Origin of the sequence: Actinotalea sp. Marseille-Q4924, assembly GCF_916618755.1 — a bacterium.
Classification (GTDB): domain Bacteria; phylum Actinomycetota; class Actinomycetes; order Actinomycetales; family Cellulomonadaceae; genus Actinotalea.
In genome coordinates, this window is record NZ_CAKAKB010000003.1 from 1 (window position 1) to 55723 (window position 55723).

Genomic DNA, 55723 nt, shown 5'->3' on the forward strand with positions numbered 1-55723 from the left:
CCGCGTTAGGGCTGACGGCGCCGGCGGGGCGGCGGCGCCGGCGGGACGATCCTGCCGAGCACGATGTCGGCGGCGGGCACGTCGACCTCGCCGCGACGGGTCCGGATGCGCACGCCGTGGGGCCCGGTCCCCAGCAGGTCCCCGAGCACGTCAGACAGGCCGCCCTCGGCGAGCCGTCGCCGCACCACCACGCGGACGCCCACCGGCCAGGTGGTCCACGCCGGTCGACGTGCGGACTCCTCCATCACCTGAGGGATACTAGGTGGGCGCGCCCGCGCTGCGGCGGCGGACGGCGCAGCCGCAGGCCAGCCAGTACCCGACGCCAGTCGAAGGGATCGCCACCCGTGACCTACGTGATCGCCCAGCCGTGTGTGGACGTCAAGGACAAGGCCTGCATCGAGGAGTGTCCCGTCGACTGCATCTACGAGGGGAAGCGCTCGCTCTACATCCACCCGGACGAGTGCGTAGACTGCGGGGCGTGCGAGCCGGTGTGCCCGGTCGAGGCGATCTACTACGAGGACGACGTCCCCGCGCAGTGGAGCGAGTACTACACGGCGAACGTCGAGTTCTTCGACGTCCTCGGGTCCCCGGGCGGCGCGGCGAAGCTCGGCGAGATCGACCGGGACCACGCCATCATCGCGGCGCTGCCGCCCCAGAACGGCGCGTGACGCGCTCGGCGCCCTCGGCCCCCGTCGCGGCGCCGGGGCGTGGCGCCGGCCGGGCGGCCTGAGGTGGGTCTGCTGACCGGCGGGCTGCCGGACTTCCCCTGGGACACGCTCGTCCCGTTCAAGGACCGCGCCCGGCGCCATCCGGACGGTCTCGTCGACCTGTCCGTGGGCACGCCCGTCGACCCCACGCCGGCATTGGTGCGCGAGGCGCTGGCGGCCGCCGCCGACGCGCCGGGCTACCCCACGACGCACGGGACCGCAGCGCTGCGCGAGGCCGTCGTGGACTGGTTCGCGCGACGCCGTGGCGTGCCCGGGCTGGACCCCGACGCGGTCCTGCCCACCGTGGGCTCCAAGGAGCTCGTCGCCTGGCTGCCGTCCCTGCTGGGGCTCGGCGAGGGCGACGTCGTCGTCCACCCGGAGTGCGCGTACCCGACGTACGACGTCGGCGCCCGCCTCGCCGGCGCCACCCCCCTCCCCGCCGACGACGTCTCGGTGTGGGAGCGGCGTGACGACGTCCGGCTGGTCTGGCTCAACTCGCCCTCCAACCCCACCGGTGAGGTCCTCGGCGTCGAGGACCTGCGCCGGGCGGTCGCCGCCGCGCGTCGGATCGGCGCCGTCGTGGCGAGCGACGAGTGCTACGCGCTGCTGCCGTGGGCGGAGCCGTGGGTGACGCGGGGCGTGCCCAGCGTGCTGGACCCGGCGGTGACCGACGGTGACGTGCGCGGCCTCCTCGCCGTCCACTCGCTGTCCAAGCAGTCCAACCTGGCCGGGTACCGGGCGGCGTTCGTCGCCGGCGACCCGGCCCTGGTGCGGCGGCTGCTGGAGATCCGCAAGCACGCGGGCATGATCGTCCCCGCCCCGGTCCAGGCGGCGATGGCGACGGCCCTCGCCGACGACGAGCACGTCGCCCAGCAGCGCGAGCGCTACCGGCGCCGGCGGGCCGCGCTGCTGCGCGGGCTGGAGGCCGCCGGGCTGGAGGTGGACGGCTCGCCCGCCGGCCTGTACCTCTGGGCCCGGGCGGCGGGTGCCGGCCAGGACTGCTGGGCCACCGTCGGGGACCTCGCCGACCAGGGCATCCTCGTGGCGCCGGGCTCCTTCTACGGGCCGGCGGCGGCGCGCCACGTCCGGGTGGCGCTGACCGCCTCGGACGAGGACGTCGTCCGCGCGGCCGCCCGGCTCGAGGGCGCCTAGGACCGGCTCGTCCGCGAGTGCCGCCCGCGCTTGCGAGGGCCGACGGCGCGGATCCCTCGTCCCATGAATGGCCTGCGTCACGGGCAGGTTTGACGCTCCCTTGGTCCCCTGCGCCTGCTGCTTGACCGGTACTTGGGTCGAATCCGTGTGAGCGGGATCACGTCCCCCCAGGGACCTTGAACCCTCGTTGGGTTTTCGCAACCCGTCCTGCCGAACGTACTCTTACCGTGGCCGACGACGCCCCAACGCACGTCCGGACCCGCCGACATCCTCGCGCTGGGTCTGCTGCAAGGAGGAAGCATGACCCAGACTGCGACCACCCCGGTGGAGCTCCGTGTCGGTGACCGCTCGCTCGAGCTGCCGGTCCGTCCCGCGAGCATGGGCAACGACGGTGTCGTCGTCTCGTCGATGCTCAAGGAGACGGGGCTCGTCACCGTGGACCCCGGCTTCATGAACACCGCCTCGTGCGAGTCGGCGATCACGTACATCGACGGTGACGAGGGCGTGCTGCTGTACCGCGGCTACCCGATCGAGCAGCTCGCGGAGCGCTCCTCCTTCCTCGAGGTCGCCTACCTGCTCACCCATGGGGAGCTCCCGACGGCGGAGCAGCTGTCGGCCTTCACGGAGCGCGTCGAGCGGCACACCCACCTGCACGACAACTTCAAGGCCCTCATCGGCGCGTTCCCCGAGACCGCGCACCCGATGGCGGTCCTGTCGAGCGCCGTGTCGGCGCTGCCGGGGTACTACCCCGAGAGCGTGGACCCGTTCGACCCCGCCACCGTCGAGCTGGCGACCGTGCTGCTCCTGGCCAAGGCCCCGACCATCGCGGCGTACGCGCACCGCCGGGCCCTGGGCCAGGAGATGATCGGCCCGGACCAGGGCCGGGGCTACGTCGCCGACTTCCTGCGCATGGCCTTCCAGCCGAACGGCACCGTCTGGGAGCCGGACGAGACCATGGTCAAGGCGCTGGACCTGCTCCTCATCCTGCACGCGGACCACGAGCAGAACTGCTCGACGTCGACAGTGCGGATCGTCGGGTCGAGCCACGCGAACCTCTACGCGTCGGTCTCGGCCGGCGTCAACGCGCTCAGCGGACCGCTCCACGGCGGCGCGAACGAGGCCGTCCTGCAGATGCTCACCGAGATCCAGCAGTCCGGCGGCGACGCGACGGAGTTCATGCGCCGGGTGAAGAACAAGGAGCAGGGCGTCCGCCTCATGGGCTTCGGCCACCGGGTGTACAAGAACTACGACCCCCGCGCGGCGATCGTGAAGAAGGCGGCGGACGAGGTCCTGTCGGCGCTGGGCAAGCGTGACGAGATGCTCGACATCGCGATGCGCCTGGAGGAGATCGCGCTCAACGACGAGTACTTCATCGAGCGGAAGCTCTACCCCAACGTCGACTTCTACACCGGACTCATCTACAAGGCGATGGGCTTCCCCACGAGCATGTTCACCCCGCTGTTCGCGGTGGGCCGCATGCCCGGGTGGATCGCGCAGTGGCGCGAGATGATGAACGACCCGAGCACGAAGATCGGCCGTCCCCGGCAGGTCTACACCGGCCCGACGACGCGCGACGTCGCCCCGGTCGACCAGCGCTGAGCGGACCGGCCGTCCCCGGCGTGCGGGACCGGCCACGCACGCGCGAGCGGGCGCCAGTGCGCCGGCGTGACGCTCAGTCCGCGAGCGTCACCCGGACCTGACCCGCCGGGACGGGCTCGCGCGCCGGTCCCCAGGCGCCCTCGGCGCGGTCCCAGCGCCGGTCGGCGTGCTCGACCCCCACCACGTGGTGCGGCTCGGCGACGGCGACCGCCCAGTGCGCGACCGCCCACCCGGAGCGGGCGGGGTCGCCGCCGGGCAGGGACGCGCCGTCGAGGACGACGGCGCCCGTGGCGTCCACCGTCGCTGCGACCGTCCCCGCGAAGTCGCGCTGGACCCGGGCGGTGAGCTGCGCCGGGTCCCCGGACCCCTCGGGCTCGCGCAGGTCGCACGTCACCGTCGCCGCGCTCCAGCCCGTGAGCCCCGACGCCCACGCCCGCGAGCGGGTCTCGTGCTGGGCGTAGGCGTCCGGGAAGCCCGACCGCTGGACCCGCTGCGCCGCCACGGTGATCTCGAGCTCCTCGTACCCGTCCACCCGCGCCAGGGCGTCGAGGAAGGTGTTGGTGGAGTAGACGGGGTCCAGGATCTGCTCGACGGTGCCCCAGCCCTGCGACGGCCGCTGCTGGAAGATCCCCACGGAGTCCCGGTCGCCGTAGTCGATGTTGCGGAGCTTGGACTCCTGCAGCCCGGTCGCGAGCGCGATCGTCGCGGCCCGCGCCGGCATCCCGCGGTGCACCGTCGTCGCCGACAGGAGGGCGGCCGTCTCGGCCTGGTCCGGCTCGAGGTACCAGCGGGTCCCGTCCTGCTCGGCGGCGCACCGCACCGGGGTCACCGGTCCGACGTCGAGCCGCTCGAGGACGGCGGCCACCCCCAGCCCGGCGGCGCCCACGGCCAGGACGGTGAGGAGCAGTCCGCCGACGGCGCGCCGGGCACCGGGCCGCTGCCGGGTCTGCCGGGACGGGGGTCGGCTCACGACGGCGTCACGCCCTCAGTTGGCGTGCAGCGCGGCGTTGAGCTCGATGCCGCCGCCGCTGCGCGCGTGCACCTCGACGGCGCCCGAGACGGAGTTCCGGCGGAAGAGCAGCCCGTCCTGCCCGGCGAGCTCGCGCGCGGCCACGACGCGGGTGGCCCCGTCGTCGTCGCCGGCCACGGTGACCTTCGTGCCGGCGGTGAGGTACAGACCCGCCTCGACGACGCAGTCGTCGCCGAGCGGGATCCCCAGACCGGCGTTGGCCCCCAGGAGCGACCGCCGCCCGACGGAGATGACGACCCTGCCGCCGCCGGAGAGCGTGCCCATGATCGAGGCACCGCCGCCGATGTCGCTGCCGTCACCGACGACGACGCCCGACGACACGCGTCCCTCGATCATCGACGTGCCCAGGGTGCCGGCGTTGAAGTTCACGAAGCCCTCGTGCATCACCGTCGTGCCCGGGGCGAGGTGCGCACCCAGCCGCACCCGGTCGGCGTCGGCGATGCGGACACCGGACGGGACGACGTAGTCGACCATCCGCGGGAACTTGTCCACGCCCAGGACGGTCGGTGCGACCCCGTGCGTGGCGCGCAGCCGCAGGCGCGTGGCCTCGAAGCCCTCGACGGCGCACGGTCCCCGGTCGGTCCAGACCACGTTCGGCAGGACGGCGAAGATGCCGTCGAGCTCGAGCCCGTGCGGCTGGACGAGGCGGTGCGAGAGGAGGTGCAGCCGCAGGTACGCGTCCGCGGTGTCGGCCGGCGGGGCGTCGAGGTCGACGCGGGTCGTCACCACGACGGTCCGCACGCCGCGCGCGGGGTCGTCAACGGCGGCCGCGACGAGATCGGCGGGCGCCTCCGAGCCGTCCGGCTCGCCCAGGGCCGGGGCGGGGTACCAGACGTCGAGCACGGTGGGTCGGCCGTCGGGGCCGTCGGGCAGGGTCGTGGTGGCGAGGCCGTGGCCCCAGGCAGTGCGCGCGGTCATGATGTCGAAGGGTAGGCGAGCCCGTCGGGGCGCCGTGGATAGGGTCATCGTGTGAACGCCGCACCCCCGACGACGCCCGCGCTCGACCTGTCCACCGACGTCCTCACGCTGACGCGGGCGCTGTGCGACGTGCCGTCGGTGAGCGGCACGGAGACGGCCGTCGCGGACCTCGTCGAGGCGGCGCTGCGGCGCCTGCCGCACCTGGAGGTGCTGCGCGACGGGGACGCCGTGATGGCGCGGACGACGCTGGGGCGCCCCGAGCGCGTCGTCGTCGCGGGCCACCTCGACACCGTCCCGGTCGCCGGGAACCTGCCGACGTGGGTCGAGGGGGAGGGTGCGACGGCCGAGCTCTGGGGCCGGGGGACGGTCGACATGAAGGGCGGCGTGGCGGTGCAGCTGGCGTGCGCCGCGGCCGTCACGGAGCCGGTCCGCGACGTCACGTGGGTCTTCTACGACCACGAGGAGGTGGCGTCGGAGCTCAACGGCCTCGGACGGCTGGTCCGCCACCACCCCGACTGGCTGCGGGCCGACATGGCCGTGCTCTGCGAGCCGACGTCGGGCGCGATCGAGGGCGGCTGCAACGGCACGCTCCGCGTCGAGGTGACGGTCCCCGGGCGGGCAGCGCACTCCGCCCGCGCCTGGCGCGGCGTCAACGCGGTCCACGCGGCGGCCCCGCTGCTGCAGGCCCTCGCCGCGTACACCGCGCGGGAGGTCGGGGTCGACGGCCTCACGTACCGCGAGTCGCTCGGCGCGGTCCTCATCACGGGTGGCGTCGCGACCAACGTGGTGCCGGACCGTTGCGTCGTCACGGTCAACTACCGGTTCGCGCCGTCCCGGTCGCCGCAGGAGGCGGAGGCGCACGTGCGCGAGCTGGTGGACGGCGTCGGCATCCCGGGCGTGCAGGTCGAGGTGACCGACGCCGCGCCCGGCGCCCGCCCCGGCCTGGACCACCCTGCGGCCGCCGCGATGGCGTCGACGGTGCAGCGGCTCACGGGCCGGGCGCCCGCGGCCAAGGTGGGCTGGACCGACGTCGCGCGCTTCGCCGAGCTGGGCGTCCCGGCGGTGAACTTCGGACCGGGTGACCCGTCGCTGGCGCACGCCGACGACGAGCGGTGTCCCGTCGCCGACCTCACCACGTGCCTCGACGCGCTGCGGACGTGGCTCACGGACCCGCACGCCTGAGTCGCGCAGCGCTGCGCGCGAGGCGCGTCCTGCGATGCCCGCGCGGGGACGTGCTCGTAGGCTCGCCACCATGGACGACAGCAGCACGGACGAGCCGACGCAGGGCGTCGGAGGCACGAACGGCGACGGCAGGCAGGGCGCGACCGGCAACGGCCGCGGTGGCAGGGGGAACGGGCACACGAACGGGAACGGGTACCGCCGCGGGCCCGTGCTGCTGCGCCGTGGCCAGATCCCCGGCTCCACCAGCGACCAGCGGCTGCTGGCCCAGGGCGGCGACGCGGACTGGGTGCACATGGACCCCTGGCGCGTCATGCGGATCACCAGCGAGTTCGTCGAGGGCTTCGGAGCCCTGGCCGAGGTCGGCCGGGCCGTGAGCGTCTTCGGCTCCGCGCGGACCAGGCCGGACGCCCCGGACTACGAGACGGGGCGCGCCGTGGGCCGCGGGCTCGCCGAGGCCGGGTTCGCCGTCATCACCGGCGGTGGACCGGGGATCATGGAGGCCGCCAACCGGGGCGCGTGCGAGGGCGGCGGGCTGTCCGTGGGCCTCGGGATCGAGCTCCCGTTCGAGCAGGGCATGAACGACTGGGTCGACCTCGGCGTCAACTTCCGCTACTTCTTCGCCCGCAAGACCTGCTTCGTGAAGTACTCCCAGGGCTTCGTCGTCCTGCCGGGTGGCTTCGGCACGTTCGACGAGCTGTTCGAGTCGCTCACGCTCGTGCAGACCCACAAGGTGACGGGGTTCCCCATCGTGCTGGTGGGGCGCTCGTACTGGCAGGGCCTCATCGACTGGCTCGGGGGAGAGGTCCTCTCCCGTGGCGCGATCGACGCCGTGGACCTCGACCTGCTCGAGATCGTCGACACCGCGCAGGAGGCGGTCGCGCGCGTCCAGGAGCGCAGCGAGGCGCTGCTCGCCGAGGAGGAGGCGGTCCGGGCCAACGCAGCGGCCGAGAAGGAGGCGGAGCGCGCCTCCCGGTCGGCTCGCGGTCGCTGACCCGCGCCGGCACGGCCAGCTCGGTGTGCGCACGCCGGGACGCGGAGCCCCCGGGCCCTCGCGCGTCCCGGCGTCCCCGCCCGCATGGTCGATGATGGCGGCGTGAGCGAGCCCGCCCCCACCGCCCCCGACGCGGCGTCGCCCCGTGCCGACGTCCCGCCCGCCGGCGTCCCCCTGGTGCTGCGGGGGCGCGTGCTCGCGGCGGACCGCGGCGCGGTCATGGCGGTCGTCAACCGGACCCCCGACTCCTTCTACGCCGCGGCACGGGCCGCCGACGACGACGCCGCGCTCGCGGCCGTCGCGCGCGCCGTCGAGGAGGGCGCCGACCTCGTCGACATCGGCGGGGTGCGGGCCGGGCGGGGGCCGGTCGTCCCGGTCGAGGAGGAGGTCCGTCGCGTGCTGCCCCTGGTCCGGCTCGTGCGGGACGCCTTCCCCGACCTGCCGATCAGCGTGGACACCTGGCGCGCCGAGGTGGCGGAGGCCGTCGTGGACGCGGGCGCGGACCTCATCAACGACACGTGGGCCGGGCACGACCCGCGGCTGGTCGAGGTCGCCGGCCGTCACGGGGTCGGGATCGTGTGCTCCCACACCGGCGGCCTGCCGCCGCGCACGGACCCCTGGCGGCCGCGCTACCCCCTGCCGGAGGGGCTGCGGCCCGAGCACCCGGCCGCGCCCGGCGCGGACCCGCTCGACGGCGTCCTGCTCGACGTCCTGGCGACGCTGCGCGCCGCCGCGCGCCGCGCGGTGGACGCCGGTGTCGACCCGCGGTCGGTCCTCGTCGACCCGACGCACGACTTCGGCAAGACGACCTGGCACTCCCTGCACCTCACCCGGCGCGCCCGTCGGCTGGTCGAGCTCGGCCACCCGGTGCTCATGGCCCTGAGCCGGAAGGACTTCGTGGGGGAGTCCCTCGGCCTGCCGGTCGACGACCGGCTCGAAGGCACCCTCGCCGCGACGGTCGTCGCCGCGTGGCAGGGCGCGACCGTGTTCCGGGCGCACGACGTCCGGGCCACGCGCCGGACGCTGGAGATGGTCGGCGTGCTGCGGGGCGAGCGTCCTCCGGCCCGCACGACCCGCGGGCTCGTCTGACGGCGCCGGTGGCGCCCCGCTCCTGGCCGTGGTGGCTCCAGGTCCTCCTCGTCGCCGTCGCCGCCCGCGCGGCGTCGGCGGTGGTGCTCCTCGTGGTGGCACGGCAGCAGGCGGCGACGCCCTGGGCCGGGGCGGCGCCGTCCTACACGGAGTACGTGGGGCTGTTCTGGGACGCCTCGTGGTACCGGGAGATCGCCGAGCAGGGCTACCCCGAGGCGCTGCCGCGCGGCGCCGACGGCGCGGTCCTCCAGAACGCCTGGGCCTTCTTCCCGCTGTTCCCGCTGCTGGTCCGTCCGCTGCTCGCGCTGGGCGTCCCCTGGTCGGTGGCGGCGCCGGCGCTCGCCACCGTGCTTGGGGTGGTCGGGCTCCTGGTGGTGCACCGGGCGGTCCAGGCGTTCCTCGACCGCTCCGGCGCCTCCGGGACCGGCACGGGACCGCCGGCCGGGTCCTCGGCCCTGCCGATCGTGACCGTCGCCGTCGTCGCCACCCACCCGGCCTCACCGGTCCTGCAGGCCGCCTACACGGAGTCCCTCGCCCTGCTCCTCGTCGCGGCGACCCTGCTGGCCCTGGTGCGTCGTCGCTACGGCCTCGTGCTGCTGCTCGTCCCTCTGCTCGGGCTGACCCGTGCGGTCGCCCTGCCGATGACCGTCGTCGTCCTCGCGCACGTGGTGGACCGGGCGCGCCGGCGCGACGACGTCTTCCCCCGGGCGGACCGCGCCCTGCTCGCGCTCGCCGCGCTCCTCACGCCGGCGTCGGGGCTGCTGTGGCCGACGGTCGTCGGGCTCGCCACCGGGGAGCCCGACGCCTACGCCCTCACGCAGGGCGCCTGGCGCGGCCGCGGCGCCGTCGTCCCGCTCCTGCCGTGGTGGGACGTCGCCCGCTTCCTCGTGGAGGACGCCGCGCCCGCCCTCCTCACGGTCGCCGCCCTGGCGCTCGTGGCGCTCGCGGTGTGGCCGCGGCTGCGGGCGCTCGGGCCCGAGGCGTGGGCGTGGGTCGCGGGCTACGCCGGCTACCTCGTCGTGGTGCTCGAGCCGGGCACCAGCCTCGTCCGCTTCAGCCTCCTCGCCTTCCCGGCGGCCGCCGCGGCGTCGTCGGCGGCCCTGGCCCGTGGCGGCCGGGCCCGGCGCACCGTCGCGGTGGGCGCCCTGGTGCTCGTCGGCCTGCTCGGCCAGGTCCTGTGGGTCTGGCTCCTGTGGCGTCTCGTGCCGCCGTCCGGCTGGCCCCCGTGACGTCCGGCGCGACGGCGTCGCAGGTCGCGCGCGTGCGGGGGACCGGCGGAGCGGACGGGTGAACTAGACTTCCCCCGGACGACCGCACGGGACGTCCGGTCCCGCAGGGCCGGAGACGGCCGGTGCGGCAGGCGACGCACGGGAAGAGGGAGCCATCCATGGCCGCCATGAAGCCGAGGACGGGTGACGGTCCGCTCGAGGTCACGAAGGAGGGCCGCGGCATCGTCATGCGCGTCCCGCTCGAGGGGGGCGGTCGTCTGGTCGTCGAGCTCAACGCGACCGAGGCGAGCGAGCTGGGTGAGGCGCTGACCTCCGTCGTCAGCTGACGCCCGCGGTGACGACCGCCGCAGCGGCCCCCCGCCGCCGGCCACCCGCAGGCCGCCGAGGACCCGACGCACCCCGACCTGGCGCAGCCGCGTTCGAGGTCGGCGACCTCCTGGACCGCTTCCCCACGATCAGCGTGGTCGCGGGCGACGTCTCGTCGTCATCGCTGCTCGCCGACGACGGGGTGGATGCCCTCGTGCTGCCCGTGGCGCCGCCCGGCGACGAGGACGAGGGCGTGCAGCCCCGGGTGGGCACGGTCGACGCGGCCGTGCGCTACGGCCTCGACCTCGCCCAGCTGACCGACGCCCTCGCGGCGGACGGCAGGCCGGGACAGCTGCACGTCGTGACGCTGCCGCGGGCGATCGCCGGGACGCCGGACCTGCCGTGGGCGGGCCTGCCCTCGAGGCTCGTCGTCGTGGGTGTCGGCGCCGGCACCCCCGCGGACCTGCGCCGCGCCGGCGCGGCGATCGCCAAGGCCACGCGGCGCCGGCGTCGCGTCGTCACGACCGTCGGCTCCGACGCCGGTCCGGGCGGCGTCCGTGCGCTCGCGGAGGGCTACCTGCTCGGCGCCTACCGGCACCCGAGCGCGGCATCGTCGCCCAGCGGGGGGGCCGATCGGGAGGACGCCCCGGCCGAGGAGCTGGTCCTCCTGGGCGACCACGACCCCGCGGCCGTCACCGACGCGCGGCGGCTCGTACGGGCCTCGTGGGTCGCCCGGGCACTCAGCGCCGTGCCCTCCTCGGTGAAGAGCCCCGCCTGGATGGCCGAGCGGGCCGTCGAGATGGGGGAGGCCGCGGGTCTCTCGGTCGAGGTCCTCGGCGTGGACGAGCTCGGGAGCCGCGGCTTCGGCGGCGTGCTGGCCGTCGGGCGCGGGTCCGCCTCCGAGCCGCGGCTCGTCGTCGTCCGCTACGAGCCCGCCCCGACCACGTCGGGTGTGCCGCCGCGGCACGTCGTCGTGGTAGGCAAGGGGATCACCTACGACACCGGCGGCCTGTCGATCAAGCCGCGCGAGGCCATGGTCCCGATGAAGACCGACATGACCGGCGCGGCCGTCGCCCTCGCCACGGTCCTCGGTGCGGCGGAGGCCGCGCTGGACCACCGGGTGACGGCGGTGCTGCCGCTCGCGGAGAACGCCGTCGGCGCCGCCTCGTGGCGGCCGGGCGACGTGGTCACCACGTTCGGTGGCACGACGGTCGAGATCGCGAACACCGACGCGGAGGGCCGCATGGTCCTGGCGGACGGCCTCGCGTACGCCGACGCCGCGCTCGACCCGGACGTGCTGGTGGACGTCGCGACGCTGACCGGCGCCGCGACGCTCGGGCTGGGCCGAGGGCACGGTGCGCTCTACACGCACGACGACGCCCTGGCGCGGGCCTTCGAGGAGGCCGGCGCCGTGGCGGGGGAGCCGCTGTGGCGGATGCCGCTGGTCGCCGACTACCGCGCCGCGCTGCACTCCGACGTCGCCGACGTGCGCCACGTGCCCGGCGACGGCTGGGTCGGCGCGGGGTCGATCACCGCGGCGCTGTTCCTCGAGCGGTTCGCGGGCGCACGTCGCTGGGTGCACCTCGACATCGCCGGGCCGGCGCGGTCGACCTCGACCAAGGACGACGTGCCCGAGGGCGCGACCGGGTTCGGCGCCCGCGCGATCCTGGAGTGGCTGACGCGCCTCGGGTGAGCCGTGACCCGCGAGGTCAGACGCGGGCGGCGAGGAGCAGGCCGTCGCCGCTCGGGAGCATCGCGGGGACGACGCGATCGTCGTCACGGAGGGATCGGGTGACCTCGCGCAGGGCCGTCGTCACCTCGTCGCGGCGGGCCGGGTCCGGCACGCGGTCCTCGTGCAGCGCGTGCGCCAGGGCGACGACGCCGCCCGGCCGGAGCAGGCGCAGGGCGTGCTGGACGGTCGCCGCCGCCTCGAGCGGGTCGCCGTCGAGCAGGACGAGGTCGTAGCCGCCGTCGGTGAGGCGCGGCAGGACGTCGAGCGCGCGCCCGGTGATGGTGCGGACGCGGGTCGGCCGCACACCGGCGTCCGCGAACGTCTGCTTGGCGGCGCGCTGGTGCTCCGCCTCCGTGTCGATCGTCGTGAGCACGCCGTCGGGCGCCATGCCCCGCAGGAGCCACAGCCCGGAGACACCCGTGCCCGTGCCGACCTCGACGACCGCACCGGCGCGCAGGGCCGCCGCCACGAGGCGCAGGACCGCGCCCTGTCCGGGTGAGACGGCCGGGACGCCGAGCTGGGCGGCACGGTCGGCTGCGCGGAGCAGCGCGTCGTCGGACGGCAGGAAGTCCTCGCTGTAGGCCCAGCTGACGGACTTGTCGGGTGTGATGGTGTCCTCCGGAGGTCGAGGCGACGCCTCGCGGCAGGTGAGCGGGCGCCTGCGCGATGCTACCGCTCGGGGCGCCGCCCGCCCGGGACGCGCGACCGGCGCGGCCCGCCCGGGAACGCGGTGGCCGTCCCGCACGTTCCCGGTCCGACGGCGCTCGTGCCGCCGGACCGTTCAGGTGGTTGCCAGGGTGAGCCGTCATGCTGGGAGCCTGCCGCGGCACCGCGACGGTGCACGGTGCCCATGGGGGCGGACGGCGGACGCGTGGGGGATCGGGTCGGGACGGAGGGTCGGGTGCGGACAGGGCTGCGGTGGCGGCGCGACGAGGGCACGGCCGACGGCGTGCCCGCCGGCGCAGCCGCGAGCACGCCGTCCGGCACGCCCTCCGCCTCGCTCGCCCACGCCGCTCCGGACAGCCCGGCGCCCGAACGGGCCCCGGGCGAGGCCCCGCCCACCTGGGAGGCGATCGTGGCGGAGCACTCCGCCCGGGTGTACCGCCTCGCCTACCGGCTGACCGGCAACCAGCACGACGCCGAGGACCTCACCCAGGAGACGTTCGTCCGCGTCTTCCGCTTCCTGTCCACCTATACGCCCGGCACCTTCGAGGGCTGGCTCCACCGCATCACCACCAACCTCTTCCTGGACCAGGTGCGCCGCCGCCGCCGGATCCGCATGGACCCGCTCGGGGAGGACGCCGGCGACGTCGTCGGTCCGGCGGGGCTGGGCACCCCGGAGCGCGGGTTCGAGCACGCCAACCTCGACCAGGACGTGCAGCGGGCGCTCGACGCGCTCTCTCCCGAGTACCGCGCCGCCGTCGTGCTGTGCGACATCGAGGGTCTCTCCTACGAGGAGATCGCGGTCACGCTCAACATCAAGCTGGGGACGGTGCGCTCGCGCATCCACCGCGCCCGCGCGCAGCTGCGCGAGTCGCTCGCGCACCGCGCCCCCGCGGCGGTCGACGGCGGCGCAGGCCGCGCGGAGGTGCCGTCAGCACGATGAGCCACCTGGGGAGCCAGCTCAGCGCCCTCGTGGACGGGCAGCTGCCGCCGGCCGCCGCGGAGCGGGTGCTGGAGCACGTGGCGGCGTGCGCCGCCTGCGCGGAGGAGCTCCGGTCGGCGCGTGCGGCACGGGCGGCGCTGTGGTCGGCGGGCGACGTGCCGCCCGCGCCGGACCTCACCGCGCGGCTCCTCGCGCTCGGCGGCCCGAGCGCCCGTGACCGAATCCCGGGTCGTCCCGCGCCGCAGCAGCCGCCCCGTCCCGTGGTGGGCTTCTCGGGCTCCGTGCCGCTGCCGGGGCACGAGCCGCTGCGGGTCCCGCGCGGCTGCCTGCAGGGCGACGTCGTCCACCGGCGCCTCCCGCGTTCCGTCGTCGTGGCGGCCGGGGGGTGCGTCGCCGCCTTCGTCGGGGGCCTCGCCGCGCTGGGCGGCGGGCCGGCGGTCGTGCCCGAGACCCAGCGGTCCTACGCCATGGCGCTCCTCGCCGCCGCGCCCGATGCCCCCCTGGCCGAGGCGTCGGGGCCCACCGGGCCGGCGGCACGGCCGGAGGCCGACGGGCCGGACGCGGGCGGATCGGCGGGCGCCGCCGCGGTGTCCCGGCGCTGGCCGGGCCGGACCGCAGGAGCGCTGGGCGCGGGGGCCGTCGAGCCGCTCGCCGACCAGGACGCCGCGGGCGCGCTCGGACCGAGCTCCGTCGCGACCGACGTGTCGCTCACCGGCGAGGACGCGCACCAGGAGGTCCTCACGTGGATGGCCGACCACGGGTGGGCCAGCCCGGTCGCGCTGCCCGAGACCGTCCGTGTCACCGGGCTGCGGCTGGACAGCGGCGGGCCCGGGAGCCTCGAGCTGGACCTCGTGGGGCCCAGCGGTCCGGTCGTGGTGGTGCAGGAGCACGGGCGGCTCCACCCGGACGCCGTCCGCGACATGCCCGTCGTCGACGTCGGCGGCCGCTCCGTCCGCGTCGTCTGCAACGACCCCTGGTACGTCGTCTGGCAGTCCGGCGACTCCGTGGTGACCGTGGTCGCCGACGCCCCGACGGCCGACGTGCAGGAGCTCGTCGCCGCGCACCCCGCGGCCGCGTACGACGACGGGGTGGGCGCCCGGCTGTCGCGCGGCTGGGACACGCTCACGGGATCATGGGTCCCGTGACCGACCCCCGCGACAACCCCTTCGCCGCGCCGGAGGTCGGCTTCCAGGGCGCGGCGAACCCGCCCGAGGCCCCGCCGCCCACCCACGGGCCACGCCACGGGGCAGCCTCCCCGCGGCGCGCTGCCGCCCGGGCAGGTCCCCGGAGGCGCCTCCGTCGGCGCGCCCTCGGACCGTCCCGCGGCTCCCCACGGCGCACGTGCGTCCCGCGGCGGGGACGTCTGGTCCCGCGGCGCCACGTGGTCGTCGACCGGGCCGGGCACCACCCAGGCCCCGCCACGGCCGGCGTCGGAGGGCCCGCAGCGTCCGGGGTCGTCGGGATCGCCGGCGCCGTGGGCCACGGCGGGCACGGGTCCCTACCGGGGCGCGGACGGCCCGGGGTACCCGGCCGGCCCGGGTGGTGTCGACAGCTGGGGCCGTCCGGTGCCCGCCCGGCGGGAGCGCCGGTCGCGCCTCGGCGCCGGGTGGGTCGTCGCGCTCGTGCTGCTGTCGCTGGTCGCCGGTGCGCTCGGCGGCTGGGGGGCGCAGCAGGTGGTCGCCCAGCAGGAGGAGACCCGACGCCCGGACGGCTCGCTGCCGGTCTCCGTCGAGCGTGACCCCGCCTCCGGCGAGCTGACGGGGGTGGCGGGGATCGCGGCCGCCGTGCTCCCGAGCGTCGTGGCGATCGAGGTCCGTGGGCCCGAGGGCGCGGGGACCGGGTCGGGGTTCGTGCTGCGGGAGGACGGCTACATCCTCACCAACAGCCATGTCGTGTCCGCGGCCGACGGCGGCGGCGGCCAGGTCGTCGTCGTCTTCGCGGACGGCAGCGAGGAACCCGCCGAGATCGTCGGGCGCACCCCTGAGTACGACCTCGCGGTGATCCGCGTCGACCGGACCGGCCTGACGCCCCTGGCGCTGGCCGACTCCGACGCCGTCGTCGTCGGTGACCCCGTCATCGCCATCGGCGCCCCGCTGGGCCTGCAGAGCACGGTCACCACGGGTATCGTCAGCGCGCTCAACCGTCCGGTCACCGCGGGCAACCAGGACGAGACGGCCTTCATCAACGCGATCCAGACGGACGCGGCCATCAACCCGGGCAACTCCGGCGGGCCGCTGGTCGACGCCGACGGCCAGGTCGTCGGGATCAACTCCGCCATCGCCCAGCCGCCCGGTCTCGGTGCGGCGGGCGGCAGCATCGGCCTCGGCTTCGCGATCCCGTCCAACCAGGCGCGCCGCACCGCGGAGGAGCTCATCGAGACCGGGCGCGCGACCTACCCGGTGATCGGCGTGCTCCTCGACGGCACCTACGACGGCGAGGGCGTGCGCGTGGCGACCGAGCCGCAGCCGGATCTCGGTCAGCCCGTGACCCCCGACGGGCCGGCGGACCGCGCCGGGATCCGGCCGGGCGACGTGATCCTCGAGATCGACGGCCGGCCCGTCACCGCCAGCGACGAGCTCATCGTCGCCATCCGCGCCCGGGCGCCCGGCGACGCGGTGACCCTCACGGTGCGCAGCGGCGAGGAGGAGCGCGAGGTGCGCGTCGTCCTGGACGAGGTCGCCAGCGAGTGAACCGCGGCTGAGCGTCCGGGCGGACCCCGGTCCGGACGTCGGCCCGCGCGGTTAGCATGACGGCGTGTTCGGGATCAACGGCGGCGAGGTCCTCGTCCTCCTGCTGGTGGCGCTCGTCGTCGTCGGCCCCGAGCGCCTGCCCCGGTACGCCGAGCAGCTCGGCGGCTGGGTCCGCCAGCTGCGCGGCTTCGTGCGGACCGCCAAGGAGCGGGTCGCCGAGGAGATGGGCGAGGAGGGCGCGGACGTCGACTGGTCGCAGCTGGACCCGCGCCGGTACGACCCGCGGCGCATCGTCCGGGAGGCGCTCCTGGACGACGAGCCGCCACCCGTCCTGGGTCGCCGGTACACCAGCGGTGCGACGCGCCGGGTGAGCCCGTCCGGCGCCGCCGGCGCGGCCGGTGCCGTCGGGGTCGCGGCGGCCGGCCGGGCGCGGACGTCAGCGGCCGGCGACGTGGCGGGTGCGGACGCCGAGGGAGCCGGTGACGCGTACGTGCCCCCGCCCTTCGACCCCGACGCCACCTGACCGCACCGGCCCGCGCCGGCGGGTGGCCGGGACACCCCGGTCGGCCTGCGAGAATGCTCCGCATGTCCGACGCGGCGCAGCGACCTCGCATCCTCTCCGGCATGCAGCCCACCTCCGACTCCCTGCACCTCGGGAACTACCTCGGGGCCCTCACCAGCTGGGTGGCGCTCCAGGACGACTACGACGCGCTGTACACGGTCGTCGACCTGCACGCCCTCACGGTGAGCCCGGACCCGGCGCTGCTGCGGGAGCGGACGCGCCGCACGGCGGCGCAGTACCTCGCCGCGGGCGTCGACCCGGGCCGCTCCCTGCTCTTCGTCCAGAGCCACGTCCCGGAGCACACCCAGCTCGCCTGGGTGCTGTCGTGCTTCACGGGCTTCGGCGAGGCGTCGCGGATGACCCAGTTCAAGGACAAGTCCGCGCGCGGGGGAGCCGAGGCGGCCAACGTCGGGCTCTTCACCTACCCGGTCCTCATGGCCGCGGACATCCTGCTGTACGACGCGGCCCTCGTCCCGGTGGGGGAGGACCAGCGCCAGCACCTGGAGCTCACGCGCGACCTGGCGCAGCGCGTCAACTCCCGGCACGAGGGGACCTTCGTGGTCCCCGAGCCGCACATCGTCCGTGAGACGGCGAAGATCTACGACCTGCAGGAGCCGACGTCGAAGATGAGCAAGTCGGCGTCCACGCCGAACGGGCTCGTCGAGCTCCTGGACGACCCGAAGGTCGTCGCGAAGCGGATCCGCTCGGCCGTCACGGACGCGGAGCGCGAGATCCGGTTCGACCGCGAGGCCAAGCCCGGGGTGTCCAACCTGCTGACGATCCACTCGGCGCTGAGCGGGCGCCCGGTCGCCGAGCTCGAGGACCACTTCGCGGGCCGGGGCTACGGGGACCTCAAGAAGGAGCTCGCGGAGCTCGTCCTCGAGCTCCTCGAGCCGTTCCAGGCGAAGGTGCACGAGTACCTGGACGACCCGGCGGAGCTGGATGCCGTCCTCGCCGAGGGCGCCGAGCGCGCACGGGCGATCGCCGGCGCGACGCTCGAGCGCGTCTACGACGCCGTCGGTCTGCTCCCGGCACGGGTGGCGCGGGGATGAGGCTCCCGGAGCGGACGGGCGACCAGCGCAGGGTCGGCGTCGCGATCGAGGTGCCGCAGCCGTACGGCGGCCGGCTCCAGACGGCGCGGGCGGGCTTCGGCGACCCGCTGGCGGACGCGATCCCGCCGCACGTGACGCTGCTGGGTCCCACCGTCCTCGAGCCGGACGAGGTCGCGGAGGTGTACGCGCACCTGGAGGACGTGGCCGCACGCCACGCGCCGTTCCGGCTGCACCTGCGCGGCACCGGGAGCTTCCGCCCGGTCAGCGCGGTCGTCTTCGTCCAGGTGGTCGAGGGCATCGCGGAGTGCGAGCAGCTCGAGCGGGCGGTGCGCAGCGGACCGCTCGAGCAGGACGTGCGGTTCAACTACCACCCGCACGTCACCATCGCCCACGACGTCGCGGAGGACGCGCTGGACCGTGCCTTCGAGGAGATGGCCGGGTTCGAGGCCGTGTTCGCCGTGGACACCGTGCAGGTCTACGAGCACGGCGACGACGGCGTCTGGCGCCCGGTCGCCCCGTTCCGGCTCGGCGGCTGACCCCTCAGAACGCGCGCGTGATCATCGCGCGCTTGACCTCCTGGATCGCCTTCGTGACCTCGATGCCGCGCGGGCACGCCTCCGTGCAGTTGAAGGTCGTCCGGCAGCGCCAGACGCCCTCCTTGTCGTTGAGGATGTCCAGGCGCTGCACGGCGCCCTCGTCCCGGCTGTCGAAGATGAACCGGTGCGCGTTGACGATCGCGGCGGGGCCGAAGTACTGACCGTCGGTCCAGAACACCGGGCACGAGGACGTGCACGCGGCGCAGAGGATGCACTTGGTGGTGTCGTCGTAGCGGGCGCGGTCCTCGGGCGACTGCAGCCGCTCCTTCGTCGGCGCGTTCCCGCCGGTGATGAGGAACGGCATGACCTCGCGGTAGGACGCGAAGAACGGCTCCATGTCGACGACCAGGTCCTTGATGACCGGCAGGCCCTTGATCGGCTCGATCGTGATGGGCTTGGACGGGTCGAGGTCCTTGAGCAGAGCCTTGCACGCCAGGCGGTTGCGGCCGTTGATCCGCATCGCGTCGGAGCCGCAGATGCCGTGGGCGCACGACCGGCGGAACGTCAGCGACCCGTCGACCTCCCACTTCACCTTGTGCATCGCGTCGAGGACGCGGTCGGTGCCGTGGACGGTGACCGTGAACTCCTCCCAGCGCGGCTCCGCGCTGGTGTCGGGGTCGAACCGGCGGATCCGCAGCGTGACGTCGAAGCTCGGGACGGCCCCGGCCTCGCCCCGGGACGACGTCTGCGTGGACTGGGTGGACTCGGCGACAGCAGTCATCAGTACTTGCGCTCCATCGGCTGGTAACGGGTGATGATCACCGGCTTGTAGTCGAGCTCCACCGTCCCGGTGCCGTCGGCGCCGGGACGCAGGTAGGCCATGGTGTGCAGCAGGAACTTCTCGTCGTCGCGCGTCGGGAAGTCCTCGCGGAAGTGCCCGCCGCGCGACTCCTCCCGGGCCAGCGCACCGACGACGACGACCTCGGCGAGGTCCAGGAGGAAGCCGAGCTCCACGCCCTCCATGAGGTCGGTGTTGAAGCGACGACCCTTGTCCTGGACGCTCGCGTCGCGGTAGCGCTTCTTGAGCCCGGCGATGTCCGCCAGGGCCTCCGTGAGCGACTCCTTGGTGCGGAACACCTGCGCGTTGCGGTCCATCGTCTCCTGCAGCTCGCGGCGGATGTCCGCGATGCGCTCGCCCGTGGCGTGGTCCCGCAGCCGCTCGATGTACTGGACCGTCGGGACGGACGCGTCGTCGGGCATCTCGTGCCAGGAGGCGGTCTCGGCGTAGCGCGCCGCGGCGATCCCGGCGCGCTTGCCGAACACGTTGATGTCCAGCAGCGAGTTCGTGCCGAGCCGGTTGGAGCCGTGCACGGACACGCAGGCCACCTCGCCGGCCGCGAAGAGGCCCCGCACGACGTCCGTGTTGTTGCGCAGCACCTCGGCGTCGATGGTCGTCGGGACGCCGCCCATGGCGTAGTGCGCGGTGGGGTACACCGGCACGGGCTCCGTGTACGGCTCGACGCCGAGGTAGGTCCGCGCGAACTCCGTGATGTCCGGCAGCTTGGCGTCGATGTGCGCCGGCTCGAGGTGGGTGAGGTCGAGGAGCACGTAGTCCTTGTTCGGGCCGCAGCCGCGGCCCTCCCGGACCTCGTTCGCCATCGCGCGCGCGACCATGTCCCGCGGTGCCAGGTCCTTGATGGTGGGGGCGTAGCGCTCCATGAAGCGCTCGCCCTCGCTGTTGCGCAGGATCGCGCCCTCGCCGCGCGCCGCCTCGGACAGGAGGATGCCGAGCCCGGCGAGACCTGTCGGGTGGAACTGGAAGAACTCCATGTCCTCCAGCGGGATGCCGCGACGCAGCGCCAGCGCCATGCCGTCGCCCGTCAGGGTGTGGGCGTTGGAGGTGGTCTTGTAGATCTTGCCGGCACCGCCCGTGGCGAAGACGACGGACTTCGCCCGGAACACGTGGATCTCGCCGGTGGCGAGGTCGTAGGCGACGACGCCCGCGACCGACACCTCCTCGCCGGCGGGGACGTCACCGGCGGTGAGGTCGTGGGTGAGGACGACGTCGAGCACGTAGAACTCGTTGTAGAACTCCACGTCCTGCTTGACGCACTGCTGGTAGAGGGTCTGCAGGATCATGTGGCCGGTGCGGTCCGCCGCGTAGCAGGAGCGGCGCACGGCCGCCTCGCCGTGGTTGCGGGTGTGCCCGCCGAACCGGCGCTGGTCGATCCGGCCCTCCGGCGTGCGGTTGAACGGCAGGCCCATCTTCTCCAGGTCGAGCACCGCGTCGATGGCCTCCTTGGCCATGACCTCGGCCGCGTCCTGGTCGACGAGGTAGTCCCCACCCTTGACCGTGTCGAAGGTGTGCCACTCCCAGTTGTCCTCCTCGACGTTCGCGAGGGCGGCGCACATGCCGCCCTGCGCGGCGCCGGTGTGGGAGCGGGTCGGGTAGAGCTTGGAGATGACGGCCGTGCGTGCGCGCGTCGAGGACTCCAGCGCTGCACGCATGCCCGCGCCGCCCGCGCCGACGATGACGACGTCGTACTGGTGGGTCTGCATCGGTTCTCGTCAGTCCTTCGTCGGTGAGGGCCCGTCAGGGGGCAGGGCAGAACGACGGCAGCAGGTCGGCCGGGGCGCCGATCGGGCAGGGCTCGAAGGTGAAGATGACCAGGGTGCCGAGCACGACCGTCACGAGGAACGCGAGGTACAGCAGCGTCTTCAGCACGAGGCGGGTGCCGTCACGCTCCGCGTAGTCGTTGATGATCGTCCGCATGCCGTTGGTGCCGTGGATCATCGCGAGCCACAGCATCGCCAGGTCCCAGAACTGCCAGAACGGCGAGGCCCACTTGCCGCCGACGAACGCGAAGTCGATGCGGTTGATCCCCTCGCCCTGGACGAGGTTGACGAAGAGGTGCCCGAAGATCAGCACCAGGAGGAGCACCCCGGACAGCCGCATGAAGAGCCAGCCGACCATCTCCAGGTTGGTGCGGGACCGGCCGCGTGAGCGCGGGGCCCGCGGGCTGCGCGGCGCCGCCAGGGCGGGGGGAGTGGTCGTCGCCATCGTTCAGCCTCCGAAGACGTTCGCGAGGTGGCGGGGGAGGAAGCCGGCCATCGTCACGACGACGAGGCCGACCACGGCCCAGAGCATCACCCGGTGGTACCGGGTCCCCTGGGACCAGAAGTCCACGAGCATCACGCGGATGCCGTTGAAGGCGTGGAAGACGATCGCCGCGACCAGACCGGCCTCGCCCAGGCCCATCACGGGGTTCTTGTACGACCCGATGACGAGGTTGTAGGCCTCCGGCGACACCCGCACGAGCGACGTGTCGAGCACGTGGACGAGGAGGAAGAAGAAGATGAGGAACCCGGTCACGCGGTGGGCCACCCAGGACCACATCCCCTCGCGGCCTCGGTAGAGCGTGCCGGCCGGCTTCTCGGGCACTGTTCGGACCTCCGGTCGAGGGGACGACGTCGTCGCTGCGGACCGCCCGGCCGTCGTCGGCCGGGTGCGGCGCTGCGCCAACACTGTACGACCGTCCCGCTGCCCACGGCCCACGCCGCCTCAGCGGGGCGCAAGGGTCCAGGGTCCCGCGCCGCACGTCGGCCGCACGCGGGCGAGCACTGCTGTGATCAAAGCCACAGGTGCCGGCTCTGCCAGGATGGTCCGGTGACGAGCTCCCGCATCGACGACCTGCACGCGATCGTCCCCGCCGGTGGCGCCGGGACGCGGCTGTGGCCCCTGTCCCGCGCGGGCAGCCCCAAGTTCCTGCACGACCTCACCGGCAGCGGGCGGAGCCTCCTGCAGGCGACGGTCGACCGCCTGGCGCCGCTGAGCCGGGGCGTCGTCGTCGTGACGGGGCAGCGGCACGTCACGGCGGTGAGGGAGCAGCTGCCGGGGCTGGCGCCCGAGGACGTCCTGGCGGAGCCCTCGCCGCGCGACTCGATGGCGGCCATCGGCCTGGCCGCCGCCGTCCTGGCGCAGCGGCACGGCGACCCCGTCGTCGGATCGTTCGCCGCGGACCAGGTCATCGACGCCGGCCCGGGGTTCGCCGAGGCGGTGCGCCAGGGCGTCGTGGCGGCTCGCGCCGGGCACGTGGTCACGGTCGGGATCGCGGCGACCGGGCCGTCGACGGCCTTCGGCTACGTGCGCAGCGGGGCGTCGCTCGGGCTCGCCGACGCGCCGGACGTGCGCGTCGCGGCGGGCTTCACGGAGAAGCCCGACGCGCAGACCGCGGCCGAGTACCTCGCCACCGGGGAGTACCGCTGGAACGCGGGCATCTTCCTCGTGCGGGCGGAGGTGCTCCTCGGCCACCTCGAGCGCCTCCTGCCCCAGCTGCACGCCGGCCTCCGGGAGCTCGCGCAGGCCTGGGACACCCCCCGGCGCGCCGAGGTGCTGGACCGCGTGTGGCCGCGGCTGCAGCGCATCGCCATCGACCACGCGGTCGCGGAGCCGGTCGCGGCCGAGGGCGGCGTGGCCGTCGTCCCGGGCGACTTCGCGTGGGACGACGTCGGCGACTTCGCCTCGCTGGCGGGGCTGCTGCCCGCAGGCGCCGACGGTGTGCGGGTGCTGGGCGCGCGTGACGACGTCCTCGTGGTCGACGCGGAGCGGCCCCTCGTGGCCACCTCGACCGGGCGCCTCGTGACCGTCCTCGGCGTGCCGGACGTCGTCGTCGTCGACACCCCCGACGCCGTCCTCGTCACCACCCGCGATCACGCGCAGGGCGTGAAGGCGGTCGTCGACGCGGTGCGCGCAGCCGGCCGCGAGGACCTCCTCTGACCTGTGCCCTGATCTGTGGTCCGTTCCGTCCTCGGATCCGGGCGAGCGGGTCCGTCGCGCGGCGAGGAACTACCCTCGTGGGGTGATCGACACCTCCACGACCGTGCCCGCCGAGCGCATCCGCGCCGCCGTCGACGCGATCGAGGCGGAGCTCGTGGCGGTGCGTCGGGACCTCCACGCGCACCCTGAGGTCGCGCGGACCGAGCGCCGGACCACCGACCTCGTGGCCGAGCGGCTGCGGGCCGCCGGTCTCAGCCCGCGCCCGCTGCCGGGGACCGGTCTGGTCTGCGACATCGGCCCGAGCGCGGTGGCGACCGGCCGACGGCGCGTGCTGCTGCGGGCGGACCTCGACGCCCTGCCCGTGCCGGACCGCTGCGGCGAGCCGTGGGAGTCGGCGACCGCCGGGGCGGCGCACGCGTGCGGTCACGACGTGCACACCGCCGCGGTCCTCGGCGCCGGGCTCGTGCTCGCCCGGCTGGCGGACAGCGGGGACCTCCCCACGGGGGTGCGACTGCTCTTCCAGGCCGCCGAGGAGGTCCAGCCCGGGGGCGCGCTCGACGCGATCGACGGCGGGGCGATGGACGGCGTCGGCCAGGTCTTCGCCGTCCACTGCGACCCGCGGCTGGAGGTGGGCCACGTCGGGACGCGCATCGGCGCCATCACGTCGGCCTCCGACGACGTCACGGTCACGCTCACGTCACCCGGCGGCCACACCTCGCGCCCGCACGTCACGGGGGACCTCGTCTTCGCGCTCGGCAAGGTGCTCACGGAGGTGCCCGCCGTCCTCGGGCGCCGGCTCGACCCGCGGGCCGGGGTCAACCTCACGTGGGGGATCGTCAACGCCGGCGGCGCGCCCAACGCGATCCCGGCGTCGGGTCACGTGCGCGGCACGCTGCGCTGCCTGGAGTCCCGGGCCTGGGAGGAGGCCTCGCGCGTGCTTCGCGAGGCGGTGGAGCACGTCGTCGCCCCCTACGAGGTCGAGGCCGATGTGCACGTGCAGCGCGGCGTGCCGCCCGTGGTCAACGACGAGCAGGCGACGCGGGTCCTGGACCAGGCCGCGCGGGACATGCTCGGCCGCGACGGCGTGGTGCTGACGGAGCAGTCCCTCGGCGGCGAGGACTTCGCCTGGCTGCTCACCCGGGCCCCCGGCGCGATGGCGCGGCTGGGCACGCGCGCGCCCGGTGGGCCGGCGTTCGACCTGCACCAGGGGGACTTCCGGGTCGACGAGCGCGCCATCGGGATCGGTGCCCAGCTCCTGGCCCGTGTGGCGGTCCTCGCCGGCCGGCCGACGACCGACGACGCGCTACCGCAGGGCTGAGCCGGCCCGGCGGGACCTCGGTCCCTTCCCGCGGCGGACGGGGTGAGGGCCAACATTCCGGTTGCGTAACGGAACCCCCGGACGTACCAGTCGGTAACCCAGCCGGTTCAAACCCGGCACTAGGGTGTGGTCGCTGAACCAGCCGACCAGACGCGGTCGGTCCGCGGCGACGGAGCCGGCGGAAACCCCGCGGGCTCCTGGCGGCACCGACGTCGAGTGACGAATCAGGAGTACGACGTGAAGAGAGTGACGCGAGTTGCAGCCCTGGCGGCTGCGACGGCCCTGACCCTGGCAGCCTGTGGAGCCGCCCCCGAGGAGGAGGAGGCGCCGGCGGCCGGTGGCGACGAACCCAGCGCCGAGGAGACCACCGAGGAGACCGCTGAGGCGATCGACTTCAAGGCCTGCATCGTCTCCGACGCCGGCGGCTTCGACGACAAGTCCTTCAACCAGCTCAGCTACGAGGGCGTGCAGAAGGCCGTCGAGGAGCTGGGCGCCGAGATGGCGGAGGTCCAGTCGGACTCCGAGACCGACTACGCCCCGAACATCGACTCGCTCGTGTCCGAGGGCTGCAACACGATCGTGACCGTCGGCTTCGCGCTGTCGGCCGCGACGGTGGAGGCGGCGAACGCCAACCCCGACATCGAGTTCGTCCTCATCGACGACGCCGCGGACAACGACTTCGACGGCACCAAGGACGCCGAGAACGTCAAGCCGATCCTCTACGACACGGCGCAGGCGGCGTTCCTCGCCGGCTACCTGGCGGCGGGCTACTCCACGAGCGGGGTCGTCGGCACCTTCGGCGGCCAGCCCTTCCCGACCGTGACGATCTTCATGGACGGCTTCGCCCAGGGCGTCGAGCACTACAACGCCGAGAACGGCACGGACGTGCAGGTCGTCGGGTACCAGGGCGGTGACCAGGGTTCGTTCACCGGTGGCTTCGAGGCCAACGACACGGCCAAGCAGGTCGCGGCCGGCCTCATCGACCAGGGCGCGGACGTGCTGCTCCCCGTCGGTGGCCCGATCTACCAGTCGGCCATGGACGCCATCGCGGACTCCGGCTCCGAGGTCGCGCTCATCGGCGTCGACGCCGACGTGTTCGAGACGGACCCGAGCACGCAGGAGATCATCCTCACGTCGATCCTCAAGAAGATGGACGTCTCCGTGTACGAGGCCGTCACGGCCGCGGGCAACGGGGACCTCGACTTCGAGGCGTACGTCGGCACGCTGGAGAACGAGGGCGTCGGCCTCGCGCCGCTGCACAACTTCGAGGACAAGGTCGACCCCGAGCTGTGGGCCGAGGTCGAGGCGCTCCGCGAGGCGATCATCGCCGGTGAGGTCGAGGTCACCTCGTACCTGAGCGAGTGACCGCCTGACGCACGCGTTCCCGGTGGTCCTGACGGGCCGCCGGGAACGCGTGCGTCAGCCCTTCCCGTACTCCCTGCTGCAAGGACGGACGTGCGATGACGCTCGAGCTCCGAGACATCACCAAGCGCTTCGGCTCCCTGGTCGCCAACGACCACATCTCGCTCACGATCGAGCCGGGCCAGATCCACTGCCTGCTCGGCGAGAACGGAGCGGGCAAGTCCACGCTGATGAACGTGCTGTACGGCCTGTACACGGCCGACGAGGGCACGATCCTGCTGGACGGCGCCGAGCAGCACTTCCGCGGGCCCGGTGACGCCATGGCGGCGGGCATCGGCATGGTCCACCAGCACTTCATGCTCATCCCGGTGTTCACCGTGGCGGAGAACGTCATGCTCGGTCACGAGCAGACGCTGTCCGGGGGCCGGCTCGACCTCGACGCCGCACGCGAGCGCGTGCGCGAGATCGCCGCGCGCTTCGGGTTCCACGTCGACCCCGACGCGCTCGTCGAGGACCTGCCCGTGGGCGTGCAGCAGCGGGTCGAGATCATCAAGGCGCTGTCGCGGGACGCCAAGGTCCTCGTCTTCGACGAGCCGACGGCCGTGCTCACGCCCCAGGAGACCGACGAGCTCATGGGCATCATGCGCCAGCTCAAGGAGTCGGGCGCCGCGATCGTCTTCATCACCCACAAGCTGCGGGAGGTCCGCGCGGTCGCGGACCGGATCACCGTCGTCCGTCGGGGACGGGTCGTCGGCGAGGCCGCTCCCGACTCGACCGACGCCGAGCTCGCCGCCCTCATGGTCGGCCGCGCGGTCGAGCTCACGGTCCACAAGGAGCCGCCGCGGATCGCCGACGCGCTGCTCGAGGTGTCCGGGCTCGACGTGCGGGACACCAAGGGCACCGTCGTCGTCGACGACGTCAGCTTCTCGGTGCGTGGCGGTGAGGTGCTCGTCGTCGCGGGCGTGCAGGGCAACGGTCAGACGGAGCTGACGGAGGCCCTGGTGGGCCTCCAGTCGCACGTCTCGGGCAGCATCCGGCTGGACGGCCAGGAGCTCGCCGGCCGGAGCGTCCGGGAGGTGCTCGACGCCGGTGTCGGCTTCGTCCCGGAGGACCGGAGCACGGACGGGCTCGTCGGCGCCTTCAGCGTCGCGGAGAACCTCATGCTCGACCGGATCAGCGGCCCGCCGTTCGTGCGCCGTGGCGTGCTGCAGCTGGACGAGCTCGAGCGCTTCGCCACCGCGGCGATCGACGAGTTCGACATCCGCACCCAGGGAGCCGCGGAACCGGTGGGCCGGCTGTCCGGCGGGAACCAGCAGAAGGTCGTCGTCGCGCGCGAGCTGTCGAAGGACCTGCGGCTCCTGGTCGCGGCCCAGCCCACGCGCGGTGTCGACGTGGGCTCGATCGAGTTCATCCACAAGCGGATCATCGCGACGCGCGACGCGGGTGTGCCGGTCGTCGTGGTCTCCACGGAGCTGGACGAGGCGGTGGCCCTCGGCGACCGGATCCTGGTGATGTACCGCGGACGGGTCGTGGGCATCGTGCCCTCGGACACCCCGCGGGACGTCCTGGGCCTGATGATGGCGGGCATCGCGCCCGAGGAGAGTGCGGCATGAGCGAGGACCGTCAGCTGGGTGGCGACGAGGTCGCCCGCCCGCAGCACGTCGGTGAGGAGGACGCGGGCGCCCGTCAGGCCGTGCTCCAGGCCGACCGGACCGGTGACACCGAGGGGCACGTCGTGCCGGGCTCCGGCGACGGACGCTGGCACGACGCGCTCCGCCGCGTCACGCAGGGCGGCTGGGTCGTGTCGGTCGGCGCGGTCCTCCTGGCCGTCATCGCCGGCTCCATCATGATCGCGGTCACCGACGAGGCCGTGCAGGAGGCCTCGGGGTACTTCTTCTCGCGCCCGGGCGACACGTTCGCGGCCGTCGGCAGTGCGGTGGGCAGCGCGTACGCCGCCCTCTTCCGCGGCGCGGTCTGGAACTTCCAGGCCGAGGACGCCGCCGGCGCCATCCGGCCGCTGATGAACTCGCTCAACTTCGCCACGCCGCTCATCGGTGCCGGCCTGGGTGTCGCCCTCGCGTTCCGGGCGGGGCTGTTCAACATCGGCGGTCGGGGGCAGATGCTCGTCGCGGCCGCCGCAGCGGGCTGGGTCGGCTTCGGGATGGAGCTTCCCGTCGTCCTGCACCTGCTCGTGGCGATGGCGGCGGGCATCGCCGCCGGTGCGGTGTGGGCGGGGATCGCGGGTCTCCTCAAGGCGGCCACGGGGGCGCACGAGGTCATCACGACGATCATGCTCAACTACATCGCCTTCTACCTGGTCTCGTACATGCTGGCGACGCCGGGCCTGCTCCAGGCTCCCGGCTCCGCCAACCCCAAGACGCCGCCGATGCAGGACACCGCCGTCCTGCCCGACCTGCTCGGGCCGCGGTACAACGTCCACTGGGGTCTGGTCTTCGCCCTGGTCGCGGTCGCCTTCGTCTGGTGGCTGCTCAACCGGTCGCGGCTGGGCTTCACGTTCCGTGCGGTCGGGGAGAACCCGGCCGCCGCCCGGGTGGCCGGCATCGACGTCCCCCGGACCACCGTGTCGGTGATGCTCGTCGCCGGCGGCCTCCTCGGCCTCGCGGGCGCCACCCAGGTGCTCGGGACCGTGACGACCGGGTTCAGCTCCGACATCGACGCCGGCATCGGCTTCGACGCGATCACCGTGGCGCTGCTCGGCCGGTCCTCGCCGATCGGCGTCCTGTTCGCGGCGATCCTCTTCGGCGCCTTCAAGGCCGGCGGCTCGGTGATGCAGGCGTCCGAGAACGTCCCGATCGAGATCGTCCTGGTCGTCCAGTCGCTCATCGTGCTCTTCATCGCGGCCCCGCCCCTGGTCCGGGCGGTGTTCCGCCTGCCCCAGCCCGGGGAGCGTCCCACGCGCAGGCCGCGATCGCGCAGCAAGCAGAAGGAGGTGGCGGCATGAGCACCGCGACCGCGACCCCCTCGTCGGCGTCCGTCTCGGCGGACCTGCGGCACGTGACGGTGGTGAGCCGGAAGAGCGCCCTCGTGCTCACCGTCGTGACCGCCCTCATGGCGCTCCTGCTCCTGCTGTCGCCGCGCGAGGGCGACGTCCAGTTCCGCCTGGGCGCCGAGGGCGACGCCCTGCGGCTGCCGGACGTCGCGCTCCCCGGGATGGCCACCGCGTGGACGTGCGTCGCCCTGGCCGCGCTCCTGGCGGGCGTCGCCTGGCTCCGGGTGCGTGCCGAGCGTCGCCTCCCGGTGCTGGTCCCGATCCTCTTCGCCGTCCTGCTGCTCGTGGCGTTCCTCTCGTGGGCAGGCGCCGGCAGCCCCCAGGACTTCCCGGTCGTCCGCCTCATCGGCGGGGCGGTCCTGCTCTCCGTGCCGATCCTCTTCGGGGCCCTGGGCGGCGTCATCGGGGAGCGTGCCGGCGTGGTGAACATCGCCATCGAGGCGCAGCTGCTGCTCGGCGCCTTCGCCGCCGCCATCACCGCGTCGCTGACCGACAGCCCGGTGGCGGGTCTCGTCGCCGCCGTCCTGGCCGGCATGGCCGTCGCCCTCGTCCTCGGCCTGTTCACCATCACCTACAAGGTGGACCAGGTCATCGTCGGCGTCGTCCTCAACGTCCTGGTCATCGGCCTGACCAGCTTCTTCTACTCCGAGGTGCTCGTCCCGAGCGCCGAGCGGCTGAACGACACCGAGCGCTTCTCGCGGGTCGCCATCCCCGTGCTGTCCGAGATCCCGATCGTGGGCCCGGCGCTCTTCCAGCAGTCGGTGCTGGTCTACCTCGCGTACGTGACCGTCCCGGCGGTGTGGTTCGCGCTGTACCGGACCCGGTGGGGCCTGCGGCTGCGCGCCGTCGGCGAGCACCCCAAGGCGGCCGACACGGTCGGCATCAAGGTGCAGCGCACGCGGTACCGGGCCGTGCTCATCGCCGGCGGGATCGTGGGCGTCGGCGGCGCCTTCTACACGGTCGTCGCGGTGTCGTCCTTCGGCAAGGAGATGACGGCCGGTGCCGGCTTCATCGCCCTGGCCGCGGTGATCTTCGGCAAGTGGGACCCGCTGCGGGCGGCGCTGGCCGCCCTGCTGTTCGGGTTCGCCTCGAACCTCGACGACATGCTGAGCCTGGTCGGCGCCCCGGTGCCGAGCCAGTTCATGCTCATGCTCCCGTACGTGGTCACGCTCTTCGCCGTGGCCGGCCTCGTCGGCCGGTCCCGGGCCCCTGCGGCCGACGGCGTTCCCTACATCAAGGAGTGACCGGACCAGGAGGGCCCGACATGACGCATCCCGAGGTCGACTGGGGGTCCCTGCGGGCCGCCGCGCGCGCGGCGATGACGACGGCGTACGCGCCGTACTCCCGCTTCCCGGTCGGGGCGGCGGCGCTCGTCGACGACGGCCGCGTCGTCGTCGGCTGCAACGTCGAGAACGCCTCGTACGGGGTCGGGCTGTGCGCCGAGTGCGGGCTCGTGAGCGCGCTCGCCGCGTCCGGCGGAGGGCGGCTCGTGGCGTTCACGTGCGTGGACGGCCACGGCAGCACGCTCATGCCCTGCGGCCGGTGCCGGCAGCTCCTGTGGGAGCACGGCGGCGCGGACCTGCTGGTGGAGACGGTCAGCGGCATCAAGACCATGAGCGAGGTCCTGCCGGACGCCTTCGGTCCGGACGACCTCCACGAGCGGGCCTGAGGACGGGACGGACATGGCGCAGCACCACCACGACGAGCAGCACGAGCCGTTCGACGCGGTCGACGTGATCCGCACCAAGCGGGACCGTGGCCGGCTGTCCCCGGAGGAGATCGACTGGGTCGTCGACGCCTACACCCGTGGAGTGGTCGCCGACGAGCAGATGTCGGCGCTGGCCATGGCGATCCTCCTCAACGGCATGGACCGGGCGGAGATCTCCCGCTGGACGGCGGCGATGATCGCGTCCGGCGAGCGCATGGAGTTCTCGCGGCTGACCCGGCCCACGGCGGACAAGCACTCGACCGGCGGGGTCGGGGACAAGATCACGCTGCCGCTCGCGCCGCTCGTCGCGGCGTGCGGGGTCGCGGTGCCGCAGCTGTCCGGCCGCGGGCTCGGTCACACCGGCGGGACGCTGGACAAGCTCGAGGCGATCCCCGGGTGGCGCGCGGCCCTGACCAACGCCGAGATGATGGCGCAGCTGGAGGACGTGGGCGCCGTCATCTGCCAGGCCGGGTCCGGGCTCGCGCCGGCCGACCGCAAGCTCTACGCGCTGCGGGACGTCACCGGCACCGTCGAGGCGATCCCGCTCATCGCCTCCTCGATCATGAGCAAGAAGATCGCCGAGGGCACCGGGGCCCTCGTCCTCGACGTCAAGGTGGGCTCCGGCGCCTTCATGAAGGACGAGGGCCAGGCACGCGAGCTCGCCCGCACCATGGTCGCCCTCGGCACGGACGCCGGCGTGCGGACCGTGGCGCTGCTCACCGACATGTCCACGCCGCTGGGCCTCACGGCCGGCAACGCGCTGGAGGTCCGGGAGTCCGTCGAGGTCCTGGCGGGCGGCGGTCCGGCGGACGTCGTCGAGCTGACCGTCGCGCTCGCGCGCGAGATGCTCGAGGGTGCGGGGCGGACCGACGTCGACCCGGCCGACGCCCTCCGCGACGGGCGGGCGATGGACGTCTGGCGCCGGATGATCGCGGCGCAGGGCGGGGACCCCGGAGCGCCGCTGCCCGTGGCCCGGCACCAGGAGCAGGTGCTCGCCCCGGCCGACGGCGTCGTCGTCGGGCTCGACGCGCTGGCGGTCGGTGTCGCGGCGTGGCGGCTCGGGGCCGGGCGTGCCCGCAAGGAGGACCCGGTGCAGGCCGGCGCGGGGGTCGAGCTGCACGCCCGGCCCGGTGCGGTCGTGCGCGCGGGCGAGGTCCTCATGACGCTCCACACGGACACCCCCGAACGCTTCGACCGGGCGCGGGCGGCCCTCGCCGAGGCGGTCACCGTCGCGCCGGAGGGCTCACGGCCGCCGGAACGCCCCCTCGTCATCGACCGGATCGCCGCGGACTGAGGCCACGGTGCTGCCCGCCGCCCAGCTCTCGACGGTGCTGCGCCGGCTGGGGTGGTCCGGGGCGGCGGCCCCGGCGCCGCCGCCGGACCCGGTGGCCTCGGCCCGGGTGCGGGCGACGGCCAGACGGCTCGCCGGCCCGGGTCGTCAGCGGGACGCCACCACCTGCGGCTCCGCGGCGCTGACGGTGCTCGCGGCCCTGGGCGACCCGACCCTCGAGCGCTGGCTCGTGTCCGGGCGTCTCGCGGGGGCGGCGCTCCCGCCCGAGCTCGCCGGGGCGCCGTCGTCCGCGCTGGCGTGGCTGGCCGACGCCCCGGCGGCGGCGCGGTTCCACGCGGTGCACCGGGTCGTGAAGCGGCGGACGAACGACGGCTCCGGCCTCGGACCGCCGTGGCCGGAGGCGCTCGGCACCCCGCCGTGGGGGGCCGCCCGGGTCGCGCGGTTCCCCGGCGTGCGGTGGACGCACCGGCCGCTGGACGACACGGACCCCGTCACGCTGCGGGCCGAGCTGGCCGGCGTCCGGGCCTGGCTGGCGGCGGGCGTGCCGGTGCCGCTCTACAGCGGGGGAGACGCCAGGCAGGGGTGGGCGGCGGCCGTGCCGCGGCACGTCGTGCTGGCCGTGGGCGTCGACGACGACGTGCTGGACGTCTTCGAGCCGAGCCGGGGCGTCGTCGTGCGGGTGCCGACCGCGGAGCTGCTCGTCGGGGACCGTCCGCACCCCGCGCTCGGCCGGTGGCGCCACCTGGCGTGGGTGGTGGCGCCCGTCGCGCAGGGATCCCGCTGAGGCGTCGCGCCGCGGCGCTCCGGCGGTGGTGGTCGCGGGCCGGGTCCGTTCGCTGGCGGCGCGCGCGAGGGCGGGCAAGGATGGTCCCGACCGTCCGTCCCGAGTGAGAGGCGAAGCGATGAGCACGACACCCGGTGACAGCACATGGGCCGACACGGGACTGGTCCCGCCCGACAGCTCCGCCCCGCAGGACCCCAGCCGGACGACCGCTCCCGTCGAGGCGGCGGACCAGCCCCGCGCGCCCAAGCCGGACCTGAGCGACGAGGGCGCGCCCGTGGACGTGGACGCCCAGCGCGAGCAGCTCGCGGGCCAGCGCCCTCAGGCGCTCCCGGACGACGCACCGGAGGCGGACGCCTGGGAGCAGGCGCAGGAGGCCGACGGCGACGCCCCGGACCAGGGCACGCCGGAGGCCGTCGGCGACCGGGACGGGTCGGAGGCCGACGTGATCGAGCAGTCGATCGAGGTCCCCGAGGACGAGCACGACGCCTACCCGTCGTGACGCCCGCTGCCGGCCCCGGCCGGGCCGATAGCGTGGAGCCATGACCGCACCGGAGCCGACCACCGACCTCGCTGCGCTGCCCAAGGTGCTGCTGCACGACCACCTCGACGGCGGGCTCCGGCCGGGCACCGTCCTCGAGCTCGCGGACGCGGCGGGGTACGAGCTGCCCGCGTCGGACGAGGCCGCGCTGCGGGACTGGTTCGTCCAGGGCGCCACGTCGGGCTCGCTGGAGCGCTACCTGGAGACGTTCCGGCACACGGTGGCCGTGATGCAGACCGCGGACGCCCTGCGCCGCGTGGCGCGGGAGGCCGTGCTCGACCTCGCCGCCGACGGCGTCGTGCACGCCGAGCAGCGGTACGCCCCCGAGCTGCACCTGGCCGGAGGGCTCGAGCCGCAGCAGGTGGTCGACGCCGTCCGCGCGGGCCTCGAGGAGGGCGTCGCCGAGGTCGCGGCCGCCGGGGGTCGCATCGGCGTCACCCAGGTCCTCACCACGATGCGCCCGTCGGAGCACAGCACGACGATCGCGCGCCTCGCGCTCGCCAACCGCGACGCGGGCGTCGTGGCGCTCGACCTCGCCGGACCCGAGGCGGGTCACCCGGCGGCACGCCACGCCGCCGCGTTCCGCACCGTGCGCTACGCGAGCTTCCCGACGACGGTCCACGCCGGGGAGGGGGCCGGCGTGACCTCGATCGCGGAGGCCGTGCACCTCGCCGGCGCGCTGCGGATCGGGCACGGCGTCCGGCTCATCGACGACGTCCAGCTCGGCGCACGCACCGAGACGGACCCGTGGGGCACCGACGGGGCACGGCTGGGGCACCTGGCCCACTGGGTCCGGGACCAGCAGATCCCGCTGGAGGTGTGCCCCACGTCCAACGTGCAGACCGGGGCGTCGTCGTCGATCGCGGAGCACCCGATCACGCCGCTGGCGCGGCTGGGCTTCGCCGTGACCGTCAACACCGACAACCGGCTCATGTCGGGGACCTCGATGACCCAGGAGTACGCCCAGCTGGTGGAGCACGCCGGCTGGGGGCTGGAGGAGCTGCGCGACGTGGCGCTGACGGCAGGCTGGAGCGCCTTCCTGCCCCACGACCAGCGCGAGGCGCTCGTCGAGGACGTCCTGCGACCCGCCTACACGCCGCGGGCCTCCGGCCGCCACCGCGCCTGAGGCGGGCAGCGGCCGGTGCCCCGTCGACGTCAGGCGCCCTTGGGGTGCCAGACGGTCTTGGTCTCGGTGAACGCGAGGATGCGCCGCGGACCGTCCGGCGCGCGGGTCCAGTCGGGCTCCGCGTCGCCGGCCGGCGGACGGACGACCCGCTTCACCGTGTCCGCGGCGATCGCCTCCAGGTCGGCCCACGCGACGCCCGCGGCGTCCACCGTGCCGGTGAGGTCGACGGCGTTGACGTCCATGTGACCGACGAGGTGCGGTGCGACCTCGGCGACGCGCCCGGTGAGGATGTTGACGACGCCCTTGGGGAGGTCGGACGTCGCGAGCACCTCGGACAGCGTGATCGCCGGCAGCGGCCGGTCCGTGCTGCTGAGCACCACGGCCGTGTTCCCCGTGACGAGCACGGGCGCGAGGACGCTCACGAGGCCCAGCAGCGAGGACCGCTGCGGCGCGACGATCCCGACGACGCCCGTCGGCTCGGGCACGGAGAGGTTGAAGTACGGCCCGGCGACGGGGTTCGCGGACCCGGCGACCTGGGCCACCTTGTCCGTCCAGCCGGCGTACCAGACCCATCGGTCGACCGCTGCGGAGACGACCGCCTCGGCGTCCTTGGCCCGCAGGCCCTCGCCCGCCGCGACCTCGGCGACGAACTGGTCGCGGCGCCCCTCGAGGAGCTCGGCGACCCGGTAGAGGACCTGACCGCGGTTGTAGGCGGTCGCCCCCGCCCACCCCGGCTGGGCCGCACGGGCGGCCTTGACCGCGTCCCGCGCGTCCTTGCGCGAGCCCAGCGCGGCGTTCGCGAGGAACCCGCCCTTCGCGTCGAGCACCTCGTACGTCCGCCCCGACTCGCTGCGCGGGAAGGCCCCGCCGATGAAGAGCTTGTACGTCTTGCGCACCTCGAGCCGAGTGCTCACAGTGCTCCCTCCTGGAGGTAGGCGGCCAGTCCGTGGCGGCCGCCCTCGCGGCCGTAGCCCGACTCCTTGTAGCCGCCGAACGGGCTCGTCGGGTCGAAGCGGTTGAACGTGTTGGCCCAGACGACGCCGGCCCGGAGCTGGTCCGCCATCCACAGGATGCGCGAGCCCTTCTCCGTCCAGATGCCGGCGGACAGGCCGTACGGGGTGTTGTTCGCCTTCGCGACGGCCTCGGCCGGCGTGCGGAACGTCAGGACCGACAGGACGGGTCCGAAGATCTCCTCGCGCGCGATCGTGTGCGCGGTGCTCACGTCGGTGAACACCGTCGGGGCGAACCAGTAGCCGCGCTCGGGCAGCTCGCAGGGCGCGCTCCACCGCGTCGCCCCCTCGACGGCCCCGGTGTCCGTGATCCGGGTGATCCGCTCGAGCTGCTGAGCGGAGTTCACCGCCCCGACGTCGGTGTTCTTGTCCATGGGGTCACCGACCCGCAGGGTCGACAGGCGCGCCTTGAGCCGCTCCACGACCTCCTCGGCGACGGACTCCTGAACGAGCAGCCGCGAGCCGGCGCAGCACACCTGGCCCTGGTTGAAGAAGATGCCGTTGACGATGCCCTCGACCGCCTGGTCCACGGGGGCGTCGTCGAAGACGATGTTCGCCGCCTTGCCGCCCAGCTCGAGCGTGAGGCTCGTCCGGCTGCCCGCGACCTCGCGGGCGATGCGCTTGCCGACCGGCGTGGAGCCCGTGAAGGCGATCTTGTCGATGCCCGGGTGGTTGACGAGCAGCGAGCCCGTCTCGCGCGCGCCGGTGACGATGTTCACGACGCCCGGCGGCAGCTCGGCCTGGCGGAGCAGGTCGGCGAAGAGGAGTGCCGTCAGCGGCGTCGTCTCCGCCGGCTTGAGCACGACGGTGTTGCCCGCCGCCAGGGCCGGCGCGACCTTCCACGCCAGCATGAGCAGCGGGAAGTTCCACGGGATGACCTGGGCGGCGACGCCGTGCGGACGCGGGTCGCGACCGAGCCCGGCGTGCTCGAGCTTGTCGGCCCACCCGGCGTAGTAGAAGAAGTGCGCCGCAGCGGTCGGGACGTCGACGTCGCGCGACTCCCGGATCGGCTTGCCGTTGTCGAGGGTCTCCAGGACGGCGAACTCCCGGGACCGCTCGGCCAGGAGGCGCGCGATGCGGAAGAGGTACTTGGCGCGCTCGGAGCCCGGCATCGGGCCCCAGACCTTCTCCTGGGCGCGGCGCGCGGCGCGGACGGCGCGGTCCACGTCCGCCTCGCCGCCGACGGCGACCTCCGCCAGGACCTCCTCGGTGGCCGGGTTGACCGTCTTGAGGACGGCGCCCTCGGCGGCGTCGGCGAACTCGCCGTCGATGAAGAGCCCGTACGACGACGCGACGTCGACGACGGCGCGCGACTCGGGCGCCGGGGCGTACTCGAAGATGCTCATGGTGTCCTCAGGAGTGGGTGGAGAGCGCGGGCACGGGGGCGGGCAGGTGCGTGGGCGCGCCCGGGTCGAGGGGCGCGGCGTCGAGGCCACGCTCCACGTAGAGGTGGACGACGTCGCTGCGCAGGTGGATGACGGAGTACATGACGGGGCGCCCGTCGTCGAGGGTGTGGACCTGGCTGAGCCGCAGCACCGGGGCGCCGTCGGCCATGCCGAGGCGGTCCGAGGTCTCCGGGGCGGGGGCGACCGCCTCCACCCGGGCGATCCCGGTCGCGACGGGGCGACCGTACGTCGCTCGCAGCAGCTCGTAGACGGAGCCCGTGTACGCGTCGGCGTCCGTCGGCAGGCCGGGGTGGGCGACGAGGTGGTCGGCGCTCTCGAACGACGGGACGCCGTCGGCGGTCCGGATGCGCCGCAGGACGCGGCACGCGGTACCGGCCGGCAGCCCGAGGGCGTCCGTGACGGGTGGCGGCGGCACCTCGTCCGCGACGGTCACGCCGGTCGTCCCCGGGTCGTGCCCGGCGGCCCGGATGACGGCGGTCATCGACAGGTTCGCGTCGAGGAACATCGTCAGGTCGACGTGGTCGGCCGACCGCACGAACGTGCCCCTGCCCTGCTCGCGGCTGACGAGCCCGCGGTCCTGCAGCGTGCCGACGGCGGCGCGGACCGTGGTCCGGCTGACGCCGAACTCGGTGCACAGGTCCGGCTCGGTCGGCAGCTGCGACCCCGCCGGGTACGTGCCGTCGAGGACCCGGCGTTCGAGCTCCCGGGCGACGCGGTGGGCGCGGGACATCAGCCCACCGAGATGTAGTCGGCGCCGGAGTAGACGCCGGTGCGGAGCTTGTGGCGCTGCATGAGGACGTCGTTGAGCAGCGACGACGCCCCGAACCGGAACAGGTCCGGGTTCAGCCAGTCCTCCCCGACGGTCTCGTTGACGGCGACGAGGTACTTGAGGGCGTCCTTGGCCGTCGAGATGCCGCCGGCCGGCTTGACGCCGATGTGGACGCCCGTGGCGCGGTGGTAGTCGCGGACCGCCTCGAGCATGACGACGGCAACGGGCAGGGTCGCGGCGGGGGAGACCTTGCCGGTGGAGGTCTTGATGAAGTCCGCGCCCGCAAGCATCGCGAGCCACGACGCGCGCCGCACGTTGTCGTAGGTGGCGAGCTCGCCCGTCTCGAGGATCACCTTGAGGTGCGCGCGGTCCGGGCCCGTGCCGCACGCCTCGCGCACCGCCAGGACGTCCTCGAACACCGCCGAGAAGCGCCCGGAGAGGAACGCGCCTCGGTCGATGACCATGTCGATCTCGTCGGCGCCCGCGGCGACGGCCTCCCGGGTGTCGAGGAGGCGCACCTCCCGGCTTGCGCGCCCGGACGGGAACGCGGTGGCGACGGCGGCCACGTGGATCCCCGTGCCCTCCAGAGCCGCCCTGGCGTGGGGCACGAGGTCGCCGTACACGCACACGGCGGCGACCTGCGGGCAGGCCGGGTCGCCGGGGTCCGGGTTCTTCGCCTTCGCGGCGAGGGAGGCGACCTTGCCCGGGGTGTCGGCGCCCTCGAGCGTCGTCAGGTCGATCATCCGGATGGTCGCGTCGAGCGCCCACGCCTTCGCGGTCGTCTTGATGGAGCGGGTGCCGAGCATCTGCGCGCGCCCGTCGGCACCGACCTTGTCGACACCGGGCAGGCCGCGGAGGTAGCGGGCGAGCCCGGCGTCGTCGAGCGTCGCCTGACCCGTCAGGTGGTGGGCCCGCTCGACGATCTCCCCGCTGGTCGCGGTGCTGCCGGCGGTGTGCTGCACGGTGACGGCACCGGTGCCGTCCTCGCCGCCGTGCCCGGCGGTCCCCGTCCGGGGCTCGGTTGCGCTGTGGGTCATGAGCGGCATCGTACTCACGAGGCGGGCGAAACGTCATACGAATCCGGCGACGTCCTGAGCGGATCAGTCCAGCGCCCTGTCCAGGACGCGCTCACCCACGACCGGGAGTGCCTCCAGGGCCCGGGGCGCGGCGTGGAGCCGGAACCCGCACGCGTCCCGCGGCCACGCCACGCGGACGGCGCGGCCGTCCGCGGCCACGAGGAAGAGCTCGGGGCCGATCTCCGCCATCGCGGGGCACGGCTGGTCCGGTCGCGGTGCCACCGACGGCGCGGCCAGGGCCCGCAGCAGCGGGTCGAGCCGCCCCGCGCGCGTCACCTCGACCATGCGGACCGTTCGCGCGTGCCCGTCCTCCGGTCCGCCGTCGTCGGGGGAGCGCGGTGGCACCTCGACGTCCGCCCCGGGCGGCGGCGGCGTCGGTGGCCGTGCCGGCGCCGGCACGACCGCGAGGTCCGGGCGGCACTCCACCGCCAGGACCGGCTCGAAACCCTCCGGGACGGAGCCCGCTGCGCCGCCGGGCCGTCCGGTGAGGTCGCCGGCCACGCCCAGCGCGAGGAGGACCTCGTCGGCGAGGCAGTCGGCGGAGGGTGCGACCGCGGCAGGTGGCGCCGCCGGGGCCGCCGTGCCGGAGCACGCACCGAGGAGTGCCGCGGTGAGGAGCAGCACGCCGTGCACCCGGACCGGCCGACGTCCCGGCGCCGCCGTCATCGCCGCCGCCTCGTCGCTGCCCCGCTCGACGCCGCCCCCGTGCCTCATCGGCGCCCGCGGCCTCCGGAGGGTCCTCGGCGGGACCGGCCGCGGTCCGCGCCGGTGGACCGCCGGGGCGCCCCGGCCGACGACCCCCCGCCGCCACGTCTCGTCGTCCCGCGAGGGCCGCCCTGGGCCGCTCCGCGCCGCGCGCCGCCTGCCTCGGCCTCCGGCAGCCGCTCGGGCGCCGGCTCCCGCGAGCTGTTCGCCGTGCGCCCCCGCACGATGCCGACGAACGTCTCGACGTCGGGGGTCGTCCGCTCGGTGACCCACGCGAGGTGGACCGTCGACGTCGGGGCGTCCGTGACCGGCCGGTGGACGAGGTCCTTGCGATCGTGCAGCCGGGCGAGCGACTGGGGCACCACGAGCACGCCCGCTCCGGCGGCGACGAGCTCGACGGCGTCCGCCGTCGTCGGCGGCGCGGGGAGCAGGCTCGCCTCGCCCGGCCGGTCCACCCAGCCCAGCACGTCGTCGGCGGGGACGAGGAGCGTCTCGTCGACGAGGTCGGCGGCGGTGACCTCCTCGGCGGCGGTGACCAGGTGCCCCTTCGGGACGACGACGACGCTCGCCTCCGTGTAGAGCGGGATGGCGCTCAGGTCCGCGGGTCGCTCGGCCAGGCGCACGAGGCCGACGTCGGCGCGGCCCTCCCGCAGCGCGGCGACCTGCTCGTCCACCGTGGCGTGGACGAGCTCCAGGGGCGTCCCGGGCCGGCGGTCCCGCCAGGTGCGGACCCAGCGGCCGGGCGTCGTGCCCGGGACGAGGAGGAGCCGGAACGACGACGCCGCCGACGACGACGACGAGGCCTGCTCCGTGCTGCGGTCGGAGGGGCGGGGGTCGTCGTCGTCCATCGCACCTCCTCCTCGCAGCTCGCCACCGCCACGCTACCGGGACCGACGCGCGCGGCCCGCCCGTATCCTGGCGCGGTGACCGACACCCCCGCGAGGCGCGAGCGCCAGCCCCAGTCCATGAAGGCCTCGACCGCGGCGGCGAAGCTCGAGATCTACCTGCCCGCGGCGCCGGAGGAGTTCCAGGCCTCGACCGTGACGCGCGAGGAGCTCGCCGCGCTGCAGCAGGACCCGCCGCCGTGGCTGGTCGACCTCCGCAGGAATGGACCGCACCCGCGGTCGGTCGTGGCGGCCCGCCTGCGCGTGTCGACGAGCGGTCTGGCCCGCGCCGGGGTCACCGAGGCGTTGACGACCGCGGAGATCGAGGCCCTGCAGGCGGCACCGCCGGCGTGGCTGCTGCGCGAGCGTCGCGTGTTCAAGGAGGTCCGCGCCGAGGAGCAGCGCCTGCGCGAGCGGGACGCGGCACAGGGCGGCTGAGCGCGGCTCAGGCCGCGGCGGACGCCGTCCGTGCTGCCAGCGGGACGACGGCGAGAGTGAGGGCGAGCGCACCCAGGCCGAACGCCGACTCCAGCGTCGTCACGCCGGCCAGCACCCCCGCGAGCGAGACGACCTCCACGATCGCGCTGAGGGACGCCAGGACGACGCCCGCGAGGGCGGCCTCGCGCAGGGTCCGGGGCCGTCCCGCATCGGCGCGGCGGCGGCCGATGCCGACCCAGACGGCGAGCCCTGCCGGCACCGCGGCCGCGACCATCGCCGTCGCCGTCGCGGCCTCGAAGGCCGCGGCCCGGACCACCATGAGCACCGTGCCGCCTGCGACGACGGTGGACAGCTGAACCAGGCAGACGGCGAGCAGGACGGTCGACCACGGCCGGTGCTGAACCGTCGGCCGCGCCTCGGCACGGACCGGACGGGCGCCCGTGTGCGCCATGCTGCCCCCGCCCTCCGATGCGATGCGGCGCGGTGCCCGCACCGACGATCGATCGTAGCCAGCGCCCCGGCGGGTGTCAGGCGTCGACGGCGACCAGCATGGCCACCAGGCCGAGCACGGCCACGCCGGCGAGCGCCAGACCGACGAGCGCGCGCGACCGGTCACGACCGGGCCGCGCGAGCACCGCCGCGCCGACGGCGGCGGCCGCGCCGAGGGGCAGCAGCCACGACCCTGCGATGCGCAGGCCCTCGGCGACGTCCAGCGAGGAGAAGGTGAGCAGCGCGATCCAGCCTACCCCGGCAAGGGCGAGCACCCCGCTGACGAGCCCGACGGTGCCGGTGAGCGGTGCTGTGCCTCGGGTCCCGGTGGTCATGGTGCCTCCTCCGTCACCTCCATGATCGGTCGGACGGTGCGCTCCGCGGTAGAGGCGAAGGCCCTGCGTGCCCTAGGTCCCTGGCGTCCGTCCTGGTGCGGCGGTTCGGTGGGTCCTGGGAGGCGGCCATGCACAGGCGCGCGCAGGTCATCGACGTCGACGGTCTCCAGGGCCTCATCGAGGCGCTGGCGTCCCGGGGCTACACCGTCATGGGCCCGAACGTCCGCGACGGCGCCGTGGTGCTCGCGCCCGTCTCGAGCGTCGGCGACCTGCCGCGGGGCGTGCGCGACGGCCAGGACGCGGCGCACTACCGGCTCGAGCCGCGCGACGACGACGCCTTCTTCGGCCACGCCGCCGCCGTGCAGGGCGCCAAGCCGGTCTTCTTCCCCAGCGACCAGCTGCTGTGGCGTGCGCGCCGGTCAGACACCGGCTTCTCGCTCGACGAGCCGTCCGGGGAGGGTGCCCTCGCCGGCCCCGTCGCTCTTCTCGGCGCCCGGGCGTGCGACCTGGCGGCTGTGGCCATCCACGACGAGGTCCTGCTGCGGCGGCGCTTCTCCGACGCGCACTACGCCCAGCGACGCGAGGGCACCTTCGTCGTCGCGGTCACCTGCGGCGAGCCCGGCGGCACGTGCTTCTGCGCCTCGACCGGTACCGGCCCGCGGCCGGCGGCCGGCTACGACCTCCTGCTCACGGAGCTCCTGACGCCGGAGCACCGCTTCGTCGTCGAGGTCGGCACCCCCCGCGGCGCCGAGGTCCTGGACGTCCTCGCGGCGACGGAGGCGAAGCCGGCAGACGTCACCGCCGCCGACGACGTCGCGGCGCGGGCCGTCGAGCGCATGGGCCGTGCCCTGGACACCGACGGCCTGCGTGACGTGCTCTACGCGAGCGCAGAGAGCCCGTGCTGGGACGACATCGCGTCGCGCTGCCTCGCCTGCACGAGCTGCACGATGGTGTGCCCCACGTGCTTCTGCACCTCCGTCGAGGACATGGCGGACCTCACCGGCGACGTCGCCGAGCGGCACCGCGTCTGGGACTCGTGCTTCTCCCAGGACTTCGCGTACATCCACGGAGGCAGCCTGCGGGGCGAGACACGCTCGCGGTACCGGCAGTGGATGACGCACAAGCTCGCGGCCTGGCAGGACCAGTTCGGCATGTACGGCTGCGTGGGCTGTGGGCGCTGCATCACCTGGTGCCCGGCGGCCATCGACATCACCGTCGAGGCGGCGGCCCTGCGGGCGTCGGCGGCGCCGCTCGTCCCGACGGCAACCTGAGGGGACACGACGATGACCAGCCTGGTCGAGCGCCGGCGCCCGACGCCACCCGCGCCGACGGACCCCATGCGGCCCGTGCCCTACCGCCTCGAGCACCTGCGGCAGGAGACGCGCGACACCTACACGCTCGAGCTCGCCCCGGTCGACGGCGAGCCCCTGCGCTACGGCGCCGGGCAGTTCACGATGCTCGACGCGTTCGGGGTGGGGGAGGTGCCGATCTCGATCAGCGGCGACCCGACCAGGGCCGGCCTCCTCGAGCACACCATCCGTGACGTCGGCGCCGTCACCCACGCGCTCGTCTCGGCGTCCCCGGGTGACGTGCTGGGCGTGCGCGGACCCTTCGGCACCACCTGGGACGTCACCGACGGCCAGGGTGGCGACGTCGTCCTCGTGGCCGGCGGCATCGGCCTCGCGCCCGTGCGGCCCGCGCTCCTGGAGCTGCTGACGCACCGGGAGCGCTACAACCGGGTGGTCCTGCTCTACGGCGCCCGGACGCCGGAGGACATCCTCTTCGGCGAGGACCTGCGGTCGTGGGCGAAGGACTTCGGCGTCGACGTCGACATCACCGTCGACAACGGCCAGCACGCCTGGCGCGGCAAGGTCGGCCTGGTGACCCAGCTCGTGCCGCGGGCCGGCTTCGACGCGCGGCACACCCTCGCCCTGGTCTGCGGGCCTGAGGGGATGATGCGCTACGTCGCCCAGGCGCTCGTCGACCGCGGCGTGCCCCCGTACCGCGTGCGCCTGTCCATGGAGCGCAGCATGAAGTGCGGCATCGGCCTGTGCGGGCACTGCCAGCTGCGCGAGCTCTTCGTGTGCGTGGACGGCCCGGTGCTGACCTACGACCGCCTCGCCCCCCTGCTGACCTGCCGGGAGCTGTGATGAGCACGACCCCGCTCCTTCCCGTCCCGCACGTGCCCGCCAGGGCGGTCACGGCCCGGCCGACGCTCGCGGTGTGGAAGTTCGCGTCCTGCGACGGGTGCCAGCTCACCCTGCTCAACTGCGAGGACGAGCTCATGGCCCTCGCCGGGACGGTGAGGATCGCGTACTTCCCCGAGGCCACACGCGCGGTCGTCGACGGCCCGTACGACGTGTCCCTCGTCGAGGGGTCGGTCACCACGCCGGAGGAGGTCGAGCGCATCGGCCACATCCGCGCCATGTCCCGCCACCTCGTGACGATCGGGGCCTGCGCGACCACCGGCGGCATCCAGGCGCTGCGCAACTTCGCCGACGTCGCCGAGTTCCGGTCCGTCGTCTACGCCCACCCGGAGTACCTGTCGACGCTGGACCGATCCACCCCGATCTCCGCGCACGTCAGCGTCGACTTCGAGCTGCGCGGCTGCCCGGTGGACAAGGGCCAGCTGCTCGAGGTCCTCGCCGCGTACATCCAGCGGCGCCGTCCCCGCATCCCGACGTACAGCGTGTGCGTGGAGTGCAAGCGGCGCGGCGCCGTCTGCGTCACGGTCGCCCACGGGACGCCGTGCCTGGGCCCCGTCACGCAGGCCGGCTGCGGCGCCCTGTGCCCGGGGTTCGCGCGCGGCTGCTACGGCTGCTTCGGGCCGCAGGACTCCCCGAACACGTCCTCCCTCGCGGACCGGCTCCTCGCCACCGGGATGGCGCAGGACGAGGTCATGCGGGTGTACCGGACGTTCAACGCGGCGTCCGAGCCGTTCCGCCGCGAGAGCGAGCGGCACGAGCCGGCCGACGACAAGGAGGTGCGCTCATGACGCACAGGCTCAGCGACGGCGGCCAGGTGCTCGAGGTCGGCACCCTCGCCCGCGTCGAGGGCGAGGGCGGCATGCACGTGGCCATCCAGGACGGCCGCGTCACGGACGTCCAGCTGCGCATCTACGAGCCCCCGAGGTTCTACGAGGGCTTCCTGCGCGGGCGGGCCTGGACCGAGCCGCCGGACATCACGGCCCGCATCTGCGGGATCTGCCCGGTCGCCTACCAGTTCAGCTCCTGCCTGGCGATCGAGGACGCGTGCGGCGTCACCGTGACCGACGCGATCCGGACCCTGCGGCGTCTCCTCTACTGCGGGGAGTGGATCGAGAGCCACGCGCTGCACGTCTTCCTCCTGCACGCTCCCGACTTCCTCGGCTACGACGGCGCCATCGAGATGGCGGCCGACCACCCGCAGGTCGTCGAGCGGGGCCTGCGGATCAAGAAGGTCGGCAACGACCTCATGACGGTCGTCGGCGGCCGGTCCGTGCACCCGGTCAACGTCAAGGTGGGCGGCTTCTACCGGATGCCGACCGCGGTCGAGCTCCGGGCCCTGCGCCCGGCCCTGGAGCGAGCGCTCGAGGACGCCGTGGCGACCGTGCGCCTGGTGGCGACGTTCGACTGCCCCGACTGGGAGCAGCCATGGACCTACCTCTCCCTCCGGCCGGAGGAGGGGTACCCGATCGAGGCCGGCGACGTCGTCACGTCGGCCGGTGCCGCGTGGGAGGTACGGACCTTCACCGAGCACGTCGCCGAGGTGCACGTGCCCCACTCCAACGCGCTCCACGCCCGGCTGGACGGCGAGGACACCCCCTACGTCGTCGGACCCCTCGCGCGGTACACGCTCAACCACGACCGGCTCTCGCCGCTCGCCCAGGACCTCGCCCGCGAGGCGGGGCTGGGCCCCACGTGCCGCAACCCCTTCCGCTCGATCGTCGTGCGGGCCGTCGAGCTCGCGTACGCGCTGGAGGAGTCGCTGCGGATCGTCGACGGCTGGGCCGACGGCGCGCCCCCGTCCGTCCCCGTCCCCGCCCGTGCGGGCGAGGGCTTCGGGGCGACCGAGGCGCCGCGCGGGGTCCTCTTCCACCGCTACGTCCTCGACGACGCCGGGATCATCCGCGACGCGCAGATCGTGCCGCCGACCTCCCAGAACCAGCCGAGCATCGAGGCGGACCTGCGGGTCATGGCCGAGCGCTGGGTCGACCTGTCCGACCACGACCTCGGTCACCGCTGCGAGCACGCGATCCGCAACTACGACCCGTGCATCTCCTGCGCCACGCACTTCCTCGACCTCAGGGTGGAACGGTCGTGACGGCGCTCGTCGTCGGGCTGGGCAGCCGGGACCGCGGCGACGACGGCGTCGGCCCGGCGGTCGCGGCCGCGGTGGCGGCACTGGGCGTGCCGGGGCTGCGCGTCGTGGTCCACGAGGACCCCACCTGCCTGGTCGAGGTGTGGGGCGACGCCGAGACCGTCGTCGTCGTGGACGCGGTCCGCTCGGGCGCGCCGCCGGGCACCGTGCACGTCCTCGACGCGACGGCCGGCACCCTGGCCGACCGGGCGTGGGCGCGGACGGGCCGTGGCGGGACGCACGCCTTCGGCCTCGCGGCGGCCGTCGAGCTGGCCCGGGCGCTGCGGCGACTGCCCCCGCGCCTGGTGCTCGTCGGGGTGGAGGCGTCCTCCTTCGGGCACGGCGAGCCGCTCGGCCCGGAGGTCGCCGACGCCGTCGCCCACGCCGTGCGGACCGTGACGGACCTGCTGGCGCCGGTCGCGGCCGGGGAGGCGGGCCATGTGCCTCGGTGAGGTCGTCCAGGTCTCCGCGACGCTGCCGGACGGGGTGGTCGAGACGACCGGTCCGCGCGGCGGCCGCGTGTCCCTGCTGGCGCTCGAGGGGCCGGTCGCGGTCGGCGACTGGCTGCTCGTGCACTCCGGCTTCGCGCTCGAGCGCCTCACCGACGCCGAGGCCCGGGCTGCCCTCGCCCTGCGCTCCGGCGCCGACGACCCCGACCACGTCCCGAACCCCGACCCCACCGACGGCCCCGCGGCCCGCCGACAGGAGACCTGACATGACCAGCACTCGACGCACCGGCCTCCTCCTGGCCCTGACCACGGCCTGCATCAGCGGCGTCGCCGTCTTCCTCAACGGCTACGGCGTGCGGGCGTTCGGCGACGCGACCGCCTACACCACGGCCAAGAACCTCGTCGCCGCCCTGGTCCTCGTGGGCATCGTCGCCGCCGGCGGCGCCGGCGCACGCCTGACCCGGCCGACCGGCCGCCGCGAGTGGGTCGGCCTCGGGCTCGTCGCCGTCGTCGGCGGCAGCGTGCCGTTCGTCCTGTTCTTCGAGGGACTCGCCCGGGCCTCGTCCAGCCAGTCGGCGGTCATCCACAAGACGCTGCTCGTCTGGGTGGCCCTGCTCGCCGTCCCGCTGCTGCACGAGAAGCTGACGGCCTGGCACGGCCTCGCCTTCCTGCTGCTCGTGGTCGCGCAGGTCGGGCTGGTGGGCGGAGTGCCGAGCGGCATGGCCACGGGCGAGGTCATGATCCTCGCCGCGACGCTCCTGTGGTCGGTCGAGGTCGTGCTCGCGAAGCGGCTGCTGTCCGGACTGTCGTCGTGGACGCTCGGCGTCGCGCGGATGGCGGGCGGCTCCGTGGTGCTCGTCGCGTGGTCCGCGACGCAGGGCCACCTTGCCGGCCTCGGGGCCGTGGACGCGGCGGGCTGGGGCTGGGTCCTGCTGACCGGGCTGATCCTCGCGGGCTACGTCGCGACGTGGTTCGGCGCCCTGGCGCGCGCGCAGGCCGTCGACGTGACCGCCGTGCTCGTGCTCGCCGTACCCATCACGGCGGTCCTCGCCGCCGTGGTCGACGGCACCGCTCTCCGTCCGCAGGCGCTGTGGCTGCTCATGGTCGTCGCGGGCGCCGGCCTCGTGAGCCGGCAGGTCTGGACGCGTCCGACGCTGCCCGCGGTGGTGCCGGCGACGTGAGCACGTCGCGAGGGCTGACCGCCGCCGGGGACCCCGGCGGCGGCCCCCTGCTGTTCGCGCGGTACGCCTACCCGCCCAACGAGCTGGGCTACTGCGGCCCCGACGCCTCGCGCGAGCTCCTCGAGCGCGCCGACGCCGCCACGACAGGTGGCACGGCCGACGACGGCGGCCTGCGTCGGCAGGCCCGCGGCTTCGAGGGCGCCTGGCCGTACCTGGAGCTCATCGCCCATGCGAACGGCCTGGCGGATCCGTTGGACCGGAGGGTGGTGGAGGCCTACTGGGTGGGCAACGACCTGCTGCGCGCGGTCGGCGTGGCAGCCCTCGGCGACTCCCTCGAGGAGAGGTTCCGGCCTCGCGGCCGCGCGGTGTGGCAGGGTGTCGCGGGCGCTGTGGACGGGCCGGGACGTGCCGTGCCGCACCACAGCTTCCACGTCCTCGCGGTCTACCCGTGGGCCGGGCTGCTGCGCTCGGGTGTCCGCGACGAGGCACTCCGCGTGCTGGACCGCTGCCGCATCCGCTGGGGCCAGGTGCTCGAGACGTCCGCGTGTCACGCGCTCATCCGGACCCGGCCCCTGCGGTGGGACGGCCGGCGCCTCGGTGAGGGCCCGGAGGTCGTGGAGCGCGTGCTGACGCGTCTCGACGGCTACGGTCTCGCGCCGACGCTGACTCCGGGAGACTGGTGCTCGGCCCACTGGGAGTGGGCGTGCGACCGCCTCGACCGGCGCGGACTCGTCGCGCTGCGCTCGTGGACCCGGCAGCAGCTCGCGGTCGTCAACGGGCTCGACCGCCCGGCGCCGGCGCAGGTGCTCGCCTGACGGCACTGGTCCGACGGCACCGGCCCGGACGGCGCCGGCCGCGGGCGCGGCCTCTCCGCGGCGTCTCACGAAACAGCGAATTCACACATCACTTGTCAGGCAAATAGGTCAAAAGGGACGGGTGCTACTTGGCAGTAACTCGCTGGGGTGATCCAATGCGCCCGTGCTGTGACACACAGTCACAGACCTAGGTATGGGGGTCACATGTCACGCAGGACGATGGCCGCACTCGTCGCAGCCTCCGTCGCGGTCGTGGGGGCAGCGTTGCCCGCCACGGCCGAGGTGGGCGCCACGAGCGCGCCCGCGACCACCCCGCCCATGGCGGCGGACGACAGGACGGCGGTGACGCCGGCGCAGGAGCAGCGCCTGGTGCAGAACCGGTACGTCGTCCTCATGAAGGCCGACCCCGTGGTCGGCTACGAGGGAGGTGTCCCCGGGATCGCGCCGACGAAGCCGTCGGGCGGTGAGGGTGTCGACACCGGCAGCGCCTCCGTGCGCGAGTACGTGCAGCACCTCAAGGAGCAGCGCAAGGAGTCGCGCAAGGCGGCAGCCGTGCCGGAGGCCGCGGTGGAGGCGGAGTACAGCTTCGCCGTCAACGGCTTCGCGGCCGAGCTCACCGAGGAGCAGGCGCAGCGGCTCGCCAAGCAGGAGGGCGTCCTCGCGGTGCGGGCCGACACGCTCCAGCAGCCGCAGACCGACGCCTCCGGCGAGTTCCTGGGCCTGACCGGCCCGGACGACGCCTGGGCCGAGGGCTACACCGGCGAGGGCGTCGTCGTCGGCGTCATCGACACCGGCATCTGGCCCGAGCACCCGTCCTTCGCCGACGACGGCACCTACCCGGACCCCGTGGGTGTCGCCGAGGGGATCCCGTGCGAGTTCGGGACCACCCCGGGCAACGAGGACGACGCGGCGTTCGAGTGCAACAACAAGCTGCTGGGCGCCCGTGACATGCGGGCCGCGTACAACAGCGTCGTCGGCCCGGAGCTGTACGACTCGGCGCGTGACGCCGACGGCCACGGCACGCACGTCGCCTCCACGGCGGCGGGCAACGCCGGCGTCCAGGCCGAGGTGCTCGGCTCGCAGATCGGCGCCGTGAGCGGCGTCGCGCCGCGGGCACAGGTCCTCGCCTACAAGGTGTGCGGCGACCTCGGGTGCTTCACCTCCGACCTGGCCGGTGGCATCGACCAGGCCGTCGCGGACGGCGTCGACGTCATCAACTACTCCATCGGCGGCGGTGCCGGCCCCGTGGGCCCGGACGACCTGGCGTTCCTCTTCGCGAACGCCGCGGGGATCTTCGTCGCCACGTCGGCCGGCAACGACGGCCCGGCCCCCGGCACCGTGGGCTCGCCGGCGGTGTTCCCGTGGCTGACGAGCGTCGGTGCGTCGACCCACGACCGCGGCTTCGCCGGCAGCGTCACGCTGGGCGACGGTCGGACGTTCGAGGGTGCCAGCATCACGGGCGGCCTCGAGGCGACTCGGGTCGTCGACGCGGCCGACTACGGCAACGAGCTCTGCCTCCTCGACACGTTCGAGGCTGACCTCAGCGGCACGGTCGTGCTCTGCAAGCGGGGGCAGATCGCCCGCGTCGAGAAGAGCCAGGCGGTCTTCGAGGCCGGCGGGGCCGGCATGGTGCTCTACGACGTCAGTGACGACGCCGCGCTGGTCACCGACAACCACTGGGTGCCGTCCGTGCACGTCAACCTCAGCGCCGGTCAGGCCGTCAAGGCCTACGTCGACGCCGAGGGCGAGGCGGCCACGGCCGCCATCACCGGCGGCGAGACCGTCGCGGCGCAGGGCTCCGTCATGGCGGACTTCTCCTCCCGCGGCCCGAACGCCGTGACGGCGGACGTCATCGTCCCGGACGTCACCGCGCCCGGCGTGAACATCCTCGCCGGCCACACCCCGACGCCGACCCTCGGCGCCCCGGGGCAGCTGTTCCAGTCGATCAGCGGCACGTCGATGTCCAGCCCGCACGTGGCGGGGCTCTTCGCCCTGCTCAAGCAGGCGCACCCGGACTGGTCGCCGGCCGCGGCCAAGTCGGCGATCATGACGACCGCCCGTCAGGACGTCGTCAAGGAGGACGGCGTCACGCCGGCCGACCCGTTCGACATGGGTGCGGGTCACGTGGAGCCGAGCGGCACGGACAAGGGCTCGGTGTTCCAGCCGGGCCTCGTCTACGACGCGGGCTTCACCGAGTACCTCGGCTTCCTCTGCGGGATCGAGGCGGACGTCTTCGCGGACCCGGCGGCGACCTGCGGCCGCCTCGCGTCGAACGGCGTGCCGACGGACCCGAGCGGGCTCAACCTCGCCTCGATCGCCATCGGTGAGCTGGCGGGCAGCCAGACCATCACGCGCACGATCACCAACGTCACGGAGGAGAACGCGGCCACCACGTACCGCGCGAGCGTCCAGGCGCCCGAGGGCTTCGACGTGACCGTGAGCCCGTCGCAGGTCACCCTGCGGCGCGGCGAGTCGGCCACCGTCGAGATCACCGTGACGACGCTCGAGGGCGCACCGGAGGGCGAGTTCTCCTTCGGCTCGCTGACCTGGCAGTCGATGCGCGGCAGCGCGAAGAACGCCAAGGCCGGTCCGTACGAGGTCCGCAGCCCGATCGCCGTGCGTGCCGTGGCGATCGACACCCCGCCGGTCGTCTCCGGCACGGGCACCGACGGCAGCGTCACCGTGCCCGTGGTCTTCGGGTACGAGGGCGCCTACGCGGCCTCCGCGCACGGGCTCGTCCCGGCGACGGTGACCGCCGGCTCCGTCGGGCAGGACCCCGACCAGACGCCGTTCACCCCGGACGACGGTGCGGGCATCACCGCCCACACGTTCGAGGTCACCGAGGCGGCCGTCGCGCGCTGGCGGCTCGTGGAGGGCACGGCCGACACCGACCTCGACGTGTTCGTGGTCGGCCCGGACGGCGAGCAGGTCGCCACCAGCACCAACGGTGGGACGAACGAGCTGGTCACGCTCACGACGCCGGCGTCGGGGACGTACACGGTGTACATCCACGGCTGGCAGACGGGCGGGACGTCGATCGCCTACGACCTCGAGAGCTGGTTCGTCCCGCTCGCGACCGGCGGCTCGCTGGAGATCACCAGCGCGCCGACGGAGGCGACCATCGCCGCGTCGGCCGACGTCGTGGCCTCGTGGACGGGCGCGGCAGCGGGTGTCGACCACCTCGGTGCCGTGGCCCACAGCCGCGGTGACGAGCTCCTCGGGCTGACCCTCGTGGAGGTCACCGGCTGACCGAGCGATCCGGCAGGGCAGCGGCGGGGGCGCCCGGGGGGGGCCCCCCCCGCCGTCGTGCGTGCGGTCAGCGGTCCGGCTCGGTCTGCGCGGGCGGCTGCGGGTTCTCGCACAGGAAGAGGCCACGTCGGCCGCCCGAGTGGTACTCCACCGTCCGGCCGCCGGCCTCGAGGACGACGAGCCGTCCCGGCGTGAGCGCCTGCGTGTAGGCCATGCCCGGGGCGGGGCAGCCCAGGGAGCCGTCCCGCCACGTCACCGCCTCGTCGCGGACGACGGTCACCGAGGCAGGCTCGACGCCCAGCCGCTCGGCGAGGTCCGCGACGGCGTCGGCGGCCGTCGTGCCGACCGGAGGGCCACCGGGTGACGGTGTGCCGCCCGGGGCCTTCGTGGAGCTGCTGTCGGGCTCGGGGGTGAGGATCACGGTGGGCTCCGTCGGGTCCGGTGTCGGTGAGGCGTCAGGGCCGCCCGGCGACTCGCCGGTGCCGCTCGCGCAGGCCGTGAGGACCGCCGCGAGGGCGATGCCGACCAGGGCCGTGCTGCCGGTGCGTCTCATCGCGCCCCCTCTCCGCTGCCATCCTGCCTCGCGCGGCGTCGTCGGGCGCCCGGGGACCGGCGACCGCGCCGGACGCTCAGCCGGCCTGGTCGTACGTGTCCACCACGGCGACGTCGAGCGCGAACTCCACGGGGAACGACCCGAAGAGCAGCCGCCCGGCCTCCGCCGCCGAGTCCCGGACCGCCGTCGCGACGTCGTCGGCCAGCTCCTGCGGCGTGTGGACCACGACCTCGTCGTGGAGGAAGAACACGAGGTGCGGACGGCGGTTCCGTGCCGTCCGTCCGCCGGACCCGTCCGCGCCGGGGACCGGGAGCTCCAGCAGACGACGGCGCAGCGCGGCCATCCAGCACAGCGCCCACTCCGCGGCCGTCCCCTGGACCACGAAGTTGCGGGTGAACCGGCCCCGGTCGCGCCGGTGACGCTGGGCCAGGCGGACGTCCTCCGGTCGAGCCTCCTGCGACGACGCGGCCTCGACGGACGCCAGCCAGCGCGCCCCGGGAGGGGGCGACGTCCGGCCGAGCCAGGTGGTGCCGACCTCCCCGCGCTCGCCGGCGCGCGCGGCCGACTCCACCAGGCCGACGGCGCGCGGGTACGCCCGGGTGAGCTGCGGCATGAGCGCCGCGCCCGCCCCTGTCGTGGCCCCGTAGATCGCGCCGAGCATCGCGTACTTCGCCTGCTCCCGGGTCTGGACCGCCCCCGACTCGACGACGCCCGCGTAGAGGTCCGCGCGGCGCGCCGCCGCGGCCATCGCGAGGTCACCGGCCATCGCGGCGAGCACGCGCGGCTCCAGCTGCGCCGCGTCTGCCGCGACGAGCCTCCAGCCCGGGTCGGCGCGCACCGCTGCCCGCACGGCGGCGGGCAGCTGGAGGGCGCCCCCGCCGCTCGTCGCCCACCGGCCGGTGACGACGCCGCCGGGCACGTAGTCCGGCCGGAACCGGCCGTCCCGCACCCACTGCTCGCGCCAGGCCCAGCCGTTGGCGCTGAGCAGGCGCGCGAGCCTCTTGTACTCCAGGAGAGGCTCGACGACGTCGTGCTGCAGGGCCGCGATCTCGTGCCGGCGGGTGCTCGTGACGTCCAGCCCGGCCCGCCGCAGCGCCCGCAGGAGGTCCGACTGCGAGTCCGGGTTGAGGCCCGGCTGCTCCAGGAGGCTCCGGATGCGCCCGGCGAGCGCGTCGAGGCGGGCGGGCCGTCCGCCCGTCCGGGGCCGGGGCCCGACCAGGTCCTCGAGCAGGGCGTCGTGCGCGTCGGCGTCCCACGGCAGGCCGTCGTGGTGCATCTCCGCGGCGACGAGCGCCCCGGTGGACTCGGCCGCCAGCAGGAGCCGGAGGCGCGCCGGGTCGCGGGCGCCGGCGACCGCGGCGAGCTGCAGCCGCAGCTCCTCGAGCGCGTCGAGGGCCGCGCCCGTCCCGGACACGTCTGCCTCGTCGAAGAGGCTCGCGGGGCGGTCTGTCGGCGGCTCGGCCACGGGCGAGAGCGCGTCCCAGGCGCCGGGCTCCGCCCGCGCGAGGGCGGAGTCGGCGCAGCGGTCGGACCGCCGCAGGATCGCGTGGCACAGGCGCAGGTCGTGGCACCGCCGCACGCGCACACCCGCCGCGAGGAGCGCCGGGTACCGGCGGGCGGTGTCGTCCCACACCCACCGTGGCCCGCCGTCCGCCTCGCGCTCGGCGACCGCCTCGGCGAGGTGCGCGGCGTCGAGGACGAGCCGCGCCCCGGGTGTGCCGTCGTCGTCGACGTGCTGCAGGGCGACGGTGCCCGTGTCGCGGGCGCCGACGGCGGTGGCCGGCGCGTCGACGAGGACGAGTCCGGTCACCCCAGGCCGAGCGCGGCGGCGACGTCCGCCCGCACGGCGTCGAGGCGGGCGCGGGCGGTGCGCCGCGCGGTGCCCACGGCGTCGCCCGAGCCGTCGTCGTCGACAGGGACGATCACCTCGAGGTAGCACTTGACCTTCGGCTCGGTCCCCGACGGCCGCACGACGACCCGGGTGCCGTCCTGCGCGAGGAGGCGCAGGCCGTCGGTGGGGGGCAGCCCCTCGGAGCCCTCCGCGAGGTCCACGACCTCGACGACGGGCGAGCCGGCCAGCGCGGTCGGCGGCGCCTGGCGGACGCGCGCCATGGTCGCCGGGATCTGGTCGAGGTCGGCGAACCGGGCGGAGAGCTGGTCGGTGAGGTGGAGCCCGTGGCGCAGCGCGAGGTGGTCGAGCATGTCCAGGAGCGTCCGGTCCTGCATCTTCAGCCGGGCGGCGAGCTGTGCCAGCAGGAGCGCCGCGGACAGGCCGTCCTTGTCGCGCACGAGCGTCGGGTCCACGCAGTACCCGAGCGCCTCCTCGTAGCCGAACACCAGTCCGTCGACGCGGGCGATCCACTTGAACCCCGTGAGCGTCTCGCGGTGCGACAGCCCGTGGCCGGCGGCGATCCTGCCCAGCAGCCGGGACGACACGATCGAGTTCGCCATGACGCCGCCGGAGCCGGTGAGGCGGCGGCCGATGTCGTCGCCCAGCAGCGCACCGACCTCGTCGCCGTGGAGCATCCGCCAGCCGCTCGCACGCGCGGTCAGCGGTCCGCCGGCGGAGTCGCTGTGGCCCAGGCGCGGGTCGCGGACGGCCGCGGCGCAGCGGTCGGCGTCGGGGTCGTTCGCGATGACGAGGTCGGCGTCGACCTCGTCGGCGAGCGCGAGGGCGAGGTCGATGGCCCCCGGCTCCTCCGGGTTCGGGAACGCCACGGTCGGGAAGTCCGGGTCGGGCAGGGCCTGCGCGGCGACGATGTGCAGGTCCTGGAAGCCGGCGGCCCGCAGCACCCGCTCGGCGGTCCGGCCGCCGACGCCGTGCAGCGGCGTGAGGACGATGCGCAGGTCGTGAGCGGTGTCCGGCAGCTCGAGCGCGCGCAGCCCGGTGAGGTACGCCTCGAGGACCTCCTCGCCGAGGGAGGTCCAGCCGTCGTCGCTGCGCGGGACCGAGGCCACGGACGGCACCGCGGCGATGTGGGCGGCGATGGCCGCGTCGTAGGGCGGGACGATCTGGGCGCCCTGGCCGGAGTCCGTGACGACGCGGCCGCCGAGGTAGACCTTGTAGCCGTTGTCCTGCGGGGGGTTGTGGCTGGCGGTGACCATGACCCCGGCGTCCGCACCGAGGTGGCGCACCGCGAAGGCGAGCACCGGGGTGGGCAGCGGTTCGGGGAGGAGCAGGGCGTGCCCGCCCGCGGCGACGACGACGGCGGCCGTGTCCCGCGCGAAGACGTCGGAGTTGTGCCGGGCGTCGTAGCCGATGACGACGCGCGGTCCCTCGACGTACCTGCCGCCGGTGTCGCCGGGACCGAGCTCCGCCATCCGCTCGTCCAGGTAGGCCGCGAGCCCCGCCGCCGCGCGGATGACGACGGCCCGGTTCATCCGGTTCGGGCCCCCGCCGAGCGCACCGCGCAGCCCGGCGGTGCCGAACTCGAGCGTCCCGCGGAACCGGTCGGCGAGCTCCTCGCGTGCCGGGCCCCGCAGGCCCCCGGGGTCGTCGTCGGACTCGGCGTGCGCCAGGAGCACGCGCAGGTGCTCGGCCGTGTGCGGGTCCGGGTCGTCGTCGACCCAGGCCCGGACACGCGCGGCGAGGTCGGGGTCGAAGGGCTCCGTCGGCGGCGTGGTGCTGGCCATCAGATGCGCCCGACGATCTCGGCGAGCAGGCGGCTGATCCGCGGACCCGCCGCGCGGCCGGCCTCGAGGACCTCCTCGTGGGACAGCGGCTCGGCGCT

General features: G+C 74.8%; 56 protein-coding genes (1 of these 56 cut by a window edge). 36 read left to right on the forward strand and 20 right to left on the reverse strand.

Annotation, left to right across the window (positions count from 1 at the left end):
• Positions 1-5: 5 nt before the first annotated feature.
• Positions 6-245: a hypothetical protein gene (locus LG379_RS06660; protein WP_225753818.1), complete on the reverse strand. Its 240-nt coding sequence runs from the start codon at positions 243-245 to the stop codon at positions 6-8.
• 99 nt (positions 246-344) lie between these two features.
• Between LG379_RS06660 and fdxA the strand changes: the two genes are divergently transcribed.
• The 3 genes from fdxA to LG379_RS06675 all read left to right on the forward strand — a co-directional run bounded on the left by fdxA (position 345) and on the right by LG379_RS06675 (position 3458).
• Complete coding sequence (gene fdxA / locus LG379_RS06665) at positions 345-668, forward strand: ferredoxin (protein ID WP_225753819.1); 324 nt, start codon at positions 345-347, stop codon at positions 666-668.
• 63 nt (positions 669-731) lie between these two features.
• Positions 732-1859 carry a succinyldiaminopimelate transaminase gene (dapC, locus tag LG379_RS06670; protein ID WP_225753820.1) on the forward strand — a complete coding sequence of 376 codons (1128 nt, stop codon included), beginning with the start codon at positions 732-734 and terminating at the stop codon, positions 1857-1859.
• A gap of 300 nt (positions 1860-2159) precedes the next feature.
• Positions 2160-3458, forward strand: coding sequence for a citrate synthase (locus tag LG379_RS06675; protein ID WP_225753821.1), 1299 nt, complete (start codon positions 2160-2162; stop codon positions 3456-3458).
• Between the two features lie 73 nt (positions 3459-3531).
• Here the strand turns inward: LG379_RS06675 and LG379_RS06680 are convergent, their stop codons facing one another.
• Both LG379_RS06680 and dapD read right to left on the reverse strand, forming a co-directional pair.
• The gene (locus LG379_RS06680) at positions 3532-4428 is read right to left on the reverse strand and encodes a hypothetical protein (protein WP_225753822.1); all 897 of its coding nucleotides are present in this window, start codon (positions 4426-4428) and stop codon (positions 3532-3534) included.
• A 15-nt stretch (positions 4429-4443) separates the two neighbouring features.
• On the reverse strand, positions 4444-5406 hold the full coding sequence (gene dapD, locus LG379_RS06685; RefSeq protein ID WP_225753823.1) for a 2,3,4,5-tetrahydropyridine-2,6-dicarboxylate N-succinyltransferase: 963 nt from the start codon (positions 5404-5406) through the stop codon (positions 4444-4446).
• 51 nt (positions 5407-5457) lie between these two features.
• On the opposite strand from dapD, the gene dapE reads away from it, so the two are divergent.
• From dapE to LG379_RS06715, 6 genes are all read left to right on the forward strand, one after another.
• Positions 5458-6588: a succinyl-diaminopimelate desuccinylase gene (gene dapE / locus LG379_RS06690; RefSeq protein WP_225753824.1), complete on the forward strand. Its 1131-nt coding sequence runs from the start codon at positions 5458-5460 to the stop codon at positions 6586-6588.
• Positions 6589-6658: 70 nt separating this feature from the next.
• Positions 6659-7579, forward strand: a complete 921-nt coding sequence (locus tag LG379_RS06695) for a TIGR00730 family Rossman fold protein (RefSeq protein ID WP_225753825.1) — start codon at positions 6659-6661, stop codon at positions 7577-7579.
• 102 nt (positions 7580-7681) lie between these two features.
• Positions 7682-8668 carry a dihydropteroate synthase gene (gene folP, locus LG379_RS06700; RefSeq protein ID WP_225753826.1) on the forward strand — a complete coding sequence of 329 codons (987 nt, stop codon included), beginning with the start codon at positions 7682-7684 and terminating at the stop codon, positions 8666-8668.
• An 8-nt stretch (positions 8669-8676) separates the two neighbouring features.
• Positions 8677-9897: a hypothetical protein gene (locus LG379_RS06705; RefSeq protein WP_225753827.1), complete on the forward strand. Its 1221-nt coding sequence runs from the start codon at positions 8677-8679 to the stop codon at positions 9895-9897.
• A gap of 158 nt (positions 9898-10055) precedes the next feature.
• Positions 10056-10223: a DUF3117 domain-containing protein gene (locus LG379_RS06710; RefSeq protein WP_081802811.1), complete on the forward strand. Its 168-nt coding sequence runs from the start codon at positions 10056-10058 to the stop codon at positions 10221-10223.
• 8 nt (positions 10224-10231) lie between these two features.
• The gene (locus tag LG379_RS06715; RefSeq protein WP_225753828.1) at positions 10232-11896 is read left to right on the forward strand and encodes a M17 family metallopeptidase; all 1665 of its coding nucleotides are present in this window, start codon (positions 10232-10234) and stop codon (positions 11894-11896) included.
• Between the two features lie 16 nt (positions 11897-11912).
• Here LG379_RS06715 and LG379_RS06720 read toward each other — a convergent pair whose 3' ends face one another.
• A complete protein-coding gene (locus LG379_RS06720) occupies positions 11913-12545 on the reverse strand; it encodes an O-methyltransferase (RefSeq protein ID WP_225754879.1) in 633 nt (210 codons plus the stop codon).
• Between the two features lie 291 nt (positions 12546-12836).
• Between LG379_RS06720 and sigE the strand changes: the two genes are divergently transcribed.
• The 6 genes from sigE to LG379_RS06750 all read left to right on the forward strand — a co-directional run bounded on the left by sigE (position 12837) and on the right by LG379_RS06750 (position 18381).
• Complete coding sequence (sigE, locus tag LG379_RS06725) at positions 12837-13541, forward strand: RNA polymerase sigma factor SigE (RefSeq protein ID WP_255632895.1); 705 nt, start codon at positions 12837-12839, stop codon at positions 13539-13541.
• Positions 13538-14686 (forward strand): zf-HC2 domain-containing protein, encoded by a 1149-nt coding sequence (locus LG379_RS06730; protein ID WP_225753829.1) that lies wholly within the window; start codon positions 13538-13540, stop codon positions 14684-14686. Before sigE ends, LG379_RS06730 begins: the two co-directional genes overlap by 4 nt.
• A 420-nt stretch (positions 14687-15106) precedes the next feature.
• Positions 15107-16231, forward strand: coding sequence for a S1C family serine protease (locus LG379_RS06735; RefSeq protein ID WP_225753830.1), 1125 nt, complete (start codon positions 15107-15109; stop codon positions 16229-16231).
• A gap of 64 nt (positions 16232-16295) precedes the next feature.
• Entirely contained in the window at positions 16296-16754 is a 459-nt protein-coding gene (locus LG379_RS06740) for a twin-arginine translocase TatA/TatE family subunit (protein ID WP_225753831.1), read from the forward strand.
• 62 nt (positions 16755-16816) lie between these two features.
• Positions 16817-17845, forward strand: coding sequence for a tryptophan--tRNA ligase (trpS, locus tag LG379_RS06745; RefSeq protein WP_225753832.1), 1029 nt, complete (start codon positions 16817-16819; stop codon positions 17843-17845).
• Positions 17842-18381, forward strand: coding sequence for a 2'-5' RNA ligase family protein (locus tag LG379_RS06750; RefSeq protein ID WP_225753833.1), 540 nt, complete (start codon positions 17842-17844; stop codon positions 18379-18381). Before trpS ends, LG379_RS06750 begins: the two co-directional genes overlap by 4 nt.
• Positions 18382-18385: 4 nt before the next feature.
• Here the strand turns inward: LG379_RS06750 and LG379_RS06755 are convergent, their stop codons facing one another.
• From LG379_RS06755 to sdhC, 4 genes are read right to left on the reverse strand one after another with little or no spacing between them, the layout of a single operon-like run.
• The gene (locus tag LG379_RS06755) at positions 18386-19162 is read right to left on the reverse strand and encodes a succinate dehydrogenase iron-sulfur subunit (RefSeq protein WP_225753834.1); all 777 of its coding nucleotides are present in this window, start codon (positions 19160-19162) and stop codon (positions 18386-18388) included.
• Positions 19162-20940 carry a succinate dehydrogenase flavoprotein subunit gene (sdhA, locus tag LG379_RS06760; protein WP_225753835.1) on the reverse strand — a complete coding sequence of 593 codons (1779 nt, stop codon included), beginning with the start codon at positions 20938-20940 and terminating at the stop codon, positions 19162-19164. Before sdhA ends, LG379_RS06755 begins: the two co-directional genes overlap by 1 nt.
• Before the next feature lie 34 nt (positions 20941-20974).
• Positions 20975-21442: a succinate dehydrogenase hydrophobic membrane anchor subunit gene (locus LG379_RS06765; protein WP_225753836.1), complete on the reverse strand. Its 468-nt coding sequence runs from the start codon at positions 21440-21442 to the stop codon at positions 20975-20977.
• A gap of 3 nt (positions 21443-21445) precedes the next feature.
• On the reverse strand, positions 21446-21823 hold the full coding sequence (gene sdhC, locus LG379_RS06770) for a succinate dehydrogenase, cytochrome b556 subunit (protein ID WP_225753837.1): 378 nt from the start codon (positions 21821-21823) through the stop codon (positions 21446-21448).
• A 225-nt stretch (positions 21824-22048) separates the two neighbouring features.
• On the opposite strand from sdhC, the gene LG379_RS06775 reads away from it, so the two are divergent.
• The 11 genes from LG379_RS06775 (at position 22049) to LG379_RS06825 (ending at position 34295) form a co-directional block, all read left to right on the forward strand.
• Positions 22049-23158, forward strand: coding sequence for a mannose-1-phosphate guanylyltransferase (locus LG379_RS06775; protein WP_225753838.1), 1110 nt, complete (start codon positions 22049-22051; stop codon positions 23156-23158).
• An 85-nt stretch (positions 23159-23243) separates the two neighbouring features.
• On the forward strand, positions 23244-24476 hold the full coding sequence (locus LG379_RS06780; protein WP_370634513.1) for an amidohydrolase: 1233 nt from the start codon (positions 23244-23246) through the stop codon (positions 24474-24476).
• A gap of 237 nt (positions 24477-24713) precedes the next feature.
• On the forward strand, positions 24714-25841 hold the full coding sequence (locus LG379_RS06785; RefSeq protein ID WP_225753840.1) for a BMP family protein: 1128 nt from the start codon (positions 24714-24716) through the stop codon (positions 25839-25841).
• Between the two features lie 95 nt (positions 25842-25936).
• A complete protein-coding gene (locus LG379_RS06790; protein ID WP_225753841.1) occupies positions 25937-27451 on the forward strand; it encodes an ABC transporter ATP-binding protein in 1515 nt (504 codons plus the stop codon).
• Positions 27448-28800 (forward strand): ABC transporter permease, encoded by a 1353-nt coding sequence (locus LG379_RS06795; RefSeq protein ID WP_225753842.1) that lies wholly within the window; start codon positions 27448-27450, stop codon positions 28798-28800. The genes LG379_RS06790 and LG379_RS06795 overlap by 4 nt, the downstream gene beginning before the upstream one ends.
• Positions 28797-30092: an ABC transporter permease gene (locus LG379_RS06800; protein ID WP_225753843.1), complete on the forward strand. Its 1296-nt coding sequence runs from the start codon at positions 28797-28799 to the stop codon at positions 30090-30092. Before LG379_RS06795 ends, LG379_RS06800 begins: the two co-directional genes overlap by 4 nt.
• Before the next feature lie 20 nt (positions 30093-30112).
• The gene (locus tag LG379_RS06805) at positions 30113-30517 is read left to right on the forward strand and encodes a cytidine deaminase (RefSeq protein ID WP_225753844.1); all 405 of its coding nucleotides are present in this window, start codon (positions 30113-30115) and stop codon (positions 30515-30517) included.
• 13 nt (positions 30518-30530) lie between these two features.
• Positions 30531-31850, forward strand: coding sequence for a thymidine phosphorylase (locus tag LG379_RS06810; protein ID WP_225753845.1), 1320 nt, complete (start codon positions 30531-30533; stop codon positions 31848-31850).
• 7 nt (positions 31851-31857) lie between these two features.
• On the forward strand, positions 31858-32631 hold the full coding sequence (locus tag LG379_RS06815; RefSeq protein ID WP_225753846.1) for a hypothetical protein: 774 nt from the start codon (positions 31858-31860) through the stop codon (positions 32629-32631).
• 118 nt (positions 32632-32749) lie between these two features.
• Positions 32750-33130: a hypothetical protein gene (locus tag LG379_RS06820; RefSeq protein ID WP_225753847.1), complete on the forward strand. Its 381-nt coding sequence runs from the start codon at positions 32750-32752 to the stop codon at positions 33128-33130.
• Between the two features lie 40 nt (positions 33131-33170).
• Entirely contained in the window at positions 33171-34295 is a 1125-nt protein-coding gene (locus LG379_RS06825) for an adenosine deaminase (RefSeq protein ID WP_225753848.1), read from the forward strand.
• Between the two features lie 29 nt (positions 34296-34324).
• On the opposite strand, the gene LG379_RS06830 is transcribed toward LG379_RS06825, so the two are convergent.
• The 6 genes from LG379_RS06830 to LG379_RS06855 all read right to left on the reverse strand — a co-directional run bounded on the left by LG379_RS06830 (position 34325) and on the right by LG379_RS06855 (position 40109).
• Complete coding sequence (locus tag LG379_RS06830) at positions 34325-35209, reverse strand: aldehyde dehydrogenase (RefSeq protein WP_225753849.1); 885 nt, start codon at positions 35207-35209, stop codon at positions 34325-34327.
• Entirely contained in the window at positions 35206-36651 is a 1446-nt protein-coding gene (locus LG379_RS06835; RefSeq protein ID WP_225753850.1) for an aldehyde dehydrogenase family protein, read from the reverse strand. The genes LG379_RS06830 and LG379_RS06835 overlap by 4 nt, the downstream gene beginning before the upstream one ends.
• A 7-nt stretch (positions 36652-36658) precedes the next feature.
• Positions 36659-37441, reverse strand: a complete 783-nt coding sequence (locus LG379_RS06840; protein ID WP_225753851.1) for a GntR family transcriptional regulator — start codon at positions 37439-37441, stop codon at positions 36659-36661.
• A complete protein-coding gene (gene deoC / locus LG379_RS06845) occupies positions 37441-38517 on the reverse strand; it encodes a deoxyribose-phosphate aldolase (RefSeq protein WP_225753852.1) in 1077 nt (358 codons plus the stop codon). The genes LG379_RS06840 and deoC overlap by 1 nt, the downstream gene beginning before the upstream one ends.
• A gap of 63 nt (positions 38518-38580) precedes the next feature.
• Positions 38581-39270: a hypothetical protein gene (locus tag LG379_RS06850; RefSeq protein WP_225753853.1), complete on the reverse strand. Its 690-nt coding sequence runs from the start codon at positions 39268-39270 to the stop codon at positions 38581-38583.
• Positions 39267-40109, reverse strand: coding sequence for a LysR family substrate-binding domain-containing protein (locus LG379_RS06855; protein ID WP_225753854.1), 843 nt, complete (start codon positions 40107-40109; stop codon positions 39267-39269). Before LG379_RS06855 ends, LG379_RS06850 begins: the two co-directional genes overlap by 4 nt.
• 117 nt (positions 40110-40226) lie before the next feature.
• Between LG379_RS06855 and LG379_RS06860 the strand changes: the two genes are divergently transcribed.
• On the forward strand, positions 40227-40583 hold the full coding sequence (locus LG379_RS06860; RefSeq protein ID WP_225754881.1) for a DUF5997 family protein: 357 nt from the start codon (positions 40227-40229) through the stop codon (positions 40581-40583).
• A 7-nt stretch (positions 40584-40590) separates the two neighbouring features.
• Here the strand turns inward: LG379_RS06860 and LG379_RS06865 are convergent, their stop codons facing one another.
• Together LG379_RS06865 and LG379_RS06870 are read right to left on the reverse strand one after the other, a co-directional pair.
• Positions 40591-41034, reverse strand: a complete 444-nt coding sequence (locus tag LG379_RS06865; RefSeq protein ID WP_225753855.1) for a hypothetical protein — start codon at positions 41032-41034, stop codon at positions 40591-40593.
• Between the two features lie 76 nt (positions 41035-41110).
• Positions 41111-41407 carry a hypothetical protein gene (locus LG379_RS06870; RefSeq protein WP_225753856.1) on the reverse strand — a complete coding sequence of 99 codons (297 nt, stop codon included), beginning with the start codon at positions 41405-41407 and terminating at the stop codon, positions 41111-41113.
• 128 nt (positions 41408-41535) lie between these two features.
• On the opposite strand from LG379_RS06870, the gene LG379_RS06875 reads away from it, so the two are divergent.
• The 9 genes from LG379_RS06875 to LG379_RS06915 all read left to right on the forward strand — a co-directional run bounded on the left by LG379_RS06875 (position 41536) and on the right by LG379_RS06915 (position 51439).
• Positions 41536-42678: a 4Fe-4S dicluster domain-containing protein gene (locus LG379_RS06875; protein WP_225753857.1), complete on the forward strand. Its 1143-nt coding sequence runs from the start codon at positions 41536-41538 to the stop codon at positions 42676-42678.
• A 12-nt stretch (positions 42679-42690) separates the two neighbouring features.
• Positions 42691-43557, forward strand: coding sequence for an FAD/NAD(P)-binding protein (locus tag LG379_RS06880; protein WP_225753858.1), 867 nt, complete (start codon positions 42691-42693; stop codon positions 43555-43557).
• Positions 43557-44402, forward strand: a complete 846-nt coding sequence (locus tag LG379_RS06885; RefSeq protein WP_225753859.1) for a hypothetical protein — start codon at positions 43557-43559, stop codon at positions 44400-44402. The genes LG379_RS06880 and LG379_RS06885 overlap by 1 nt, the downstream gene beginning before the upstream one ends.
• Positions 44399-45709: a Ni/Fe hydrogenase subunit alpha gene (locus tag LG379_RS06890; protein ID WP_225753860.1), complete on the forward strand. Its 1311-nt coding sequence runs from the start codon at positions 44399-44401 to the stop codon at positions 45707-45709. The genes LG379_RS06885 and LG379_RS06890 overlap by 4 nt, the downstream gene beginning before the upstream one ends.
• Positions 45706-46197 (forward strand): hydrogenase maturation protease, encoded by a 492-nt coding sequence (locus tag LG379_RS06895; RefSeq protein WP_225753861.1) that lies wholly within the window; start codon positions 45706-45708, stop codon positions 46195-46197. Before LG379_RS06890 ends, LG379_RS06895 begins: the two co-directional genes overlap by 4 nt.
• Positions 46184-46459: a HypC/HybG/HupF family hydrogenase formation chaperone gene (locus LG379_RS06900; RefSeq protein ID WP_225753862.1), complete on the forward strand. Its 276-nt coding sequence runs from the start codon at positions 46184-46186 to the stop codon at positions 46457-46459. Before LG379_RS06895 ends, LG379_RS06900 begins: the two co-directional genes overlap by 14 nt.
• Position 46460: 1 nt before the next feature.
• Entirely contained in the window at positions 46461-47375 is a 915-nt protein-coding gene (locus LG379_RS06905; protein ID WP_225753863.1) for a DMT family transporter, read from the forward strand.
• Positions 47372-48190 (forward strand): DUF6390 family protein, encoded by an 819-nt coding sequence (locus LG379_RS06910; protein WP_225753864.1) that lies wholly within the window; start codon positions 47372-47374, stop codon positions 48188-48190. The genes LG379_RS06905 and LG379_RS06910 overlap by 4 nt, the downstream gene beginning before the upstream one ends.
• Before the next feature lie 204 nt (positions 48191-48394).
• On the forward strand, positions 48395-51439 hold the full coding sequence (locus LG379_RS06915) for a S8 family peptidase (RefSeq protein WP_225753865.1): 3045 nt from the start codon (positions 48395-48397) through the stop codon (positions 51437-51439).
• A gap of 67 nt (positions 51440-51506) precedes the next feature.
• Here LG379_RS06915 and LG379_RS06920 read toward each other — a convergent pair whose 3' ends face one another.
• The 4 genes from LG379_RS06920 to LG379_RS06935 all read right to left on the reverse strand — a co-directional run.
• Positions 51507-51992: a hypothetical protein gene (locus LG379_RS06920; RefSeq protein WP_225753866.1), complete on the reverse strand. Its 486-nt coding sequence runs from the start codon at positions 51990-51992 to the stop codon at positions 51507-51509.
• A 76-nt stretch (positions 51993-52068) separates the two neighbouring features.
• Positions 52069-53802: a bifunctional 3'-5' exonuclease/DNA polymerase gene (locus tag LG379_RS06925; protein WP_225753867.1), complete on the reverse strand. Its 1734-nt coding sequence runs from the start codon at positions 53800-53802 to the stop codon at positions 52069-52071.
• Positions 53799-55625, reverse strand: a complete 1827-nt coding sequence (locus tag LG379_RS06930; RefSeq protein ID WP_225753868.1) for a phospho-sugar mutase — start codon at positions 55623-55625, stop codon at positions 53799-53801. Before LG379_RS06930 ends, LG379_RS06925 begins: the two co-directional genes overlap by 4 nt.
• Positions 55625-55723 carry the 3' end of a purine-nucleoside phosphorylase gene (locus LG379_RS06935; RefSeq protein ID WP_225753869.1) on the reverse strand. 747 nt of this gene lie beyond the right edge of the window, so the window shows 99 of its 846 coding nt (coding positions 748-846); the start codon falls outside the window, past its right edge; its stop codon occupies positions 55625-55627. The genes LG379_RS06930 and LG379_RS06935 overlap by 1 nt, the downstream gene beginning before the upstream one ends.

What these genes read in the sequence shown, in the direction of transcription:
- LG379_RS06730 (WP_225753829.1), top strand. Translation starts at nt 13,538, where the DNA reads ATGAGCCACCTGGGGAGCCAGCTCAGCGCCCTCGTGGACGGGCAGCTG.
- LG379_RS06825 (WP_225753848.1), top strand. Translation starts at nt 33,171, where the DNA reads ATGACCGCACCGGAGCCGACCACCGACCTCGCTGCGCTGCCCAAGGTG.
- LG379_RS06810 (WP_225753845.1), top strand. Translation starts at nt 30,531, where the DNA reads ATGGCGCAGCACCACCACGACGAGCAGCACGAGCCGTTCGACGCGGTC.
- LG379_RS06820 (WP_225753847.1), top strand. Translation starts at nt 32,750, where the DNA reads ATGAGCACGACACCCGGTGACAGCACATGGGCCGACACGGGACTGGTC.
- LG379_RS06900 (WP_225753862.1), top strand. Translation starts at nt 46,184, where the DNA reads ATGTGCCTCGGTGAGGTCGTCCAGGTCTCCGCGACGCTGCCGGACGGG.
- trpS (WP_225753832.1), top strand. Translation starts at nt 16,817, where the DNA reads ATGTCCGACGCGGCGCAGCGACCTCGCATCCTCTCCGGCATGCAGCCC.
- LG379_RS06695 (WP_225753825.1), top strand. Translation starts at nt 6,659, where the DNA reads ATGGACGACAGCAGCACGGACGAGCCGACGCAGGGCGTCGGAGGCACG.
- LG379_RS06675 (WP_225753821.1), top strand. Translation starts at nt 2,160, where the DNA reads ATGACCCAGACTGCGACCACCCCGGTGGAGCTCCGTGTCGGTGACCGC.
- deoC (WP_225753852.1), bottom strand. Translation starts at nt 38,517, where the DNA reads ATGACCCACAGCGCAACCGAGCCCCGGACGGGGACCGCCGGGCACGGC.
- LG379_RS06855 (WP_225753854.1), bottom strand. Translation starts at nt 40,109, where the DNA reads ATGGACGACGACGACCCCCGCCCCTCCGACCGCAGCACGGAGCAGGCC.
- LG379_RS06840 (WP_225753851.1), bottom strand. Translation starts at nt 37,441, where the DNA reads ATGTCCCGCGCCCACCGCGTCGCCCGGGAGCTCGAACGCCGGGTCCTC.
- LG379_RS06710 (WP_081802811.1), top strand. Translation starts at nt 10,056, where the DNA reads ATGGCCGCCATGAAGCCGAGGACGGGTGACGGTCCGCTCGAGGTCACG.
- LG379_RS06860 (WP_225754881.1), top strand. Translation starts at nt 40,227, where the DNA reads ATGAAGGCCTCGACCGCGGCGGCGAAGCTCGAGATCTACCTGCCCGCG.
- LG379_RS06875 (WP_225753857.1), top strand. Translation starts at nt 41,536, where the DNA reads ATGCACAGGCGCGCGCAGGTCATCGACGTCGACGGTCTCCAGGGCCTC.
- sdhA (WP_225753835.1), bottom strand. Translation starts at nt 20,940, where the DNA reads ATGCAGACCCACCAGTACGACGTCGTCATCGTCGGCGCGGGCGGCGCG.
- LG379_RS06880 (WP_225753858.1), top strand. Translation starts at nt 42,691, where the DNA reads ATGACCAGCCTGGTCGAGCGCCGGCGCCCGACGCCACCCGCGCCGACG.
- LG379_RS06805 (WP_225753844.1), top strand. Translation starts at nt 30,113, where the DNA reads ATGACGCATCCCGAGGTCGACTGGGGGTCCCTGCGGGCCGCCGCGCGC.
- LG379_RS06905 (WP_225753863.1), top strand. Translation starts at nt 46,461, where the DNA reads ATGACCAGCACTCGACGCACCGGCCTCCTCCTGGCCCTGACCACGGCC.
- LG379_RS06890 (WP_225753860.1), top strand. Translation starts at nt 44,399, where the DNA reads ATGACGCACAGGCTCAGCGACGGCGGCCAGGTGCTCGAGGTCGGCACC.
- LG379_RS06660 (WP_225753818.1), bottom strand. Translation starts at nt 245, where the DNA reads ATGGAGGAGTCCGCACGTCGACCGGCGTGGACCACCTGGCCGGTGGGC.
- LG379_RS06870 (WP_225753856.1), bottom strand. Translation starts at nt 41,407, where the DNA reads ATGACCACCGGGACCCGAGGCACAGCACCGCTCACCGGCACCGTCGGG.
- LG379_RS06750 (WP_225753833.1), top strand. Translation starts at nt 17,842, where the DNA reads ATGAGGCTCCCGGAGCGGACGGGCGACCAGCGCAGGGTCGGCGTCGCG.
- LG379_RS06835 (WP_225753850.1), bottom strand. Translation starts at nt 36,651, where the DNA reads ATGAGCATCTTCGAGTACGCCCCGGCGCCCGAGTCGCGCGCCGTCGTC.
- LG379_RS06755 (WP_225753834.1), bottom strand. Translation starts at nt 19,162, where the DNA reads ATGACTGCTGTCGCCGAGTCCACCCAGTCCACGCAGACGTCGTCCCGG.
- LG379_RS06930 (WP_225753868.1), bottom strand. Translation starts at nt 55,625, where the DNA reads ATGGCCAGCACCACGCCGCCGACGGAGCCCTTCGACCCCGACCTCGCC.
- LG379_RS06915 (WP_225753865.1), top strand. Translation starts at nt 48,395, where the DNA reads ATGTCACGCAGGACGATGGCCGCACTCGTCGCAGCCTCCGTCGCGGTC.
- LG379_RS06865 (WP_225753855.1), bottom strand. Translation starts at nt 41,034, where the DNA reads ATGGCGCACACGGGCGCCCGTCCGGTCCGTGCCGAGGCGCGGCCGACG.
- dapD (WP_225753823.1), bottom strand. Translation starts at nt 5,406, where the DNA reads ATGACCGCGCGCACTGCCTGGGGCCACGGCCTCGCCACCACGACCCTG.
- LG379_RS06800 (WP_225753843.1), top strand. Translation starts at nt 28,797, where the DNA reads ATGAGCACCGCGACCGCGACCCCCTCGTCGGCGTCCGTCTCGGCGGAC.
- LG379_RS06885 (WP_225753859.1), top strand. Translation starts at nt 43,557, where the DNA reads ATGAGCACGACCCCGCTCCTTCCCGTCCCGCACGTGCCCGCCAGGGCG.
- LG379_RS06765 (WP_225753836.1), bottom strand. Translation starts at nt 21,442, where the DNA reads ATGGCGACGACCACTCCCCCCGCCCTGGCGGCGCCGCGCAGCCCGCGG.
- LG379_RS06850 (WP_225753853.1), bottom strand. Translation starts at nt 39,270, where the DNA reads ATGAGGCACGGGGGCGGCGTCGAGCGGGGCAGCGACGAGGCGGCGGCG.
- LG379_RS06790 (WP_225753841.1), top strand. Translation starts at nt 25,937, where the DNA reads ATGACGCTCGAGCTCCGAGACATCACCAAGCGCTTCGGCTCCCTGGTC.
- LG379_RS06795 (WP_225753842.1), top strand. Translation starts at nt 27,448, where the DNA reads ATGAGCGAGGACCGTCAGCTGGGTGGCGACGAGGTCGCCCGCCCGCAG.
- LG379_RS06920 (WP_225753866.1), bottom strand. Translation starts at nt 51,992, where the DNA reads ATGAGACGCACCGGCAGCACGGCCCTGGTCGGCATCGCCCTCGCGGCG.